This is a genomic window from Photobacterium sp. HL06 (assembly GCF_059552575.1).
The window spans coordinates 2,417,132-2,474,802 of the sequence record NZ_CM183915.1; the positions used below are offsets into that span (position 1 = coordinate 2,417,132).

Sequence of the window (57,671 nt, forward strand, 5' to 3'; positions counted from 1 at the left end):
GACACAAGCAGATTGGATTATCGATGTTGGTCCAGATGGTGGAGAAAAAGGTGGAGAAATCTCATTTGAAGGTACGCCTAATGCACTTGTGGAAAAATCAAACTCTCATACAGCGGCATTCTTGAAGCACTATGTTCAAACTTAGACTCGCAAGATTGGGTAAAGGCTCGATAAGGTAGAAAGATCAATGCATAAGCCATTAGTTCTTGTGCATAAAACATAGTGATATTAAGAAACCCCCGATGATTGAAAATGTCCATCATCGAGTCAGCCAGTTCTGCACTGACTCATCTCTGTACCAATACGATCGCCGGGGTTGTTTGCCCAAAGTTAAGATTCTTCAAAGCTGTCTCTCCATGTTGCTAATGCCTCAATATGGCTTGGTTCAATACCACAGCATCCACCAATGATGCTGGCACCTAGTTGATGCCATAGCTTGGCAAACTCAAGGTACTCTTGTGGTGAAAAATTTCGAAGTTCCTGGATGGTGTCATTAGCTTGGTGACCAGACTTAATCGGCGTGAAATTGTTCGCGAATACACCGATAGTCAGTACCTTGCTAGTGCACTCAAGAACTTGGTTCACATCCTTAATTGCTTGCTCAACCACCTCTGGAGTCGAACAATTAAAGAAGATACCCGCCACACTGGTTTTCAATAGTGCATCAATGGCATTGGTAACCAGCTCCCCTGAGCGAAGACGTGATTGCTGGTCAACCTCATCCATCAAGGTAAAAGAGATATAAGAAGGTTTATTTGTGTTCGCAAAAACCTTTGAGATCACCTTGGCTTCCGCGAGACTAGCCACTGTCTCGGCAAGCCAGATATCAACGTGCTTGTCTTGGGCATTTAACAAAGTCGAGCTGATCTCATAAGCTCTTTCTACTTCAAACAAGTCAGGGCGATATGAGCCAAAGGCTGGAGGGATAGAGCCTGCCACCAATATCTTTTGTTGAGACTCCGTGACAACATCACGAGCAATCTTAGCCGCTCTTTCTGCAAGCTCTGCCCCTTGCTCAGCATATAGTTCATCTCCTAGATGGAAAGGCACACAGGCATAGCTATTGACTGTGATAATCTGTGCGCCAGCCTCTACAAAGCCCTGGTGAGCTTGCTTCACATGTTGCGGAGATTCTATCAGCGCTTGGGCGCTCCAAAGTGGTTGAGAAAAAGGAGCACCGATACGTTTTAGTTCGCGCCCCATACCACCATCCAAAATTGCAAGAATTGCCATTTAGATTTCCATACCGCTAAACATCTATGAATTTATTCAATCATAATATGCAATAAGTTCAAGTGATAATTTCTCATCATCAATATTACTAAATTTCATCTAAAGGATATAACTGATTATTTACGCTCATGAAATAGGGCAGCGTATAGTGACTAGAAAGAACATAGACTCTCGCTATGGTTGCATAAAGCAAACTAGTTTCTCAAAATCTCCATGCAAGAAATATCCAGTTCCTATCAAAAATGTCACCCTCGAAACGATGGCATTTTGCTTTTTGAGATACGAGAAGTTATCCGAAGGCTGGAAACTGTCTGCTTCTGCTAAATTGGAAATGTCCAGAGGTGTGTTGACGGGTGATGTAACACACCTGTGATCATCGCTAGCACGTTTGCCCCATTCCGAGTTTGCGTGACAAATCGGCGTACGATCCCATTAGCAAATTGCCTTACTTTTTGTCATTGCAAACCGCCCACTACTTGTGCGCGGTTTCTTTCATTTTTGCGTATTGCGCAACGAAGCTCGCCTTATATCACAAATGTATATTTATACTTCAGAACTAGGAGTGAGGGATGGTTCTGATGGGTCTACTAACGTGAGTAGTTATTTATTCTGTCTTCCATCAATTGAACGTTGAAGGGGCAGGGTGAGAGCATGAATGCTCATTTTTACTCACCGCCTTAAAACCAGCCAGTAACACCCTGTCCAGATAAGTGGTATTCATCACTGCAATGCTCTGTTTGCGTCGGATGCTAGCATTTTTCGAGGTTTCTTCTCGCAGCATGTTCAGTGCAATGTGCCGAAAACAGGCCATGATCTCAGCGGCAGCTCCACAATAAATCTGGCAAGCATCCTCGTTCATTGATGCATCAAGTACCCAGTACCGGGTGTTTTCAATTCCCCAGTGGCCACGCACAGCGGTGGCAAAACGCTCTTTCTCCAACTCAGCAGAGCTGATGTAGTAGCGGTATTCGAGTAACTCTTTACCTGATTTATCAATGTGATAACCAATGGTAACACCGATGCTCTTTAGCCCTTTCCAGTCAGGAAACTGGTGTACCAACTCACCAAAGGTAGTACATGGTATTCTCGGGCTTCGATTCGTCCGTGGCTTTGTTCCACTGTGACATCTTCAGAGGCGCTCTGAGCCGCAGTCTTCGCAGACAGCGCCTGACGTACAGCTTTAGCCAGTGTTACCTGGTTACCTTTCACAGCAAGCAAATAATCACCACCTATATCAATGATGGTTGAAGCGATGTTGGTCTGGCAGGCTATCGCGTCAATCAAAATCAGGCAGCCTTTGATGTCCAGCAAGTTAAGCAGTTCCGGTATTGCCGTGATCTCGTTCGACTTCGCATTGGTTTTTAGCTGGCCCATAACTACGCCGTTGGCCGTGGCGAAAGCACTAACCATATGATGAATAGTGGATTGCCTGCTTTCGCGGTTATATGTGCCGCGCAACACCTTACCATCGATAGCGATCAACTTACCGTCTGAACGCTCAGTGACGGCTTGCATCCAGTTGATAAAACACTGCTGAAACTGACCTGGATCTAGGTGCGAGATAACGCGAACAATGGTGTCGTGAACAGGGAGTCCGGATGTAAAAAGACCTTTTTGCTGAAACCACTGAAAATGTGCTTCACCGAAATCTTCAATGTCTTCCCAGCCCTCAGCTCCGGTAATCGTCGCACAAACAGTAAGAAACAGAACGTCGAATAAGGGATAACTGATTTTCGCAGACTGACGTGGGTCTTGCAGATCACCAAAATACTGAGAAAAACCCTCGATACTCACCTTAGAACTCCCGAAAAAGGGAGTATAAGATCATAATTCGATCTGCCGGTCAAACTCACAGAATTTGGTCACAAAACGTTCGTGATCTCACCCTGGTCGAAGGGGTATCTAATGCTGTCAGGGAGTGTTTGTACACCTGTATGAAGACAATTTGATTTACCGAGGTAAGCGTTTGGTGAACTGGGATCCTAAACTGCACACTGCTATCTCTGACTTTGAAGTTGAAAATAAAGATAGCAAAGGTCAAATGTGGCATTTCCGTTACCCACTTGCTGATGGAGCTAAAACAACTCAAAGCAAGGACTATATCGTCGTAGCTACAACCCCCTGTCTAATCTACGGATTTAGATTAGGCGACAACTATCCTGAGACAGGGGGTATAGCCAGACCAGGTTGGAAAACCTGGTTCAATAATTGGGTCCTCTACAAGACTCCATGACGATCGTGCATGGCGGAGCGTTAGCGATATATTCAGCCAGTATATCTCTTGAGAGTCGCTTTTTAAAACAGCGTTTCCTTTGCAATCAACGCCATGTAATTGAAAAACATTCTTCGCAATATCAATAGCAAGTAAGGCGATGATTATCACGCTATCTCCCACTCATCAATAAATGGCTGATTTGATTTTCACCATCATCATAGCCTCGTGGTACGTTATGGAGTGGGATGGTTCATTACATTAGACTCCAAAAGATCATGTAAGTTTAGTATTGCAACGATACTTGGTGAAACTGCAGTAAATAGCGATAAAGGTCGCAATTTGCAACCTCAACATAAAAAATAATTATCTCTTGATTTATTGATACAGATCATTTAAAAATAAAATAAACATGTACATGAAATGCATCTTAGGGGGTAGGAAATGCTCAATCCACAGATAATTGATACTGTAAAAGCAACAGCACCATTAATTGAAAAAATCGGCCCTGCGCTTACTGCACATTTTTATGAACGTATGTTCATTCATAATCCTGAATTAAAAAATATTTTTAACATGAGTAACCAGCGTAATGGTGATCAACGTGAAGCCTTGTTCAATGCAATTTGTGCTTATGCAAATAATATTGACAACCTCGTAGAGCTATTACCTGCGGTTGAAAAAATTGCACATAAACATACAAGTCTTATAATAACTGCTGAGCATTACCAAATTGTTGGTGATCATTTATTGGCAACAATTGATGAGTTTCTCTCTCCTGGGTATGAAGTTTTAGAGGCATGGGGAGCGGCATACAATGTACTCGCTGATATATTTATCAACCGAGAAGAAGCCATTTATCAAGAGAATGAGGCTAAAAATGGCGGCTGGCGTGGTACTCGTGAATTCGAAGTTGTAGAAAAAAATAAAGAAAGCAGTGTTATCACTAGCTTTACATTTAAACCTGCAGATGGAAGCGCAATTTCAACCTTTAAACCCGGCCAATATTTAGGCATCCACTTAAACTCTGAAGAATTTAAAAATCAAGAAATCCGACAATACAGCTTATCATCAACACCTAATGACGAATTTTACCGTATTTCAGTTAAACGAGAAGAGAAAGGTCAAGTATCTAACTATCTTCACCGCACTTTAGAGGTAGGGGATAGAGTACAACTGACACCCCCTGCAGGAGATTTCTTCTTGCAAGTTGAACCAACAACACCAGTTACTCTTATTTCTGCAGGGGTAGGGTTAACACCTATTCTCTCGATGCTGGATACATTAACAGAGCATAAAGCTTCAGTTCACTGGTTACATGCGACAGAAAATGGTGACCAACATGCGTTTAAAGCTCATGTAAATACGCTAGAAAATCAAAATGAACATATTAGTACAAGTATTTGGTATCGCCAACCACTGTCCACTGATCGCCAGGCTGAAGATTTTGATTATGATGGTTTGATTGATTTAACTAAACTACGGACTCAACTGATTGTACCGACAATGCATTTTTATTTTTGTGGCCCTATAGGCTTTATGCAACATGTCGCTGAACAGTTGACCGAGATGGGTATAACTAAAGAGCGAATTCACTACGAATGCTTTGGTCCGAATAAAGTACTTTGATGTAATTAGGTACATATATTGATTCTGTAGCAAATAAATTTTCTTAGTAAATTTAAAATGATGTTAAAACAGAATTTTAAATGGACATTACTCAAGATTGTACTTTGTGGCAGATCCCAATAAAGTCAGAATGAAAAGGATGAACAATGAAAAAGATAGTATTAGTTACAGGATCTAATTCCGGCATGGGGTTGGCGACCACCCTATTACTTGCTCAGCATGGTTACACAGTTTACGCTGGAGTACGACGAGATGAAGCCGCCAGCTTTATGAAGGATATCGCGAGAGAGAAAAAATTACCTATTATTCCAATCCACTTTGATGTAACAGACACTGATAGCATTCAGCTCGCCATTAATACTATCGTACTCGAAGCCGGCCAAATAGATGTGCTGGTTAACAATGCAGGTTACGGTTTAGTTGCCAGTGTAGAAGACGGTACTGATGATGAATTCATGAAGCAATTCGACGTAAACGTCTTCGGTGTTCTGCGTAGTTGCCGTGCGGTGATTCCTGTCATGCGTCAGCAAGATTCCGGGTCTGGGGCTGGTACGATTATCAATATTAGCTCATTTCTAGGTAAAATGGGGCTTCCACTCCTTACTCATTACAATGCAAGTAAATACGCTGTCGAAGGGATCACCGACTCTCTACGTTATGAGCTTCGACCATTTAACATCAATGTCCATACAGTTGCGCCAGGGCTATTTAAAACCGGCTTTGTAGAACACGGACTCAGCACGAACCCAAAAACTGTGAGCGAGAGCTCCCCATACGCACCACAAGCCAGCATCTTGTTGCCGATAGTGGTCGATAAAATAAGTAACGGCCCGACGCCTGATTCAGTATCACAATCCGTATTGAATGTGCTACGAGCAACTAATGCACTGGCACGCACACCGGCAGGGGATGATTCCGTCTACTTTGATGAACTGGCCCATACACTACCACAAGAAACATTTGAAGACGCCGTTAGAGAGCAGTTGGGCTTGTAGTAGGTAGTGAAGGTACGCTATGTGAAAACCTGAAAACACGCAACCGGGTTCTGTCGCAAATGAATTTTCTAGTTTATTGGGATATTTAAATCATTGTTTTTAAAGTTAAAGATGTTGATCTTCACCGATAGATCGAGTTTGCGACAGCACCATTGGTTGAGTGTTCTTATATATAGCAATATTTACTTGCACAGTTAAAGTACGTCTTGTGCTTTTAGTCATTGTGTCACCTGTTATATATCATCGCCTCAGAAGTTAACAGGTGACACAATGACAAAACGTAGTAGAAGAACATTTAGCCCCGAGTTTAAACTTGAAGCGGCCAAGGCAATGAATGTCGGTAAATCCACCATGGATAAGTGGGTTCGCCAGCTCAAAGAAGAGCGGCAAGGAATTTCACCTAAAGCTTCTCCGATGACGGCAGAGCAAATCGAGATCCGTGAGTTGAAGAAGAAACTCCCATCAAGAAGTTCGTTGTAGCCACCGGCGGTTTCAAAATACGAAAACGCGCCTGGTCAACGATCCAGGGATTCGAATCATTACGGATGTTGAACAAAGGCCAGTTTGATTTCTGGCTTTGTCATGATGAACGTAAAACCCTTGTACGGGAGAGATCCGCCTTTATGAATCGTTTATTCAATGTTGAAGTGATTTACTCGTAATTTTAAGTCAATTACTGGCTAGATCTGCCTCATCAGATTATTTGCAACAGCCCCCCTCCTTGAGCGTTGTTTCTATTTCTGTCTAGAGCGTTAACCACAGCAATGAGGCGACAGATATAGTCATCCATAGGATTACCCCCAGCAACATCGGTTTCAGACCGGATGACTTCAGTTTATCTAAAGAGATAGAGCAGCCAATCAAAAACAGACAAACCACCAGTGCCTGCTTGGCAATGGAGAAAATGCCATAGTAGACGGTTTCAAACTGAGGGAAATAGTCACTGACTAATATTGCAATACAGTAGAATAAAATGAAATACGGAATGGTCAGTTTACGCTGATCATTGCGGAATATTAAAGCACTGACAAAGGTCACCGGCACTATCCACAAGGCTCTGGATAGCTTTAATGTCGTTGCAATTGTTAATGCTTTTTCCCCATAAGCAGATGCCGCTCCGACAACAGAAGATGTGTCATGGATAGCTATTGCTGCCCAGGTACCAAAGGTCACCTGATCAAGGTCCAGTGCATGTCCGACAACAGGGAAAATAAATAGCGCGAAAGAGTTAAGTACGAATACTGTCGCTAAAGCTAAACCTATTTCTTGGTCACTCGCTTTTATCGCCGGAGATACCGCAGCAATAGCGCTGCCTCCGCAAATGGAGGTACCGGCCGAAATCAGATAGCTTATCTTGGTTTCCAGCTTCATTAACCTTGCGATAATGGTTCCCAAAACAAGGGTGCTGCCGATTGAAACCACAATCAGGCCTAACCCGTCACTGGTTACAGCCAGCGCTTCTTGAAAATGAATGCCAAAGCCTAAGCCAACAATCGAATAAGCCAGTAACTTTTTGGTGATTTTTTCTACTGATAACTCTTCTGGTACTAAACCAAGGGTGGAGAAGAGAAAGCCAATCACCAAGGCTGAAGGAGAGTTTATCCAAGGCGTAAAGCAGACTAATACTGCAATAGCCATAACCGCTTTTTTATACATAATAGATTTCATTATCTTAGTAAGAATATATAGACAAGGTATTTACTACGTAGACGAAGCAAAGAAATATACCTAACACCGACAATCGTTTTATCTGACGTGACTCAAAAGTTTGTGTCAGGCATGTTAGTTAGTATTTTTGCTTATACTTAATTTCAGCAAACGCATCGAATACAAGTTTTGCAGGCTCAGCTTTCTTACCTACCAGGTTAATGGAGATGCCTAAAAAGATCGCAAAAAGAATAATCTGTAAAACGTTACCTGAAGACATTGCTGCAAATGGGTTGGTTGGGATTATACCTAAAAGCGTATCCAAGATATTTGGGGCCTCTTTAACTGAAACTGTCGCTTCAGAGCCTAAATCAATACCGACTCCAGGTCCCAGCCATATGGCCAAAGCTAAACCGATAGGTATCGCCAGAGAGGTTGTCAGAATATATAAGCAGAATGTTTTAACCCCAATACGTCCCATCCGGGTAACGTCTTTTATAGCAGTAACACCGCATACCAATGAAACGAAGATTAACGGCACAACCAGCATTTTTACAGCGGAGATAAATGCTTTACCAATAGGAAGTAAAATCGTTGCACTTTCTCCGAAAACTACACCAGTAATACAACCCAGTACCATGCCGATCATTACTTTCTGCCATATATGCAGTCCAGACCAAAAACTCAATGTTGATGCCTTACTCTCTGTTATGTCCATGTTAACACCTTACTCTTATACAATTTGAATATGCTGGGATAAGCTCACTTAGAACGGAACTTTCCCGGCAAAATAATGTTTGTATTTAAAAGCTGAAATGACCTAATTCGATTAGAAGTACTTTGGATAATCAAAAGCGTTTCTGTACCCAAATAGTGCTTGAGCACCACCAGTGTGCAAAAATACGATATTATCGTCTTTGGAAAAATGCCCTTTACGCACTAAATCAATCAACCAGCAGCGCCTTTAGCTGAATACACAAGGTCAAGCAAAATCGATTCCAGTCGCGCGAACATTTCAATAGCTTTAATACCGTTCAGTGTCGGAATCCCATAGCCTTCACCGATGTAGTCACAATTCGCAATTACATGCCCAGGCTTTATATATACAGTTAGCTAATTTTAAAACGACCAACCACATTATGAAGTTGGGTGTTTGTATCACTTAACTGATGGGTACTGTTGACTGTTTCTAGGCCATTTTGGTGGATGTTATTAATCATCTCCTGAATTGCTGTCATATTACGGTTAATCTCTTCGGTCACCGAACTTTGCTGCTCGGCAGATGCTGCAATCTGTGCTGTTAGATCATTTATTTCAACAACTGAATCACTCATACCATCGAGTGCTCCCATAACTCGGGAGGTATTTTGTGATGTCTGCTGACAGCTGTTCTTTGTTGTTTCCATTGCGTTGACAACTGAAATGGTACCTTTGCGAAGTTTCGCCAACATTTCATTAATATCAGATGTACTCTGTTGGGTTCGGGCTGCTAATGTCCGCACTTCATCGGCGACGACAGCAAAACCCCGGCCTTGTTCACCTGCTCGGGCAGCTTCAATCGCCGCATTCAATGCAAGTAGGTTGGTCTGTTCGGCAATCTCTCCTATAACGGCCAGTACAGAGCTAATTTGCTCGGTATCTCTATTCATTGCCATAACCGACTCGGACATCTTTGTTACTTCATCCACCAAAGCCGTTACGCTGTGTACTGCTTCGAGCACAACAGTTTTAGATTCTTCCGCTTCACTATTCGTTTTTTGCGTTAACTTAGCCGCGCTGGTTGCACTTTGTGCAACAGAGTCTGCTGCAGAGCTCATTTCGGTGATCGCGGTGACCACTTGTTCTGTTTCTTTGGAATGAGCTGCGAGCAAAGCTTGGCTAGAATCACTTTGCTCACTTACTTGAGTGATTTCTTTTCTGATCTGTTGGCTCGATTGTGCGACATCCATCATCATGCTTTGCAGCTTTTCAATAAACAGGTTAATACCTGTTGCGATTTTACCAAGGTCATCTTGAGTATTGACATCTAAGCGACGGGTCAGATCACCATCATCTTGTGACAGATCTGTTACAAGATCGCGTAAAGAAATAATCGGCTTAAAGGCAAAGTTAATGAAGATAATACTAAGGGGAACAATAACTAAAGCGGCAGCCAGAAGGGCAATTGTGATGGCATTATTTAGCTGATCTGTATTTTTCTGAATATAGTTTTTATCGATATATCCGGTCAGGCGCCATTGCTGGCCGCGAATGTCAAACTCATTTGGCAAGGCAATAAGAACACCATCTTTTTTATTTGAGAACAGGAGGTTATTATGAGGATCAGCCAGCTCTAAATAGGTACCTTCGACAGCTGATGTAGCCAGTAATTCCTGGGTGCTGCTCAAATCAATAAAAAAGATATCACCTGAAGCATCGTTTCGAGGAATCGTAATAGAAATAAGTGGCTTATCTCCGTCAAAAAACACATCGCTCACAATGACTTGACCTTTAGCCGACGCAAGCTGATTGATATAAGGTTGAGTCTCACCCTCGGCAAGCTCTCCATTCGGTGTAAAAGCCAAGTTGCTTATAATTTTAATGATATTGTAGAAGCCAGTTTTCTCCTGAGTGCTTTTAATTGCAGTTATGCTAAAGTTCAGATTTTCAGCCAGTATAATTTTATTTTTGATATCCTCAACCAGCTTATCTTTTATCATATTGATCTGGCTGTTGATGTTTTTTGTATCGTTGTTATAGATGTAGTTACTAATGTAATGGTTAACACTGAAGTATGATGTCACTATAGTAATTAAAATAATAGTAACGAAAACTGTATAAATTTTTACTTTGAAAGAGAGCTTCTTCATGGTAGTAAAAAATCCTTTTAATACATTGGCGCACTCTCTAATGAAGAAAAATTTATAATGCCACCATCATGGTAAAGCATTCTTCCTAGAGGAGTAGCTTTTCAACCTTAGTCGATACTAGAGTCAAGCTTAGTTCCTGGGACTAATGATTTCGCGATTGTCACAGGAGTGAAACGAGCTAGGAAGGTAGCTAATATGAGATTGAATAGCTCAGGGTTTTCTAAGTGAACATTATGGGCACTATTACCCACAACGCTCAATGAACTATTCTCAATAGACTGCCAGAGTGTATAGGGTTGAGATTCCCACTGGTAGCTTCGATCCGTATCTCCCCATAAAACCAGCGTCGGCATCTTAAATCCAGACAAGTAGCTCTCACCATCCCAGTTACTCATAGCAATCAGACCATGCTTGTAACTGCTAAAAGGGGCTTTCTCTGCAAGTAGTAATGAATCCTCAATATCATGTTGGCTGGCGCTCTCATCGAAAAACCAACTCTTAACTGCTTTCTCAACACTTGCACGGAAGCCATCGGGTGAAGCATTTTTTAAGCTCTGTTCGATAGGTTCAAATCGGCCAGGTAAGCTACCATGAGGCCCTGTTCCATATAGAACGAGTCCATTAATGCGGTGCGGGATGGTATGCGCGACCTCCTGTGCAATCATTCCTCCCATTGAATGGCCCATTAAGAAAAAGCTATCGACCTTTTGAGTTTCTAGCTGTTGAATCACATCTTCGGCAAACCCTTTGATCGAAGTAGGGGCTTGCTCTTTATTGCGATGGCTAAATCCTTTTAAGCAAACAGGGATAATGCAAAACGTATCTGTCAGATCGGATAGCTGTTTATGCCAATATTCAGGTCCGCTTAAAAAACCGTGGATTAGCACTAATACTGTTTTTTTTGAATTCATCATCTTTGTCCTTATTCCATGATGTATGGGAGCCAAGTTGCGATTTCAGGGAAGGCAATCATGAGTATGATGAGTGAAACCAAAACCCCGATAAACGGCAGGCAACCTTTGATCACATCTAGGATAGTAAGTTTGTTTTTCTCAATTGATTGAATGACATAGAGATTAAGACCAACTGGTGGTGTGAGAACAGCCACCTCCATTGTGATGGTGTAGATAACGCCAAACCAAATCAGATCGAACCCAGAAGCTTGGATTAAAGGAAAGAGAGTAGGTAGCGTAATGAATGTCATAGATACAGGCTCAAGGAACATACCAAGCACAATGTAGAACACAATGATCAGTGCTAGAGTCTGATACGGCGATAACTCAAAAGCGGTAAACATCGCAGAAAATTCTTGAGGCACTTGATAGTAAGTCATAACAAAGCCAAACAATACGCCCGAGGAAAGCAACAGACCAAGGTAACCCATGGTTTTCATTGTTGCTTTGATACTTTCATTGAGTCCCTTTAGATCCATGCCACCTACAGCAAAAGCGAGCAATAAGGTGATGACACAAGAGAGTCCCGCGGCTTCGGTTGGAGTTGCAATACCGGCATAGATAGAAATTGTGATGATTAAACCAATAACAATAACGGGTAGCACGGCAGATAAAGCCAGCCCCCAAGGAATAGAATCACTTTCATCAGCCGAAGGGATCGCGTTGACATTCAACATACTCCAAATCTTGATAACGGCAAAGAATAGAGTTACGAGCACAACACCCGGCACAACTCCGGCGATAAAAAGCTGGCCGATAGATTGGTCGGTTACAATTCCGTAGAACAATAAGATCAAGCTAGGTGGCAGCAGAACGCTTAAAGTACCACCTGCTGCTAATACACCACTCGCTAAGCGTTTGTCATATCCGAGCTTGAGCATCGCAGGTAAAGCCACACCACCAATGGTTAGTGAGCCAACCATACTAGAACCACATACTGCGCCGAAGCCTGCACACGCTGCAACGCTACCGTATGCAGCTGAGCCTTTCACTGGCACTTTGCTATGCATGAACCAGTAAAGATGAGGGCCAATATTGGACCGCCCAATGAGTTCACCTAAGAAGACAAAGAGTGGAACAGATAACAACACGTAATCGATCCAAACACCCCACATTTTCAATTCGGCTGTGACCAAAGTCGTTGATAGTGATTGGATGGTAAGTAAAAACGGGATTGATGCGCCTGCAAGCGCAAATGGGATTGGTAATCCCATTACAATGAACAGGATCAGTAAGCTCAATAACCCAATACCAACTTCGTACCATTCGAGCATATTATTCTCCTAAATCCATTTGTACCTTCATCTCGTAAGATGTGGTGTCTTGTTGAAATATTGAATCGTACAGTTTGATTGATGCGCTCAACACGAGTGAGATGAGTGAAATCACAACAACAAACCAGAAATAAAATCTTGGCCAAAGTAGAATCTCTGATGCAGCACCAGATACGTAAGATTTTGAGAATCCTTTTATCGCAGCAAGCATGAAAAAAAGTGAGATAGCCAAAATAATCAAACAATTGAGGCTTTCAATGTGGGCCTTTACTCTTGGGCTTAACATATCTATGAAAATAGATACTTTCGGAAAGGCGTCTTTCCTGCACGCATAAGATAAGCCAACAAAAGCTAAAGGAACAAGCATCAATGCAGTTGCTTCTGTTACCATTCCATCTGGATTTCCCATAACGTATCGCATGAATACGCCATAGGAAATCCAGAATGCTTGGATGAAGATGATAGACCCACCTATGTATAGGAGTATGTTACCCATCATTTCAACCAATTTTCTGAATTTCCATGTCATGGCGAATCTCCTAGATAGAGTTAGCTGTAAACAGCGACTTCATCTTTTGTGAAAGCTCAGGACCACACTCTTTAGTTAGTTCAGGGTCCCATTTATTCTGAATCGTTGAAACTAGTGCTTTCTTCTCTGGAGTCGAGAGGGCGAGAACCGTACCACCAGCTTGTTTCGCTTCGTCAATTCTTGCATCTACCCATTGTTCATATTTAGGTTTCAGCCACTGTTCCGTCTCTTTTGCCGCATCTAACAGAGCGGTTTGATCAGACGGTGATAAAGAGTCAAAGCGGTCTTTGTTCATCATGTAAACTAAATTGCCGTAAAAAAGGCCCGCATCAACCATATGAGGCATTACATTCCATAGCTTCCAGGAACTGTAAGTCGCGACTCCCATATTGATGCCATCTACAACACCGCGCTCGGCAGACTGGAATACTTCTTTTGGTGAGATAAAAACAGGTTTACCCCCCCACTCCTCAATCATGTTACTCACTAACGGGCCAATTGAACGAACGAGCTTTCCTTGCAGCTTAGTGAATTCTTCTGCGTTTTCGATCTTCTTGTTGAACCACCACTCTTGGTCATAGGAGTAGTTCGAGTTGAATATTGGTACAAGTCCATTTCTAGCGGCTTCTGGTTTGATTAAATTGCTGTATTGAGCATCCATCTCAAGCTGATTGATTAAATCAACAGCTTCAGGGTACAAAGAGCTGACTCGGTAGCATGGCAGGCGATTGTCAGCACTGATCCAACTGATATCAGCGACGCCACCTTGCACCGCATCCACACCTTCACTCCAACCATGTAATGTTGAAGAAGGGTAGATTCGCACTTTTAGATTTCCATTAGACTTTTCTTCGGCTAACTCGGCAAATTTTTTAAAGCCGTCATATCGGATATCAGATTCGTTTATATATGTTGATAAACGAATAATTTCTTTACTGTATGTGTTCAGTGAAGTTAGGCCTAATATAATGGCGCAAGCAATACTTAAATTTCCTTTCATATTATCAATCTCCATATAATTGCTTTATAAACTTTTGTGTTCTTTGTTTTTAGCAGGTTAGTAAGTGGCTAAAGAGAAGCTGCTTCTATAACCAAATAATGCTTGAGCACCACCCGTATGAACAAAGACGATATTTTCACCATTTTTAAAATGTCCCTTTCTAATTAGATCGATAAGTCCTGCAGCACCTTTACCTGAATAAACGGGGTCTAAAAGAATACCTTCGTAACGTGAAAATAAGTTAATTGCTTCAATGGTTGATGGAGCCGGAATACCATAACCTTCACCCACGTAGTTACAATTTGCTTTTACATCTTCGCGAGCCACTTTACCTGCACAACCTAAGTATTCCGCAGTGTGGCAAGCGAGTTTATAAACATTTTGTTCTTGTGTTTCTTGATCCACTCGAACACCGACACCTAGAACAGGGATTTGACTATTGGTTAACGTAAAGCCAGTAACTAAGCCCGCTTGTGTACCTGCGCTCCCTGTGGCATGTACCACATGATCGATCTTCAGGTTCATGTCGTTACTCTGCTTGAGTAGTTCTAATGCACAGTTTACATAACCTAGAGCACCGATAGGGTTGGAGCCGCCGCCTGGAATGATGTAAGGATTCTTGCCTTCGCTTCTTAGTGTCGCTGCAAGATCTTCCATTGCAGCGTTCATATCTGTACCACCAGGGAGTTTAGATAGTTTTGCTCCAAATAATTGATCCAACATAACATTACCGTTGTAGTTGTAATCTGGGTCATCACTTGATGTACGATCTTCAAGGAGCACGTAGCACTCTAGATTTTTGGCAGTAGCAATAGCCGCAGTTTGACGAGCATGGTTCGATTGAGTCGCACCTTGCGTAATGATCACATCCGCACCTTGCTCCAACGCATCAGCCATCAAAAATTCAAGTTTTCGAGTTTTATTTCCTCCACCGGCAAGACCAGTGCAGTCGTCTCGTTTGATCCAAATGTTTGGTCCGCCTAGCTCATTACTTAGATTTTCCATCAATTCAAGAGGAGTATCTAAGTGGGCGATATTGATTCGAGGGAATCGAGACAAGTGCATATTAAGCTCCTTTTAAAAGTGTTTTTCGTAAACGCTTATTTAAAAAAGCATCTAATTTTGTTAAATGATAATGTTATTTTTTATGGGGGAGGTTACATTTTTTTATTGGTGGTTAAAAACCACTATTGGCATGGTTATTGCCATGAATATTAATTTATTGCATTTATAGATTAATTGCTGAGTTGAATGCTTTGGTGCACAACATTGGTGCAAATGTTGCACCGCACTGTTACAAATTGCACTGTTTAAGGATGTAAATACATATGGAATTGAAATGGATTGAAGACTTTCTTTGCCTTGCTCAATTTGGAAGTTTTGCAAAGGCAGCAAAAAATAGGAATGTCACTCAGCCTGCGTTCAGTCGACGTATAAAGTCACTCGAAGACTGGTTAGGGGCGGAACTCGTTAATAGAAACACTTATCCAGCGTCGTTTACTCATGCAGGGTTTTCCTTTCTTAAACAGGCGAATGAACTAAAAAAGCAAATTGAGTTTGCTCGGGCTGAGACATTGAGTCAGGTAGCGGTAGATAAGCCAAACATTAAGATTTATACACAGCACTCATTATCTGAGTATCTTGTAGGGGAGATGGTTGATTACATCCCGTCAGTATTACATGAAAATGTGATTAATGTGGAGCCAAGTAATTTCCATGATTCAGTCAATAATTTCCTGGCTCAACCAGACAGCTTGCTACTGTTGATGCAGTTTGACTCCATACCTCTATTTATCCCTAACAAAGAAGTCGAAGCTATCGACATTGGTGTGGATTATCTGGCTCCTGTTGTTGGCGTCAATGAGCATGGAGAACCTCACTACGATTACTACAGTGGACAGAATATACCTCTGCTCTCTTACTCAACCAAGTCACTGTTTAGACAAGCCATCGAAAAGAGCATAGGCAACACTAAGCTCTCTAATTGCGAGATAGTGTATGAAAACGACGTTACCCATTCGTTGAAGAACATGGTGTTAAGTGGCCATGGAGTCGCTTGGTTACCTATTAACTCGATAAAACCAGAGCTATCAAGTGGTTGTATGCAGATATTCTCTTCAGAAATTGAACCTGTAGCAGGGCATATTCGATTTTATCGCCATCAAAAATCAGAAAGCTGTCGTTCAACTTCTAACCTTTGGCGTGCAATGACGTCTTTTAAATTAGAAGCCGAATTTTAACTAGCCTTCCGCTAGCAGGCGTAAATATTGATCAGAGGCGACTTTCGCTACGGAATGTCAGCTCACAACTAAAGAAGAAATTTAATATTGGGTAGTCAGCTCGTCGCTGGAGTGATTGGTGGAATGGGACCTGAGGCGACAATTGATTTGGTGTATCGAGTGTTTCAGCAAACACCAGCATCTGATGATGGTGAACACATTCGTATCTTAGTCGACAATAGCCCTAAAGTTCCTTTAAGGATAAAAGCTATCATAGAAGGGAGAGGGGGAAGCCCGGCAAAAACAATGACAGAAATGGCGCTTGGTCTGGTTAAACAAGGCGCTGATTTTTTAGTCATTCCATGCAATACAGCTCACTACTATTATGATGATGTCTCAAGTGCTGTTGATGTACCGGTGATCAATCTTCTTGATTTGACAGCCACCCATATTCGTAAGGAGCGATGCTTACGCGTTGGTTTGTTAGGATCGACCGCACTGCAGATCACGCAGATATATGCCCCAACATTTGAAAAACATCATTTATCACCCATATATCCTGATCAGACTTATCAAGATGAGTTGATTGAATTAATAAAAAAGATAAAAGCCAAACAATTTTCCACTATAGATATTGAAACCCTTCAATCTGTTAGTCGTCATATGATAAGTAAGGACGTGGATTGTATCGCTCTGGTGTGCACGGAATTGTCTGTTGTTAAGCAATCGATTGCGCGTATCTACAATTATTATGTTAATAAACGACTATCACATTTGAAGCAGATGAAGTTTCTTCTCATGGCATGTCTGAGCGTATAGCAGATGTAGAGAGCCAATTACTTCCTTGGCTAGTTGCAGTTGATCGAAATGGCGCAATAGTTGGTTATGCGTACGCTACTAAATGGAAGGGGCGTAGCGCCTATAAGCATTCTGTAGAAGCTACAGTCTATCTTGACCGGCTTGCTACTGGTCAAGGGTGGGGAACAAAACTGTATGACTCCTTATTATCAGAACTTCGAAAGTCTTCAGTCCATGCGGTGATCGGTGGTATCTCGTTACCTAATCCAGCGAGTGTTGCACTTCATGAAAAGCAAGAATGAAGAAAGTTGCTCATTTTGAAGAGGTTGGCTGTAAGTTCGACACGTGGATTGATGTTGGCTATTGGCAGATATTGCTCAATGCCTACAAGGAATCAAGGTGACCCGTTACACTCGGCGGTTTTGGTATAGAGTTCAGTGCGCTTTGCTGGTTTTGCGTGGGGCACCTTATCGCAGGCGTTAGGCATCTAGTTTGAAGTAGTCATAAATATTGAGGTATAAGATGGAAAAATTATTTTCATACGGTACGTTACAAATGGAGCATGTTCAGGAAGAAACATTTGGTCGAAAGCTAAATGGTGAAAAAGATACACTGTTCGGTTACATTCTTTCTGATGTGAAAATCAAAGATGAAGCAGTCGTAAAAACTAGCGGTACAGATATTCATCCAATATTGAAGTTTACAGGGAAAGATGCAGATGTTGTTGAAGGAACAGTTTTTGATATAACTCCATCAGAATTAGCCCAAGCCGATGAATATGAAGTTGAAGAGTATATACGTATAGCAGGTAACTTTGAATCAGGTAATAAAGCATGGGCATATGTTTGTGCCGCTACGGAATTAACTAAGTAGTAATGTTGCCTAACAAGCTGTTCAACAGGATTAAAAACAGCGGCCTATTTTCGATTCGCTCAAGTTTAGGCCACTATTTTTAGCCTGTTAACAAGGGCGTTATGAGAATGAAGGAATAATTTAAGATATGGATATCAAAATAGATGATTTGAATGGCGGTGAAGTTGTTCAATTATTGAAAGAACACTTGGAAGATATGTATGCGACATCTCCTCCTGAAAGTGTGCACGCATTAGATGTAAACGCTCTAAAAGTACCAGAGATTACGTTCTTTAGTTGTTGGAAAGATGACCGGTTATTAGGCTGTGCAGCGATTAAGGAGTTGGACTCAACGCATGCTGAACTAAAATCAATGAGAACCTCCAATCATGCGCGAAATATGGGGGTTGGAACGCTTCTTCTTAAACATGTATTAAACGTTTCATCGGATAGGGGGTATAACAAAATTAGCTTGGAAACCGGTTCACAAGACTTCTTCAAACCAGCTCGTAATCTCTATGAGAAATTTGGCTTTCAATATTGTGATCCCTTTGCTGATTATAAACCTGATCCACATAGTCAATTTATGTCATACACACTGGGTGAGACATTCTCATAACAAAGCCATCACACGATTTATTACATTCGGCGTTCTAGGTTTGTCTTTAGTTTCGGTGTTGATGGCAGTAAAATTTAAGTAAGTCGTTGTGGTAATAAAGGTCGTGACGCCAACTTGTTGAATTAGCATCTGTAGAATTCACGCTCAATGAATGTGCCTATCACTTTGTCATGCATATCTTCTGATTTAGAGAAGCCAATGGTTTTGCGATTTAGCCGCTTTAATCGCGTTCTCAATGTGAGATTCTGCCGTTCTATACGTTGGGTAAATAATTTCCCTGTAATGTGCTTTTCAGCTGGAAGCTTTGATGAGTAAACTCTGTAGTCATCAGTACAGAAGAAATTGACATGCCAGCAGTGTCTCTGCTGACTCGGATTTGCCCCATTCCAATACAGCGACAAGTTGAGCCGATAAATTCTGTCTCTTGTTTATATCGGTACTGCCTGAACAAGCGGAAGCTAAGGAGTGGCGCGCGGAATCTCCCAAAACTGAGCAAACAAAGGTATCCCTCAGTCAATTTTTTATGTGCACGGTTATGTATTTAAGACATGGTAAAAAAAACACGCCCTTGCCGAACAGACCAAAGGCGCGAAATTTTAACAGAGTAGAACAAGAAAATTTCTCAATACAAAGTCATTAGCGCAGTTACGTGCTAACTCTTTGCCCACATGCCAACTCCATTTCGTCTGGTACTTCAAATTTTGACTCCATAAAATTAAACATCATATCCGTAACCTCAAAAGAGTATAATTGAGGATCTTTTTCAACATTCCTTTTTGTGACTCGTTGACGGCGAACATCTACAGGTGTATCTAGGTAATGGATTTCTGCATCAATGTTCAAGCTTTTAGCCTTATCAACAAAGACATCACGCTGTGCCTTCGTCGTGAATCCTAAATCTAGTAGTACGTTGCCTTCTAACGATAGAATTTGCTCGGAAGTTTCCCAAATCTGTTCATAGCAGCGATTTACCCTCTCAATCATCCAATCGTAATCAAGAGATACCATATCTTTAGCAAACAAGGTTTGCATCCACGGGTCTATTGAGAACTTCACCGCACCTATGTCCTGACAAACAGAAATCGAGTATGTTGTTTTCCCTGCCCCTGTAGGGCCACAAACTATAATTAACCGAGCCATTTTGGCAGTTCCTTTTAGATGTTTAGCATTTGATTTTGTTAAGAAGCGCCAGTAGTTGTTCAACTTCACGCTCATTCAATAATGCAAAAGCTGAGTTGCAACTGTGTTCGAAAGATACTAACGAGTCCTTATATAGCTCTTTACCAGTCTCCGTAAGTGCTACCATGCTTTGTCGAGCGTCCCTAACGTTAGCCTGTTTTAGTACTATGTTATTCTTCATCATTGGTGCCAATAGCCTAGTTACTCCTGAAGCTGAAAGACCAATAGAGTCAGCTAATGCAATTCGACTTAATGTTCCTCCGTAAGATGTATACAACTTATGCATAATCGTAAACTCGGTAAAGCTTATACCGTGTGGACTCAAGCTTGAGTCTATTTTTTTGTTTAACAATATACTTGTATACCCATGATCTAACATTAGTGAAACGTGTTTATTTGAACTCATAATCCAACCACTTGAAATATGCTTGATTAGTCAAGTATATTTCAAGTGGTTGGGTTGTCAACTAGATATTAACGTGGAAGGTATCATTTAAAAAACGGGCAGTTGCTGCGTTAAACTTCAGAATATGTGATAACTCACTACCGACAGGAGGGAAGGTTATATCTCGTTCAACCATCGCAAACTATACCTTAGATGAGGTGAAACTGCCCTCTAATGTTCGCAAAGTGATCGGTTTGTCAAGTAAATAGGGCTAGAATCTCATATGCATGGGTTTTCGCTTGTATTGAATAGTTTATAGAAGCTTTACGTGATGCTTACGCAAATTTTTGTCCAGTTCCGTTCACGAACGACACCTCATGAAGTTGTGTCGTTTTACTATTTTGGAGCTGGGAAAGGTAGATATCTGCCCGCAACCGTAACTCACAAATATCCAACTTCGTGCCAGCCTTTTCGTCTGGCACATTTATGCCCACATAACCATTCAGAATAAAAGCTCATTCATACTTTGTTAATACTAATTGACCTTATCAAGAGTTATCCGAAGTGGCGTGTTCATCGCTCAACGTCGTTATGTAGCAATGGAGTCTGTACATGCATACAGTGTGTGTTATAGTCTTGTAAAAGTAGATAACAATTATCAATGGAGTCAAGATGATCAAAGGAAGCTGTTGTTGTGAATCGGTTCAATTCGAATTAACGGAAGAGCCAAGTATGATGGGTATGTGCCATTGCAGTCGCTGCCGTAAAGTTGGGGCAAGCTCGTTGGCTTTTGTTAAATCTGATAAATTCAAGATTACTGCTGGCCGAGAAAAAATAACTACCTTTAAGGCTGAACCGCCGTATGTATACGATCGGTGTTTTTGTTCTGTCTGTGGTACTTCACTTGGTGAAGTGCTATCGAAAATGGATTCTTTTCCAATAAATGCAAACTGTATAGATACTGAATTTGAAATCGAAAATAAATTTCATGAGTTTGTTTCTGAAAAACCGAGCTGGTTTAAAATCGGCGATAATGCAAGACAATTTAATGAACACCCGCACGAATAATAGAAAAAATGCAAACCAGTATTTAAGATTTCAAGATACTTATCCTTATCCTACTAGAGTGTTTGATTTGACACTCTAACTCAATTCAGTCCCATAACGAGCTAGAGGGAAAAGCTGGCCCTCTACAGTTTAGAATTGAGGCAGTTGGCACTTCGTAATACATGTGAGCCTCTTTTTTAGCTAGAATAGCTGTTCGCATATTTTTGGTGTTTCAGGTTTCCTGATTATTTTTCTTATAGATGGAAAACTCATCTCGTTTTATGCGTGCAGCCTATAACTCTCAGATTCGAATAGTTGGATGTTATTTCTATGATCATATTTCTACGAAATCAAGGGATGGGATGGTGGTGAAACGCCTTCTTATATTCTCTGGGGCTAGTACCTATTCGTTTATGAAAATGTCGACGAAAGTTTGTGGTAGACCCTAATCCTACTTTAGCTGAAATTTGTTCGAAACTTAGTGTTGTAGTTTCCAATAACCGTTGCGCATATTTAACTCTAGCATGATTTACCCACACAGTCGGTGTTACTCCTAACTCTTTTTTGAACTTCCTATTGAAGGTACGCGAGGTCATAAACACTCGACTTGCCATTTGCTCAATAGAAATATTTTCATGCAAATTCGATTCTAACCAATTGAGGAGGTTGCTAATTTTCCCATTTTCTGAATCATTACACTTATGACTAATAAATTGTTTCTGTCCTCCTTCTCTGTGCCTCTGTACCACAGATATCTTCGCTAGTTCGTTGGAAACATAGTTGCCCAAGTCAAGTCCAACAACATATAGACATAAATCCAAACCCGCGACAGCACCTGCAGAGGTTAAAAGCTGACCGTTGTCAATGTACAGTACTTCTGGATTGACTTTTGTGAAAGGATACATTCTTTGTAAAGATGTGGCATGCATCCAATGCGTCGTTACTTCCAAATCATCGAGTAAACCTGTGGCTGCGAGCACGAAGGCTCCCGTGCATATAGAAAGAACTCTTCCACCTCTGTCAGCATGTTTACGAATCGCACGGATTATTGTCTCCTGAATGGGAAGTTCTATATCTCTTACACCAGGAACTATTATCGTATCTGCCATCGATAATTCATCTAGGCTGTATCTAGATTGAATGGAAAGGCATTCCGCGTTCTCTGTCTCCGCATTCCCACAGAAAAAAACGTTATATGCAGGAGCACCACTAGGCAGCGTCGCTCGACTGAATGTTTCATAGGGTAGAAGAGCATCGGTTAATACGACATCATCAAAAAGAAGGATGGCAACTTGATGTTTGAGTGGCGAGTTAGTTGCGATATTTGTCATTTATACTACTTGGTGGATTTAAGGGGGAGCGTATAGTTATTTCAGATGAGTCACCTTCTGTCAAATTAAAAACGCACTACTTGTATTAGACAAGGTGACTTCTGAATATCAAACCACCTCAATCAGGTATTACCTTATTACAAGGAACTCATCAATGAATCCCAATTTGACGCTGTCAAAACCTAAACCGACTAAATTCTGTATGCTATGCCACTTTGTCAAGGGAGATATTCGTACAATGACGGAAAAAACACGTAACTTTGTATTAAGACGGCATGCACCATATGTATCACCGGAGTATTACAAGTTCCCAGATACAAAATCATGCAAAGATGCATTACATTTGGTTGAAAAGCACAGTCCTAAATTTCTCGTAAACCATAGCATACGAAGCTATGCCTTTGGTTTGGCAATGAGTCACAAGATCGACAAGCCTGTAGACAAAGAAGTATTTTTTGTGGGTTCTATAATGCATGATATAGGTTTGACTAAACTGTCTCCCCAAAACAGTACTTTTGAAATCGAGGGTGCTAAAATTGCAAGAGATTTTTCTTTAGATCATGACTTCTCTACTGAGCGGACAGATTTGATTCACGAAATGGTTGCCTTACACAATTCTGTCGGTGTCGCTCATAAATGTGATCCTGAGATAGCGTTACTACACTTTGGCGCTGGAGCCGATGTAGCGGGGTTATGGGTGCATGATATCCATCGCCAAACTCTTAACGAAGTACTAGATGCTTATCACGACGAAGGGTGCAAAGAAGGCATGACCAAGCTAATTCAAGAGCAAGTTTTGCGTAAGCCCGAAAGCTATATGTCCACGATGGTGGAGCTTGGGTTTTTGAATAAAATGGCCAAAAATAGACTACGTTAAGTGCATTGCGTTGTACAAGTCGGGGGCATTTATAATAACCATACATCACGCTGGCTCGCGAATTGAATCATAGTGGTTCGAGAGAAATCTAACCTCATGGAGTAAATTAATGAATAAGGCAATATCACTTTTACAGAGAGCTTCGAATGGCAAAACGGTACTAATTTTGTTTGTCTTGACCAATTTAGTTTATGGAGTGATTCTAGGTTATTCCATACCATTGGTCTTAAGCTTTTCACCAGAGTCTGTTTTGTTTGATATGTCTCCGACGGGGTATAGTTATGCTGAGGCTATCGAACTGTTGCAATCACTGGGTCTAGAAGGTAGAAATTCATACCTCACCGTTCAGTTACCAATTGATTTGGTTTACCCCATGATGTTTGCTGTTTCGTATGCTCTTATGATTACATGGGTTTTAAAGCAATTCCTTCCCAAGCAATCGAGATTGTTCTTTGTTGCATTTATTCCAGTACTTGCTGGTTTGTTTGATTATCTTGAAAATGCGGGTGTCGCTTTAATGCTAAATGCGTTTCCTGATGTATCTGAAACATTAGTTACAAGCGCGAGTAGCTTTACAATAATTAAAAGCGGATTGACAACCTTATTTTTCGTAGTTCTACTTGTTGCGCTAACCTATTGGGGTACGTGGAGTTTAAAGAAGAGACGGCGAACAGTTAGCAATAAAGGCTAAAATACCATCTGTATATTTTCATCCAGCGATGACCACAGCAACTTTGATTCAGAGAAAAATGGAGGTAAGCAAGCGCTCATTTATATTTCCCCTCGATCTAACGCTTTTTTATCAGAGCCTTACTTCTGCCATTGTTTTAATAATCCCAGCGACTCTGTTTGAAGGAATGACAACTCAATGGCAGCCTAAATTTTTAGGAGCCATGGTGTGGCTTGTTTTTGCTGTGTCTTTATGCGCCTATGCTCTGATGTTCAAATTAATAAAAATAATTGATGCAACCCGGGTGGCAAGCTTGTTTTATTTAGGCCCACCAGTCACCATGCTTATGGCATGGTCTGTATTCGGCGACACCTTGCAACTTATGGATATGGTTGGCTTAGTCATTATCTGTATAGGCATTATACTTGCACAATTACAGTTCAACGATAAAACAATGCAACGAAAACATGATCATTTTGGAAAGAGCTAACAAGGCAAATTAGCGCGGATACAAATTCCGCTGCAATCCATTAGCACCGGTTATTTGCTGTGTAACCCATACTTCTCTAATCCGAACCTTACAAGTTAGATCAAAGCACTAACAAACACCTGTTCCACTTGCACTGCAATATCGTTCAATAATTAGCGTGCGACTTTGGCTATCTTCTTTGAATAAAGAGGAGATAGAACAATGAACAATGTAATTTTCGCGATGGTGGCGTTTGCCTTTGTAGGAGCTGTTACGCCGGGGCCCGTCAACTTGCTGGCAACCAGTACTGCGCTGAATCATGGAATGTGTGCGGCGGCTAAACATGTTGTTGGTGCTGCCGTGGCTTATGCTATGGTCGTATTCTGCTCGGGCAGTGTTATGCAAACGTTACTGAGTGTATTACCTAAGCTGGAGATAGCGATGCAACTCAGTGGCAGTCTATTCCTCTTTTACCTTGCGTATAGGATTTATTCTGCGCCCATCTCTTCATTCGAATCATCAAATAACGCTAAGTCGGGTTTTTGGACGGGCTCTTTAACTCAAATACTCAATCCTAAAGCTTGGGTAGTCGCCATGTCTGGAGTCAGCCTGTATGTCATAGGTCAAGACAATGAACGTTTGTCACTCATTGTGTTCACTTGCGTCTCGCTGATTGTTTGCTTAATTGGTGTCGGCGTGTGGGCGGTTATTGGCAGAGTACTCGCGAAATACCTTGAAAATCCGACCCAACAGCGTCAGTTTAATAGAGTGATGGCAGGATTGCTTGGTGCATCAGTGATGATGATATGGCTATAAGGTGGGCGGGGATCGAGTACTAAGATGAAGAAGGATAACAGCGCCAGCTTTAAACAAAGTACCTTGTTGCCTTGGATTGAGCTTAGAGTCGCCGATCAAAGCTTAGCCTGCTATAAGACACATTCACATGATGAGTTTTCATTTGGAATCATCGATCATGGACAAGCCGATTACCGTAACCGTCAGAGCATTCATCGAATTGGGCAGGGAGACATTGTCACAATAAACCCAGCCGATGTGCATTCGTGCAATCCAGAAGCCGGAACATGGTCTTATAGCATGTTGTTTGTCGATGCCATCAAAATGGGTGAAGTGCAGCAAGACATATTGCAAAACTACACCAATGACTACACGCCATTTCTCAATGATTTAGAACGAAACCCTAAACTGAAACACAAGTTTCGCTCTCTATTTAGTGCATTGCAAACAGAAGCTAGCTCCCTGCAAGCCCAGGTCAGTTTGTACGATTTTATTGAAGCGAGCCTAGGTAAACAGCCGGTTGAAACTCCTAACAGAGCAAAGCAGCAACCTTACTTAAATCGCATTCGCGAAAAGCTGTTCGATGAACTCGATAACACTCATCAACTGGATGAATTGGCAGAAGATGCGGGAATGAGTCGCTATCAGCTATTAAGAGCATTTAAAAGCCAGTTTGGATTACCACCTCACGCTTATTTGATGGATGAGAAAATCAAACGCGCCAAAGTCATGCTTAAGTCTGGTCAGGAAATCTCAGAGGTTGCCTTGCAATTGGGGTTTTCTGATCAAGCTCACTTCCAGCGACAATTTAAAAAAAAGCTTGCTGTTACGCCGAAGTTCTACCAATCACATTTTGTCTCAAAATAGGGTTGAGCTATTTTTTCCAATTTCGGTAATTTGACTCAGGCTACGTATTTACTGACTATCTTACCTCCAGCTTCCTATCATTCTGGGCTTATTGCATAAATAAACTCTTGTCGGAGAACAATAAGGTTTGTCGATTTACAATAAAGTCTGATCGCTTTCGTAGTGGTTTGACCTGTCATTTTTTGACCTGCCATTTTTTTAACTCATTTATGCCCCTTTTCTACTTGGTGCTTTTACTCATTCATACCTTGTTAACCTGAGTCTACCCTACTCAAACTTATCCGATTGAGTTAATAAATTAGCGCTCCTGTTATTAGCTGCTTGTGCCCGAAAGGAATGAATACGTTCTTGAAATAGCTACTTGTTGAGATTCGGAGACATCAATCTGGTAATGGTTTATTCTGGGGTTGAGTTTAAAACTAATTATTGTTACCTTATTCGGATGAAACGTATCCCAACACCTTCATCATTTTTCTTTTGGTGGCGCTCTAACTAGAGCGGCACAGGATTCTCACATTCTTAAGCTGCTGGAAGGTAGCTAAGACTGTGTTCTGATTATCTCCAGTAGCGATCTAATTACTAGGAGATAAAAACATGAACACTAACCAGTTCTCGGATAAACCAGAAATCATTTTAACCGGTGACAGAGCTACAGGCCCATTGCATCTAGGCCACTATATCGGTTCTTTGAAGCAGCGTGTCGCTTTGCAAGATGCTCACGACCAGACTATTCTTGTCGCTGACATGCAAGGTTTAACAGATAACGCTCACAATCCATCTAAGGTATCTTCCAATATACTTAATGTCGTCGCAGATTATCTTGCAGTAGGCATTGACCCAAGTAAAACAACAATTTGTCTCCAGTCGCAATTACCTGCATTAGCTGAGCTAACGATGTATTACAGTAATCTTGTGACAATAGCGCGGTTGGAACGAAATCCTACGGTGAAAAGTGAGATTCAAAATAAAGGCTTCGAACGCTCAATCCCTGCTGGCTTTTTAACATATCCAATTTCTCAGGCCGCCGACATCACGGCTTTTAACGCCACTCTCGTTCCTGTTGGGGATGATCAACTGCCTATGCTTGAACAAACGAATGAGATTGTGAGGAAAATAAATACTCTAGCAGGAAAAACAGTGCTCAATGAATGCCGCCCACTACTAAGTAATGCATCACGTCTACCCAGTACAGACGGAAAGAACAAGATGTCAAAATCCATGGGCAATGCTATCAATCTGGGAGCTTCCCAGAAGGAAATCAGTGCAGCGGTAAAATCAATGTATACCGATCCAAATCACTTGAAGATCGAGGATGCTGGTTGTGTTGAAGGAAACGTTGTTTTTACATATCTAGATGCATTTCATCCAGATTCAGACTACATCACTCACTTGAAGGAGCATTACCAACGAGGAGGACTTGGTGATGGAACTACAAAGAAAATCCTTGAAGAATGCCTGCAAGAGCTACTTCGACCTATTCGAGAGAAAAGAACCGAACTATTACATGATAAAACACAGCTAATCAATATTTTGGCTGAAGGGAGCCAAATATCTAAAGAGAAAACTGAGAGAGTACTTTTTGATATTAAAGGTATATTTGGGCTAAATATCCTCTGAACAGACCTTACTTCGGGAGAGTCAACCCAAATTAATGAGTAATGCTCCCGAAGTGTTCCGAGTTGCATTAGTACGTCATTTATTAAGCCAGCTCAAGATTGCCCGATTTGTTTCTTCCGGTAACTCTTGCTGTATCCAATGACCACAGTCTAAATGGATGACTTGTACATTGGGTACGAATTCTTTCAGATTTTCTGGTTGAGGTATCATATCCCGATCACCATAAATCATAAGTGTCGGATGCTGGATCACAGGGTTTACATCTGCCAATTGGTGCCAGTTCCGGTCAAGATTTCGATACCAGTTGATACTACAGTTAAACCCCGAAGCTCTAAAGGAAGAGACATAGACGTCTAATTCAGACTCACTCATCACAGGGTTCCCAGAAGCCGTTTCCGATAACGCCAGATTTATCATCATCATGCCGGACTCGACACCTGGAGTGGGAATATCTTTTCTGTATAGGTTATGAAGAAACTGAAATGTGTTCTCTTCTAGTATGGCATCAGCAACCCCCGGTTGTTGATTAAAATGAACAAAGTAATAATCCGGGCCGAGTAGTTGTGACATGAGATCTATCCAGGGCATATCACCGCGTTCCTGATAGGGCAAGCTCAGGTTTATTACCTTGCTAACACGTGTGGGGTGTAATAAAGCTAGTCCCCAGACAACCATTGCCCCCCAATCATGACCAACAAAAATGGCATCGTCGTATCCATAGTGATCGAGCAGGGCAACAAGGTCACCGGACAAATGTTCGATATCGTAAGCCGCTACTTCTTTCGGGCATGAGGAATTACCATACCCTCGTTGATTAGGAATAATGACGTGGTAACCCTCAGCAACAAGGGCTGATATCTGGTAACGCCATGAAAAAGCAAGCTCTGGCCAGCCATGGCAAAGTATAATTGGCTTTCCAGCGTGTTGCTGACCAGCTTCGAACACTTCTAGCTCGATATTATTGACCGGAATTAACTTGGGCGTGGGAAAGTGATTAAAATCTAACATAGTCCTTCTCCTCAGTGGTGACATGGTTGGTCTTACAATTAAGATATGCAGCTGTCTACTAAGATAATTGTCTGGGTCGAACACAACATTTGGATCCACTGACAAACAATGTTAAGTAATGTATAACTTAATGGTGACACCAGTTGACACTAAATATCAGGAACCGTGAAAAATGAACGTTAGAGTACGACAAGACGCTATCATTCGTAATCTTCGACGAAATGGAACATTAACCATTGCGGGTTTGGCTGAAATTGTCGGCGCATCAAGGCGTACAGTACTAAGGGATATCAGTACGTTGAGAGAAGAAGGGTTTGTTATTCACTCGGAAGCAGGGCCTGGCGGGGGGCTTCGACTTGAGCCTCAGTCCGTCCTAACCAGCGCTCGAATTTCTGTTGTCGAGGTATTTTCTCTTATCATCAGTGTGACTGCGATGCGATCAACTGGTAGCATGCCTTTTTCATGTATTGCAGATACCGGTTTAGCAAAAGTTGAGGAGTCTTTGTCGTCAGACAAGATTAAAGACCTGCGCCGCTTGTTGGATGGTTTATATATTGGAAAGCTCGCACCAGATGTTGATACTGCGAACATAGGAGAGATAGATACCAACCTTTTGCCTGTTTTCGAAACAGCTTTTTTACAACGACAAATCATCCGTTTCAAATACTTTGATGCGAAAGGTGTTACTACGAGTCGTGAAGTAGAGCCGCAAGCCATACTGATTCTATGGCCTCTCTGGTATCTGGTAGCATGGGATCCACTACGAAATGATTTTCGTCACTTTCGTATGGATAGAATTAAATTGCCTGAGCTTGTTGAAGGTAGTAAATTTCGCCAGCGTTACGTAGCATTTGAAGACGACGTTTCTGAATATCGTAACCTGGCTCGATGACTACCGATTGGCAGTTTATGTCGTATTAATGTAAGTCCTAACATTAACTCTGGTTCGGGACTTGGATAATGTCATGCCCGTATGAGTTATCAATAGAGTACAACCAATGACCATCCCGCTCCTTTTTAAAGACATAGGTTGCTTTCCTGATAACCTCCGGGTAGTTCGGCGCTGACACAACAGTATTCGCCAGCACCAAAGCGGTATCACCAGACTCTAGAATTTCTAAACCGTTTTGGTGGACTCTCAGCCCGTTTCTGAAATAAACAGTTATAGCCTCAAACGCTTTTCTGATGGCTTGTTTGCCTACAACGTTTTTGCCTGGCTCGACAACTAAGACTGCATCCCAAGTATAGATAGACATTGAGGTATCAAAATCTTCTGCAACTATCGCTTTTTCAGCTTTTTCTATTTGCTTGATTATAGGGTGAGGCTAAAGTTCACACAAACTTTTCTTTGAACATCTAATATTGGTGTCAAAATATGTCACCAACACTTTTTATAATCCTCGTCATCCTAAGTTAAAAGGGTAGGCGCCTGCCAGGGTTGTAGCAGGGTGAGAGCACACTAACTTTGTCGCTCGAGTTATGAGCAAAAAGCTCATCATTAGAGCAACTCAAAGCGAGTGAAATTGAACTCTTTGCTGTCAAAAGCGCTGGAATTCAATCTGAGCTACCTGGCGAAAAAAAATTGGGCAAAGTATGCTCCCGCCCTGAGGGTTGTGGTGAGGTGTCCAATTTTAAACCGTTTATTCGTTTCACCTTAGAAAGCACAAAAACACCGAAGCGAGTGAGTTTGGAGACAATAAATGTCAGCAGTCATATTTTTTAAGAATCAGGGAGAAATGCATGCCTGGTTGGAGTTAAATCATGCTCAGGAAACTGAGATTTGGGTGGGATTTTTTAAAAAAGGTTCTCGGAAGTTAAGCTTTACATGGTCTGAATCAGTTGATGTCGCGCTTTGTTTCGGTTGGATCGATGGCATTCGAAAATCAATAGATGAAGAGAGTTATAAAATTCGTTTCTCACCTAGGAAAATAGATAGTGTTTGGAGTGCTGTGAACGTAAACAAAGTGCAGAATCTTCTAAAAATGGGGAAAATGAGACCGGAAGGCATTTTGTTATTTAACAATCGAAATGATGTGAAAGGCTATTCCTCTGAACAAAGAAATGTCCCGCTAGATAAAAAGTATGAAGAATCACTTAAGGCGAATGCACCCGCCTGGCAATACTTTACTAATTTAGCGCCTTCGTACCAAAGAGATTCGATATGGTGGGTTATGACAGCGAAGAAAGAAGAAACTCGTCATAAAAGATTGTGTCTACTAATTGAATCATCCGCAGCAGGTCAAAAAATACCTATGTTACGTAAACATAAGTAAAAATGGTTCTTGCTCACTATACGCTAACAAAGTGATGAACATTACTAATGTTTACGTTGGATTAGAAAGCGGGGGTAGGTCAGATGTATAAATCCGGCAAATATTTTTGTTGATCTAAATCAAATGTTAGAGCAGGGTGGGTCGGGTGTCTAGCTTGGCTTAAGCTGGTCAAATACGGAAAAGAAGGAAGTTTGAAGTTGTCAAAATCTGATAGTAATAACAATGTTTCTGTAGCTGCGGTTCTTGACCTCGTTGATGAACTTAACACGCTTAATTTGGAACACAAGGAAGCGAGGTTACAACAGCTATTACAGAAGTTCCCTACCCTTGATTTGATCGATCGGTTACCAATCGCTGATTATTTCTACCTTTGGGAAGTGATTCGCGATAACCATTCTATTCCGGAGATCGGGCTCACGCTCGGTCAAAAGATTAAACCAAGTTCTAAAGGTGTATTAGCTAGCTGGGTTAGTCAAACAAGCTCTCTAGCTGAAGCGGCAGATACCTTCATTGAGAACACATCTCTAATGAATACCGCAGAACAATGGCAAATGGATAACGATGGCTCCACTTGTACTCTAAAGCTAACTGTTCATCAATGTGATGAGTACCCTATGCTGGCCATCGAAAGAAGTATGAGTGCAATTGTTGCTTGGGCCAACTTACTAAGCGGGAACAAGGCCAACATATCAAGGGCAAGTTTTACTTTTGATGCTCCGAAATATAAAAGCAAATTCGCACCGATATTTGGAAAAAATATAACTTTTTCATCCAACGTCAATTCACTAGAGTTTCCTTCGGCGTTCTTAGAAGAACCAATCCAAACGAGCAGTCAGCTCCTTAAAAGCATCGCAGAGCAAAAAGCCAAAGAGGTATTGGTCACTATTCAGAGCGATTCAATTACCAAGGAAAAGACAAAGGCCTTAGTCGTTGATTGCTTGATTAAGGGTCAAACCCCCTCTATCGATGTGGTTGCCCAGCAATTGCACATGAGCAGGCAAACACTCTATCGAAGGCTCAGAGAAGAAGGTTCGAGCTTCAAAGAAATTGTTGACCAAGCCCGTAGAGAAAGAGTTAAAAGCTTGATTAATTCTGGTCAGTTTAGTATTACCGAAATATGTTTTGGCCTTGGATTTAAAGAACCATCAAGCTTCTACAAAGCATTTAAAAGGTGGTTTGGAGTGACACCAGCACAGTACATTAATGGTTTACTAACTTGAGATCGGTTTAAGCCATCGCTATCAACTCTGTCTTTTCATTGTTTGTGATGTTAAGTGTACACAGCCAAATCCGGTTAGCACCGGATTGGCCTAGCATGCGGGGCGCATCCGGAGAACCACTCCCAGGCCCAACTCAAGCTCAATATCCCAGGCTGTCGGTTCAGAATGACGCGGCTCGTCTGGTTGAATTATCTCCACAAACATGGGCTGTGGCTCTGAAGGCTGAACTTGTTCACTCAGTTGTTTGCGACGTTGATAGAAAGGGGTAGGGTTAATCTGGTGAAAACGGCAGAAGGAAGCGACACTCATGTCTGAGGTGTTGAACTGCTCGATGATTTGGGTCCACTGCTCGCGATTGCGGTATGTTCTGGCCATAACTTTTTGCTCCGTTGAGAAAGCATATTCTCAACTTAGCCGTTGCAGAAAAATGGCTAGAGGTCTCAGAATGACCGCTTACCTCTCTTGGTCGAAAGATCTGCTCTCGGAACCAGCTTTTAGTTCCCTTCTTTTTGAACCCGAGCTCAGGTTAACTAGATAATTTTGTGACTCGGATTCGAATCTAAGGTTATTTTTATATCTGACAAACAATTCTTTGCTGCTAACTCCTTGACCGTACAACTAGGCTGAGTAATCGACAGTACTTGCTCATCAAGCCTTATAACAATCTCTATCAGTTGGTCAATAATGTATAAATAGTTGAGTGCATAGAAGTGCTCTCTTAAAACTTCAATGAGTTCAGCTGAGACTATAGAAAGCTCCCCTTTGTAACCTTATATTGGTATTCAATTATCATCATCCCCCCAACGATGGCAATTGCAAAGCATCCGCTGGAACTACTGGGTTTAATCCCGACAATCATCCTGCTTATCAAACCAGTAAACGACATTGTGAGCGACCACAATACTGCCTGAGACGAGAACGCTACCCACACTATATAGCCCTGCACCTAATATGCTTGCACAACGTTCATTTTCACAGGCTGCAAATTCGGCTACTTCCTTTGACTCTAACTCCATATGCCTTATTGCTATCCCGCAAACTTCATCATAAACAGGGATTAGATGGGCTTTATCTTCATGTTAAGTCCCTCATTTGTCGGCATTTATAGACAAAATTAAGTCGCTGGAAGTATGTAGAGGGTTAATCTATCAAACAAATAGAACGGCAATTATGTCTATCGGTGACAATCTATTGTCCTTTGGTTTCAGTTTATTTCGCTGGCTTGTGTTCAAAGCTTATTATTTAGTATCGTCATAGCGTTATGTAGTGTTAGCAGTTGAACGGAAAACATAGGTACTAAATGAAAAATGTATTAATCACCTTTTGGTGTCAAAAAATATTCGTCATGTTTATAACGCTCGTACTGATGGTGGGCTGTGGCGGTTCTGATGATGAAACACCATCTGTATCACCCCTGTCGTCCTTTAATCTGATGTCAATAGACAATTCGGGAACTGATAATAAAGAAGTAGTGATTAGCTGGGGCCCGGCATCAAGCCAAAGTGGTATTGAGTATAGTGTCTGTGAAAAAGATATCACTATGGCAAATGGCTGCAAAAATTTGGTGACGGTGACAGATTCCTTAAGTGCGACTGTAGCTGTGTCAAATCTCGTTGAGGCTGTAACTACTGATTATTTTGTGATTGCCTCTAATAGTTCAGGAGCGGTCGTGAAGTCCAATGAAATGAGAATTGACTCGACCACGTTAGTTGAGTTAGTCGGTTATTTCAAAGCAAGTAACACCGGGGTGGATGATGCATTTGGTTTCAGTATTGCGCTTAGTGGGGATGGTTCAACCCTAGCAGTCGGTTCAAGTGAGGAAGACAATGGAGTTAGAGGTATTATTGCTGATGGCTCAGAGACTACTGACACTGGTACAGCATCGAACAGTGGTGCTGTCTATATTTATCGAAACCTCGACAGTGGCTGGGCGAAAACAGCTTACATAAAGGCGTCTAATGCCGATGAGGGAGACAGGTTTGGATACAGTCTAGCTCTGAACGATGATGGTTCGTTGCTAGCTGTGAGTGCGCCAACAGAAGACAACAGTGCTACTGGCATCTTGGTTGATGGTTCAGAATCTTCCGATTCCGGCACCGCTTTTGAATCAGGTGCCGTATACTTGTTTAATCGAACAGAAGAGGTTTGGTCGCAGTCTGCTTATGTTAAAGCTTCAAATACAGGTCAGTTTGATGAGTTTGGTCGTAGTATTGCCCTTAGTCGTGATGGTTTGACACTGGCGGTATCGGCGATCGCTGAAGATAATGCTGCTAGTGGTATTATTACTGACGGGTCTGAAGTCATTGATACAGGAACAGAGTCTGCTTCTGGTGCGGTTTATATATTTAACAATGCAGGAAGTGGCTGGTCTCAGACTGCATATCTTAAGGCGTCAAACACAGGTAGTAATGATCTGTTTGGTTATAGTATTGCGTTGAGTGATGATGGAGAAACCCTGGCTGTGGGAGCGCCGAGTGAAGATAATGGGTTATCTGGCACGGTTACCGATGGTTCTGAGTTAATAGATACTGGTTCTAAATCAGGCTCTGGAGCGACTTATCTGTTTAGTAAAGCATCCGGGAATTGGACTCAAACTGTCTATATCAAAGCATCAAATAGCGATAGTGGCGACTATTTTGGAAGAGTTGTTGCTTTGAGTGGTAACGGATTGAAGTTAGCAGTAGGCTCCGTAGATGAAGATAATGGAGCAACAGGTATTCATACAGATGGTTCAGAGCTCACTGATACTGGGATAAAGCCGGATTCAGGTGCTGTTTACCTTTTTGATAATAGTTCGGGAAGTTGGGACCAGTCTAGTTACATCAAAGCATCAAACTCGAGCAGTAGCGACTACTTTGGTGGTGGGATATCGTTTAATTCTGATGGGACCGCTTTAGCAATAGGCGCATACGGTGAAGATAATAATGCTACGGGTGTAATAACGGATGGATCCGAAGTTATGGATAGCAATTCACTTACAAACTCTGGTGCTGTTTACCTATTTCGCTACAGTGGAGGAAACTGGGCCCAAACAGCATATGTTAAAGCGTCAAACCCTGGAGTAGGTGACTTCTTTGGTAGTAGTAACCTTGGACTAAGCCGCTCGTTAGCATTCAGTGCAGACGGTAACACATTGGTCGTAGGCTCCCAAAATGAAGATAATGGAGCAGTTGGTGTTGTCAAAGATGGTTCTGAGGGTAGCGACACGGGGGCTATGAGTAATTCTGGGGCTGTTTACCTGTATTAGTAGGGCGCTTTTTTGGTGTTTTAATGCAGTGATCTGACTCATGTTGCTGCTTGTAAAATTACTTTTCCTGTCTAAAAGAGACTTCAAATTTTATGGTGTAGGCACCAAAGTCTCTGTTTGAGAACATCGGTATTTAGTCCTATGGAAATTCAGAACTATACGCCAGATAGAGCAACCGAAGTCACGGATTTATACCATCAGTCTGTGCATTCGATAGACTCTTCTGTTTACACTCAGGAACAGAAAGAGGTTTGGGCTCCAACACCACCAAATTATGCATTCTGGGAGCAGCGACTAATTGATAAGAAACCATATTTGGCCATTATTGATAACCAAGCCGCTGGTTTTATCGAACTAGACATTGACGGGCACATAGACTGTACGTATACACACCCTAGCTATCAGAGGCAAGGTGTTGCTTCAGCTCTCTATGAACACGTGCTCAGCATAGCAAGGTCTAGAAGGCTTTCTCGGCTTTACGTTGAAGCTTCATTGGTTGCACTACCGTTCTTTGAAAAAAGAGGATTCGCAATTGTCAAAAGAAATGAGATATACAGACAAGGCTTAACGCTCATTAACTTTGATATGGAAATGCTTCTAGGTAACTAAAACTAGCCTCTTTGACCCCTTAGGAGTATGGATTTTTTTGGTTTATTCAGGCATCTATCATCTCTCACTACCCTGTGATCCTTCATTGTTTTTTGATACTTGCCTATGCCACGGTACTTGGTTAACTCGACTTAAATGGTTTGGTCGATATTTTAATGGGTGGTTACCTGGTTACTAAAGGTTATATCAGAGATACTGACATTAATGGGAGAAAAAACTGAGACTAGATTACGGAAAAAACTTTATAGTTTTACGTATTGTTGGATTTTGTATTGCTACTTCGCTTGTTTATAGAATATCTTCAATCGTTATAACATATCAACCGGGTATGATGAGTCCGGTTTCGATTGGGGACCTTGTTGTATTAGCGTTAAGCACGCTCATTGCTTTCTATTGCTTAACGGCGTATTGGCGCGTGGAGTTCAGCGTAGACCAAGTCGTTTCAGAATACGGTTTCCCGTTATGGCGAAACACAAAATGTTATCCAAGTATCAAAAGTATTGAGTTTAAAGTTGATTTTATTGAAGTTAAGAATGGACCTGATAAAGCATATATCCGAGTTGATTTGTCAGTTCATGGACGTGAACGTCCATTCCCAGTTTGTTCATTATATCAGGTCCGTGAGAGTATGTTTTTTATGGAAGATTACTTTAAAAATAGACATAACACCGAAATATTCAAGTTTAAATCTGATGTGAGTAGACTTAAATGTTTGTATCCTCGGATATCAATCACATTAGATGAAAAAGTCGCCTCTTTTTACGAGTCGCTAACTTCGGAAATGTTTCCATGGAATTAAGGTAGAGCAACTTGTCAGTATTAAAGATTGCAGTTTTCAGTCAAGAAATACCCGTAATGTTGTAACATTGGCTCGTTACTTCTTCCAGTGCCGTTGGGGGGGGATCTGCCCCAGCAAGATTGGACACTAAGCTAAGCGACTTTTCCATACTTATAGTTATCCATAATTTACTAATTTAGAAAAAATACTAGCACGTTTTTGTCCAGAAGTGTTACACCATAACCTTGGAGCCTATGTGATCACCAAGCGATTCTGTCGTACTGTTCTGTTGTACTGTTTCCAGAAATCGATTTACGTACCCTAAATCTGGATCAATAGAGCCTTAAAATAAAAATACCCAAGTCACATTAAGCAACTTGGGTAAAAGACATAACCTTACGGAGCCTATCGAATTCGTTTTAGCTGACGTCGATAGCAATCTTACCGCGTGTACGGCCTGATTGGCTTTTCTGGTGTGCTTCGGCAATCTTTTCTAAAGGGAAACGATGCTCAATCAATGGACGAAGTTGGTCAGATTCGACCAGCTTATTGAGTTCAGTCAGTATACGTCTACTTGGTTCAATGAAGACGAATGCGGCTTGTACGTTGTGCTCTTTTGCCGTTTCTTCACTTGGTGGCTCGACAACTGAAACCATTATGCCTTCTGGCTTAAGCAGAGACCAAGACGACTGTTGTACATCTCCACCCATGGTATCAAGCACTACATCTACTGGTGAAATTTGCTCACTTAATGGTGCTTTTGCATAATCAATCGCTTCATCTGCACCAAACTGAGTCAGAAGATCCAGATTAGCTGAAGATGCGGTTGCAACGACGGTCGCGCCTTTTGCTTTTGCTATTTGAATGGCTAGGTGACCCACACCGCCAGCGCCTGCATGGATAAGCACGCGTTGACCTGCTTGAATATTGGCGACATCGACAAGACATTGCCACGCAGTAATACCCGCGAGTGGTAGGGTTGCAGCCTGTGCAAAGTCGAGTTTGGTTGATTTCAGCACGGCTTCGTCTGCTTTGACGGCGATGAAATCAGCATAACTGCCATTACGCGCAATATCTGGTCGGCTAAATACTTCGTCACCTACTGAGAATTGACCAACATTTTCGCCGACTTGGGTCACGATACCCGCTACGTCCCAGCCCAATGTGACAGGCAGATCGTATGGAATGAAATCTTTTAAATAACCCTCACGGATCTTCCAATCAACAGGGTTTATTGCGGCGGCCTTTACTTGAATGAGAATATCGTCAGCATTGATTGTCGGTTTATCGATCTGCTCTAACGTTAATGTCTCAGTGCCGCCATATTGGTGAATTCTTACTGCGCGCATAAATTGTCCTTGTATTTTTTAACGTATCTGTGGCGATGCCGCCTAATTTGTTGGCTTTAACCTTAGGACTAAAGCGCTTGTCCGTTAACCGACAGTTTCACATCAATATTGCCGCGAACCGCATTTGAATATGGGCAGACCTGGTGAGCTGTTTTCACAAGCGTCACGGCTTGTTCTTGTTCTAAATCTAGTTCAATTGATAAAGAAACGGTTAAAGCAAAACCGCCGCTTTCATTTGGTCCTATGCCGACGATTGCGGTTGTTGGAGCCGATGCGATTTTAATTTTCATCTCTTTGGCTACGTGAAGTAGAGCATTTGAGAAACACGCAGAATAGCCTGCAGCAAACAGCTGCTCAGGGTTAGTTGCAGCACCTGTTCCACCCATTTCTTTAGGGTAACTCAACGCAACTGAGAGTAAATTATCATCAGTAGAAACTTGGCCATTACGACCTGCAGTAGCGGTTGCAGAAGTTGTGTAGAGTGTCGTCATTGTTTTGCTTCCCATTATTAATTGCTCGCTATCTGATTGCGCACAATCTAACTTTAAGGTGAGTCTAATTGATAAAATCTCAATGTGCAAGTATATTGTGCGCAATATAATTGGTTAATGAGGTGATCATGAGTGACCAAGATGAATATCTAAAGCTAGACAATCAGGTGTGTTTTGCGCTTTATAGTGCGTCAAATGCAATGAGTAGAGCTTACCAACCTTTGCTTAAAGCACTTGATCTCACCTATTTACAATACATTGTGATGATGGTGCTTTGGGAGCAACAAGAGATCAATGTAAAAACGCTGGGTGAGAAAACACATTTGGACTCAGGGACATTAACGCCATTACTCAAGCGTTTGGAAGCGAAAGATTACGTGCGCCGTACCCGAAGCGTTGAAGATGAGCGAGTTCGACTTATCACGTTAACAACAGCGGGGATTGAACTAAAAGAGCAGGCGCACAGAGTGCCAGTCGAAATGTTTTGTCTTTCCAAGATGAATGAAGAAGAGCTGAGATTATTAAAAGCGCTGTGTGAGCAATTGCTTGGTAACTTAACTAAGTGAGTCATGGAGTGGTGAAAGTTGAATTACATGATGAGACTTTCTTTACTTTTGATTTAGTCTTAGTCGATGGCGAGTCAGGTGATCACAAAATATACCATTAGGGCAGAGGTATCCCTTTTGTATAATAACTCTGATCTTACTATAGCTCTGTATTCAGTTGGAGTAATGCCGACCTTTTTCTTAAACAGGTCGGCAAAACCAGGGGGGGGATATTCAAATCTGAGCGAGTATGCAATAGCCGCAACAGAAATATTTACAGGGTCTCTAGGAGGCAGGAACTAGCACTTGCTGAAGGACTTTTAACGCCTGTTTTTCCTCCTCAGAGAGTGCGACTGGCGTACAACGGGGATCGGTTTTCTGAATGGCCGTTATCATGGTATCGGTTAGACGAATCGGATCACACCCATGATCTTTTTCACATATCATATCAAACTGCGGCTTAGCTTTAACGTGGCAGGCAAAACAGTTACCGCCAAACCGGTTAACCACGTCAACAAAACCTCTTCCTCTGATTGTCGAACCCTGCTTTGATACATCCAACTCAATAAACTCCCAGTCTTTTGTTGCCGGACTAAAGCCCTTTTCCCTTTTGATCATCACCTCGGTTGGTACCAGCTGAACGACTGAACCTTCAGGATATACACCGCCAGTCTCTGAAAGCGCCACCTGCTTGGTTGCTTCAATATGACCATTAAGGTTATCTACAAAAAAATGTTTCACCGGTGTCATCTCCTGAATACACCTGAAGGTGTCACCGTTTATCTCTTTCGTGTCTGCAACCGCACTGGCTGTGATAATAATGCTCAATGTAGATAAAAGTTGAATCAATCTCATCGTTTATTTCCTTAAAAAAACTCTTGGTTAGTTTTGTCATACATGCAGTGACTTTATCACTCTTTTAATTGTGCGCTATTTGACTTTGCACAATTCTTATGTCTTTGAGCAACGTTATCGTGAGTTTTAATTTTCAGACTTAAAAAGGAAATATTGGTATGTTGAGTTTAATCATAGGCTTATTTCTGTTTCTCGGGATTCATTCAATATTTATCATTGCTGAAAATTTCAGAAACAGTATGGCAGCAAAGAGCGAGAACGGATGGAAAGCCATTTATTCACTCATATCCGTTGTTGGTATCGTATTTATCGTCAAGGGGTATACTGCACTTAGGTTCGAGCCTGTACTTCTATACGTAACACCTTACTGGTTAAAACATCTGACTTACTCGCTGATGCTGCCAGCTATGGTACTTTTTGTAGCTCCTTATCTACCAGGCAAAATAAAGCAAGTAACCAAGCATCCCAGTTGATTGCTGTGAAACTATGGGCATTCAGTCATCTGCTGGTAAACGGCATGCTAGCCGATGTAATACTTTTAGGGGCGTTTATAATCTGGGCTGGTGCTGACAGAATCTCGATGAATAAAAGGAAGCCGCGTGTGTCGTTCCAGGGTTTAAAGCGAACGGAATAAATGACGTTATTGCTATCATTCTGGGTGTGGTTTTAACAGGTGTATTTATACTTTATCTGCACCAATTATTGATTGGCATGCCATTGGCAATTTGAGCTATAGACCTTTGAAGGTCAGCTTCCATATCAATGACGAGTAAAAATTGCCCAATTTGGCGGCCATCTTTGATTTCTATTTGCGCTAGCTTATCGGTTAGGCGAGGCTTTGTTGAAACTCTGTGTTAATGATCAATTATTCCATTAACACAGAATTCAGTTATCACGGCCAATCTATTTATACAGGTTGGCCGTTTTACAAATCCCTTACAAACACTATGACGCCAAATGCCATCATTTCAAGAAGTTAAGTTCACAAGAAGTTAAGTGGTACGTCAAAATCGATTTTGCCCTTTTACAAGTTAACGTATTTGCTAAGTGACAGTTCGTGATACTGAGTTTTAGATATATTTACTAATGTCAGGCGGTCAGCCATTCATGATAAGAAATAATCAGAAGAGAGCGTTCAGTATCGATTCAGCTCTAGTCTAACGTATCATCTATCATCTATCATCTATCATCTATCATCTATCATCTATCATCTTAAGTTACAGTTCCGTATGTGGCTAGTAATTTATCTCTGACTAGCTATCCTAGCTTTTTTAGATAGATAGGCTGTAACAGTGATGACTACGAACTTTATAGTTAAAGCAATTGAGAAGAACATTTTTGTTGAACTATTGAATAAGAGCGAGGAGCAACTCGAAGAAGTTAATGCTAGATGGCTGATTGCAGACTCAAAGCCAGGCTACCCTTGTCGGGTATCTTTGAAAGAGGCTGAAGTTGGAGAGAGAGTTTAGCTCGTCCCTTTCAAATATCATGATGTTCAATCACCTTATCAAGCCTCAGGCCCTATTTTTATTCGCGAAAATGCTGAAACAGCCGAGTTGGAAATTAACGAGATACCTGAAATATTGGCAGAAAGGCTGTTGTCAGTGAGGGCATATAATATCAAGAACTTGATGATTCACGCAGAAACCGTGCAAGGTGCAGAATTGGAAAATGTTATCCGTAATCAGTTTTTAAATAGTGAAGTCACATATCTGCAAATTCATAATGCAAACCCTGGTTGCTTCAATTGTAACGTGCACCGAGCCTAGCAAGCGTTCGAGGCTTCAAAATACTTTTTCTTATTCGAATGAACCAAGTTAGGTTTGATACTCTAGCTTGGTTTTGTTCATTTCCTTCCAACTACAATCGTGATGACCAAAATAAGAAAGGAGGTCATCATGGTAGTGTCCAACAAAACGCAAAGAAGTGGCGTCAAAAAGCCTTTTCGGCTTGAGGAAATTTGGCGTATCAGAACCAGACTAGAGATTGAAAATAGTTTGATGCAACTAGCGCTACTCAATTTAGCTATTGATAGCAAACTTAGGGCGAGTGATTTGCTCTCCCTTAGAGTTTGCGATGTATCTTCGCAAGATAGGATATTTAGTCGTGTTAAACATATTCAGCGGAAAACAGACATTGAAGTTCAATTTGAAATAACGACAAGAACTCAACAAAGTCTAATGAAATGGATTTTTATTGCATCGTTAAACGCTAGTGATTTTCTTTTTCTAAGCCAGAGAAGAAAGCAACAGCCGATTAGCTATTCGTACTATAGATACCTAGTCAGAAAATGGGCCTCAAATCTCGGGCTAGATCCTAACCTTTATGGAACTCACTCGATGAGGCGAACTAAAGCGACATTAGTCTATGCAAAAACGAAGAATATTCGAGCGGTACAGCTTTTACTTGGACATACCAAGATAGATAACACAATCCGCTACCTTGGTGTTGAATTAGAAGATGCACTGTTACTTTCAGAAGGTACTGATTGTTAGTCTAAAGGACCCCTAATGCTTAGGGTTTCCATTGGTCACCATTCATTATTCTGACAAGTTGTTGCCCCATTTCTGTTTAGATTTTTAGCCCGTTCATGTCCTGTTCACGTCGATTTTCGATATTTGAAGGGGTTCCATCTTGTTGCGACAGAACTAGAAATGATTTTGTGTGAATCTTTGATATGAAGTAAAATAGTAGTAATATCTGATTTATTAGCGAATAAGCCACCTCAATATGAAAAAGCATGAAGAACTAGTACAAGATATAATCAGTAAAGTTTGTCAGAATGTCTTTGATTTCAAGCTTCCTTCCGAAAGGGAGCTTGTTGAAAAATATGAAGTTTCTCGGTTTTCAGTTCGAAAGGCTCTCGCTAAGCTTGAAGCTATTGGAATAGTGGAATCTAAAGTTGGTTCAGGATATTTTATTAATACATCTATTATTGGTTCGCCATTAATATACAATTCAATAACTGAAAATAAGTTTGGTGAAATCACGTATAGAAAAATAAAGCTCAATAAGAGGCTGCCTACTATTCATGAAATGCAAGTTTTCTCAATTGAAGAGGATGAGTATATCTGGAATATTAAACGGCTAAGATTAATACATGATAAAATCACTCAAATAGAAGAAACTAAACTTCCTGTTCGTCTCTTCCCTAAGATTTCAGATGAAATTATTGAAAGCTCTCTTCAAAAGTATGTTCTTTCTTTGGGGTTAGAAATAGATAGTTATCTAACTACTTATAAAGCAATTAATTTGTCAAAAGACGATGCCGATTTGTTTGGTTGCAAACGATCTAATTCTGCGATGAATATTACCAATCGAGGTTTTTTAAAATCAGGTGAAGTATTTGTTGTTAGTGATATTATTGATATCAATTATCAATGCACATATCACACTAAATTTAATAGTGAAAGCCTTCAATATAGAGACCAAAACGGCCGCTAATCGCGACCGCTCTATTCTTATTTAAGGCGTGTGGATACTGCCATCAGGTAGGCGGCTTTGAGTCCATTCGTGTGGTCGGTACTCCACAGGGAAATCTTTCGCCGCACTTAGGTTCATTTCAACACCAATACCGCTTAATTCTGACGCATAGAGATAGCCATTTTTAGGTTCAGCAGCATTTGGGAAGACTCGTTGTGTATTTTCTTTGTACTCAACATGTTCTTGAATGGCTGCATTATGCAGATGCACATTCATATGAGTATTGACTGCTGCACCAATTGGTGTCATATCCGGTGGGCAGTGCCAAGCAATACGTACACCGAAAGTTTGACATAGGTGGCCGAGTTTCAATGCTGGAGTGATGCCACCTATCTGAGATACGTGGCAACGAATAAAGTCCACTCTGCGATTAATTATCATCGATTTCCATTCTTCAGGGTTGTTAAATAGCTCCCCTAAAGCCAGGGATACTGAAGATTGGTTTCTGATGTTATCCAGCCACTCGGTTTGGTTGGGTGGCAGAATATCTTCGATGAAATATGGCCTGTACTTCTCAACTTCCTTTGCAAACTGAATCGCTTGGTTAGGGAATAATCTTTCATGAACATCATGGAGAATATGAAAAGAATTACCGTACTTTTTACGGAGACTCTTGAACATTTCTAGAGTGTTATCGACGTACTGATCTTGGTCGTAATAAGAACCTTCCGTAGGTGCGTCTGCGGTGTGTATGTTTTCAGGCACACCACCATAAAACCCTAACTGGCAGCGAATATGTTTATAACCTTGCTCTAAGTATTTATCGACTTGCTCATATAAGCCTTCCATAGTGTCACTAGTCGCATGAGTATAAACTTGTATAGCGTCTCTAGATTTCCCACCGAATAATTGGTGTAAAGGCATATCTGCTAACTTAGCTTTAATATCCCATAGAGCCATATCAACACCTGAAATAGCATTATTAATAACAGGTCCATTCCGCCAGTATGAATTAACCATCATCATTTGCCAAAGGTCTTCAATATTATTTGCATCTTTGCCAGTTAATAATGGTTTTAGATATTCATCGACCATTGTTTTTACTGCTAATGGTCTCTGCTGGAAAGTTGCGCAACCAAAGCCGGTCACCCCCAGCTCAGTTTCAACTACTACTGTGATAAGATTGTGCCTATCTGGCTTAGTAATGATGCATTCAATGTTTGATATGATGTTATTTTTCACTTTAATGTTATCTCTAGCTAACAGGTTTTCTATTATATATAACAGTGAAAATAAGGATTTCAAGTGATAAATTATGACTAAAATTAACTGGTTCGTTACCTTTTAGTTTTCTGCAAAAAAACGAACCAATTAGCGAAATAGCCAAAAAATAATAAAATCAGCCTTCTTTATGTGATTTCCATCATGGTTTTCTTGATTGGATAAAATTGTTTATTGAGTAAGATACGAACAACAAATAGCAAAAATCACGTAGGACAAAGAGGGCAAAGCGATGGATATAGCAGAAAATAATATGAACATGTGCGAACAAACTTCGAGTAAAGTTAGTCGTTTAAGTAAAGAACAGCAACGATTGGTCGAAGCTTTGGGTGGTGAAAATAATATTGCCAGCATCACGCATTGTATGACGCGCCTACGCTTCAAGCTCGTGGACGAATCTATTGCTAATAAAGAAACTTTGGAAAACATCAAAGGCGTGAAAGGGGTCGTTCTTGCACAAGGACAGACCCAAGTTGTGATCGGTGTTGAAGTTGAAAAGTGGTACAACAAACTTGTCGGCAATACCACTACAAGCGATGACGTCGTTTCAGAGCAAGAAAAGGGCAAATTTTTCCAAAATGCGATGCGAATCGTTGCAGGTATCTTTGGTCCTGTTGTACCTGCAATTGCCGGTGCTGGTATGCTTATGGGGCTATTATCTGGCCTTATCGCAACCAACGTTATTTCTGAAACATCAGATACTGTGTTCTTCTTTAGATCAATCTCAGTAGGAGTATTTTTCTTTCTTCCAATGCTAGTCTCTTTTTCTGCTGCAAAAGTATTTAAAGTTAATGAATACATTGCGTTAGCTGTAGCTTCAGCAATGCTATCTCCAAAGTTGATAGATAAAGCAGCACAGCTCAAAGAGATGGGCAGCGACCCTGAACTGAGTGTTTTTGGCGTGGTACCAATTGAATTGCTCAATTATGGCGGTGCAATTGTTCCTGCGATATTGGCTGTGTGGACGCTATCGAAAATCACTCCGATGGTCGACAACTTAGTTCCAGCATCAGCGAAACCTGTATTTACGCCGCTACTGGCATTTACCGTCACCTCTACGGTAGTGCTATCGGTTATTGCACCAGCGGGTATGTGGTTAAGTAACGGTGCTGGTTGGGCAGTAAGTGCATTGTTAGAAATTTCTCCGACACTTACGGGCTTTGTATTTGGTTTAACGCGCCCAATTACTATCGTATTTGGTATTCACCATAGCATGACGCCTATCAGTCTGAATAACTTTGCTCTTTACGGTAAAGATCTACTGATGCCAATTATGTGTTTAGGTAACTTGGCTATTGCTGGTGCAACAATGGCAATTTGGTACAAGCAGCGCAAACTTGTTTCTAAAGAGCAATCAACAGTGACCATGGGCTCAGGTATTACAGCAATCTTAGGTATTACTGAACCTGCTCTATTTGGTGTATTGACCAAGTATACGAAAGCAATGTTCACAGCAAGCTTAGCTGCGGGTATTGTTGGTGCAATCTCTGTGACTATCGATACTCACTTAACAAGTTATATCCTTTCATCGGTATTTAGCTTACCGGCTTACTTGGCAAGCGGTACTCAGAACTTTATTCAAGCTGTTATTGGCATATGCGGTGTATTTGCCCTTTCGTTTGTACTGACTTCAATGTTTGTGAAGCTAGACAGTAAGTAATATAAGTCATTAAAATTTAGGTCTATCAGTCTTGCATTGATAGGCCTTTCTATCCGTACTTCAAATCACAACCTGATCACGGTTAGTGATTACATCAAGACAGGTTATACAACAGTCATGAAGACCATTGCCATTATCGGCGAATGCATGATCGAGCTAAGCGGTAAGCCGTTTGGAGAAATGCAGCAAACTTTTGGCGGGGATACACTTAACGCCGCAATTTATCTAAGCCGTAGCTGTGAACCCAATGCCAACATTCACCCGATAAAAGTCTGTTTCGTTACAGCGATGGGTACAGACCCTCTGAGTAAAGGGATGGTGTCTCGTTGGAAGCAAGAAGGCATAAATACCGACCTTGTACTCGAAGATGACACTCGCACTCCAGGGCTTTACCTAATTCAATTAGATGAGCACGGCGAACGAACTTTTTTGTATTGGCGAGACCAATCTCCGGCGCGATACCTACTACAACACCCTGAGTTTGAGCGAGTTGAACAGTCGCTGTTGCAAGCTGATATGGTGTTCGTAAGTGGTATTAGCTTAGCGATACTACTAGCAGAAGATCGCACTAAGTTACTCATGTTACTGGAGACGCTTCGTAGCAACGGCGTTGAAATCGCTTTTGACAGTAACTTTCGCGCTGCTCTTTGGCCAAGTGATGATCTCCAAGTTGTTCAGGCGAGTTATCAAACAATGTATCGAACAACAGATTTGGCATTAGTAACATTCGACGATGAACAGCTTATTTGGGGAGACGAAACGCCCCACGCTTGCATTCAGCGCTTGCATTCGCTTGGTATTAGCAAAGTGATAGTTAAGTTAGGTGCAAAGGGGTGTTTAGTAGGTGATGCCGAGAAGAGGATTGAAGATATAGTTCCTACGCGTCCCGTGAAACAAGTCGTGGATACTACTTCAGCGGGTGATTCATTCAATGGGGGTTTCTTATCCTGTTATCTATCAGGTGGAGACTTAGAACAATCATGCCAGCGAGGGAATGCTCTTGCTGGTGAAGTAATCCAACATCGTGGCGCTATTATCCCTAAAGCCATGACTGATGTTGTGACAGCCAGTTAGTATAGGAATAATCATGTCTAATCTGAAAGAACAATTAAAAGCACTGAAAGTTATTCCCGTTATCGCCATTGATAATGCGGAAGATATTATCCCTCTTGGTAAGGTGCTAGTCGATAATGGCTTACCAGCCGCAGAAATAACATACCGTTCAGATGTCGCTACGGAAGCTATTCGACTATTAAGAGAGTCTCAACCGGAAATGTTAATCGGTGCTGGCACAGTCTTAAACTGTGAGCAAGTCATCGCAGCCAAAGAAGCTGGTGCGACTTTTATCGTGTCGCCGGGATTTAACCCAAATACGGTTCGAGCATGCCAAGAAATTGGCATTGACATCGTACCCGGAGTGAACAACCCAAGTACCGTTGAAGCTGCATTAGAAATGGGATTAACAACACTTAAATTCTTCCCGGCTGAAGCATCTGGTGGCGTAAATATGGTGAAGTCTCTTTTGGCGCCTTATGGTGATATTGAGCTAATGCCTACGGGTGGTATTACTCCAAAAAACATCAAAGACTACTTAGCGATTCCAAAGGTGTTCGCCTGTGGTGGTACTTGGATGGTCGATAAAAACCTTATCGAAGCCGGTGACTGGAAAGAGTTGGCTCGTTTGATTCGCGAAGCCGTTGAACAGGTGAATTTTTAACTTAACATAATACAAACGTTCAAGGTTTCAACATACTTTTCCTAATCCATATCACCCGAGCTAGAGTTTTCACTCTAGCTCATTTATGTCCAAATCCGTCTTACGATTCTGAGCCGTATGCAGTGAAAGTTGCACGTACGGCTCTTAGGAGGGCGGCATCTGGTAACAGATGTCGCCTATCCGACCTAAGTGTGATAGCAATTATGGGGCATAAGATGAAAGTCAGCTCAAATGAATAAGGCAATCTGAGCAATGCTGATTCGTACTGCGCTAAGGTCTAGTATCATTATCTGATTTCTGATTATAGTGATAACCTCCTAGCCGACTCTTTATTTCTTCTTACTTAGCAAAAGACAGTTGGCACATCGCTCCATCGGGAGTGAGGGTTCTTGAGCTGGCCTGATTCCATTCTCTCACCCGTGGTTCCGGTGCCTTTAGCACCTAGGAACAGGGTATTCTTGCCAAAGTGTGCGTTAATGGTGTCGAGCGCTGACATCTTCCGGGTATCTTCAACTGGGGCAAATAAGTCGCCCTGATCATACCTGGCATCGGTCAACTCAAGGGCGGTGACGCCTATCTTATATAACGGTATCCACGGCCCCGCCTGAGGTATCAGTCTGTGTATGGCTTCAGAGAGCACCTTTAAAAAAATTGCTGTGTCGCTACTCGGGTAGTTCAGCTTCACGCATGCACCGCCAGAATGTTTTTGATTATCGTAAGGTGATGTTCGGCAGAAGAACTGAATAGTCTTGATTTTACTCTGCTGGCTGCGTGCCTTGGCGCAGACCTCATGGACATGGTATGCCAATGCCTGTCGCAACTCCTCGATACTGTGTAGTCGTTCCTTGATGCTGCGGGTACTACTTATCATGTCTTTGATGTGTAGTTCATTCGGCTCTCGCCAGTTAAGTATTTGCTGGCCATGTAGCTCGGCAATCAACGAGGTTATTGGCTTACCGAATTCCTTTTTCATTTTCTTCACATCGGCATGTTTGAGATCGATGGCTTTATTTATACCCATGTGCTTTAACCGAGCGTCAATTCTTCGGCCGACGCCCCACAAATCCCCAACTGGCATCCTTGATAGAATCCGGTCAATGTTAGGGAGTGACTCAAGCACGCATATGCCCTTGTAGCCCGGCAGCTTCTTTGCAGCCCAGGCTGCAACCTTGGCTAGTGTGCAGTTATGGCTTGCAGCAGCGCCAATGGGGGTGCGGGTGAGCTTGTAGACATTGCGCCTAATATTTTGAAGATAATACAAGGCATCGGTGTTGTACGGCATCCTGCAAAACACTTCGTCCACACTGTAACTGCAACTCTCAGGAAAATGGTCTTTGATTATTGATTGGAATTGTTCTGAATGGTATCCAAACAGGTTAAAGTTGGCTTCAAGCACTTGCACGCCAAGAGTATCTATTTTGTCTTTATACTCAAATACAGGCTTGAATTTTTTCAGGCCACACTTATCCGTTGCTAACCGGTTCGCTGCGATAATAATTCCTTGGTTACCACTCGTGACCACTACCGGCTTTTCACGGTATTCAGGGTGCAGAATGCCGCTGGCTGAGGCATAGAAGCGGGTGCCATCCAGTATGGCTATCAATCCTGCCATTGCGGGATCACCTGTCGCTGGAACGAGATTGAAGCAGTAACAACCCCTTCGATAGCCAATGGCCCAGTGACCGGTGTTTGGATACCTAGCCCGTCATCGAGTGTGCCATTCGACAAGTTCAACAGGCGGCAATGAAATGCATTGTCTGCATAGACTACTGCTAGATCACCTTGCTGATAATCAACATCACGGCGCACAATAAGTAACGAGTCATCTCTTATACCTAAACTTGCCATCCGTGAACCTTTAGCCTTTGATAAAAAAGCAGCAGCCTGCATCGGAATCAGCGAGGTGTGAAGTTTCTTCTGCAGATCTCTCTCAGGTAGCGGTGGAGCAGGGCGGTGATGGCGGATAATTGCAGTGGCGGTACCTATCACTGTTAATTCTGATTGGATGTGATGAATTCTGGATAAAGGCATTATCGACTGATCACCATATTGCTCTGCTAAAACTAAATCCGTTGCTTCCGGTTTTATTGATGCATCAACAACTACCCAGTCATCTTTACGAACAAGGAGCGATGTATCGGAATCAGCTTTTCTGTAGATGAAAGTAGATGCTGGGCGAAGGATAATATCACCTAAATTCAGTGGCTTTTCTCGATATGGAGTTGTTGGGTTCTCAAACCCGGTGAATCCAGACATTGATGCTACTAATGCTGTTTATATATACAGTATATACTAGCGGCAGTGTTGTTCCCTGACAACCACAGTTTACTCGTTTGGTCGATACTTCATCAGAATCGCCAGTCTTTTGATCCATCAAATAGAGGGTGTGACATCATATTCATATCCACAATATGATGGATCATATCGGCAATTTGATTTTGTATGCTCCCCCCTTCTCATAGGTTTACTTTATCAATTTCCCCCTGGATTCGGCGCTACTGACATAACACCTTGTATGCTGACATGAGCCGACGCTTTATCGAGGAGCTTTACCAGTTCTCCCCCCATGTTGAACAGTATTCAATCGATGAGGCTTTTGTGCGTTTAGACGGGCTCCAGCATCGAGGGCTAACCGGTTATGGCAAGACGCTTCGCGATACGATTCAGCGTAATATAGGCTTACCGCTTCGGGTTGGTATCGGAGCAACGGGTATAGGTAATGCGCTGCAATTGGCCGATAAGGATTCGGCAGACATGCGTCGGTTGTGGAATGTCGGTCTGGCTCGTACCGTCTTGGAGTTACAGGGTATTGCCTGTATCTCACCCGGTGATATCGATGAAAAAAGAAAGCAAATATTATCTAGCCGAAGCTTCGGGAGCGGGATCTGCAAACTCGATGAGCTAAAAGCGGCGTTGGCTTTTCATTGCCAGCGAGCGGGAGAAAAATTACGAAAGCAAGGCAGCCAGGCGAGTGTGGTTGGCGTATTTTTGCGGACCAACCGTTATAAGGAATTACCGCAACATAACAAGAGCTGCGTCCGAACCTTAGTGTGCCCGAGCCAGGATTCCTATAAGTTTCTGGCATCGGCACTAGAGCAACTTGATGAGGTGTATCGGCCGGGTTTTGAATACCAGAAAATCGGGGTGATTTTGGATGAATTAACCGATGCCCAGAATGATAATTTTCAGCTCGATATGTTTGATACCAGTGCACTGGAAGAAATGAAACGGCGTGACTTGATGGCCATTACGGATAAGGTGAACGCCCGGTTTAAAAACGGGATTAAACCGGCATCGGTGATAGGCTCAACCAACTGGCATATGCGCCAGGCCTTCCGTTCAAACCGTTGGACCACGCGATTGGATGAGCTGCAAGTCGCCAAGTGTTGATCATTGGCATATACCCAAGCTACCTCAAGATGCTCGTTTCAGCGAGAATTACTTGGCTCCTAGGCTAGGCACCGATTTGAAAATCTAGTGGCTCTAAATTAATAATCGGTAACAACGCATAGCAGCCAAGTAAACTCGCCCTTTGGGAGTGAGCCAGCGAACCCATTTCTGTGTCAAATAACGTTGAAAGGGATTGCCATTCCTACCGTTATTTTCCTTGAACTGAGTACGCTGGTCTCACTCTGAATCCTGCATCTTGAGGTAGCTTGGGTATATCTGTATTAAAGAACAGCTCAAGCAAACAAGTCACCGGTTAAATAAAGGTGAGACGTCCTGTCTTCTTGTACGAGTAAGTTTTGCTGTCTGTCGAGGATCTGCTCATTGATCAGCAAATTTATTGAGCCAGTAATTAGAACAGGTTAGCGTCAGCTAGTCTTATTATTGTGCTAGCTACCCCTATGAGAAAAACGCTTTTTTTACTTGTCATTGTCAACATGCTTTTCGTGCAGGGTTGTACATCGCCTGTCACTTCTGATGACTACCTCACTCACAAAGTTCGGAACCCGGTATATCTCGAAGCTTATGCTCAAACCAAGTGGTTCCGGCCAGAGAAGCACAAACTGTCAGAGCTCCGTATCCAGTATGACGACATGCAGGTGACCCGTGGGATTAAGTTAACGGTTGAAGGCGCCTCGAATACGGTGTTGTATTTTGGCAACCTCCCATTTTATCCAACCACTGATGAAGCCATGATTGCCGGACAGTTTGCACTCTTGGGCGTTAACTTTATTTCGTTGAAGAGCCGAGGGATAGACAGTGATGGCAATTGGCCATCTGTGATGCGGCTGCAGCGTGATGCCATCAATGTTTATGACCAAGTTCGAGCGAGCAATCCCAATGGATTCATTATTCTTCATGGTTCGGCGATTAGTACTTTTTTTGTTGCCGAGCTAGCTAGAACGAGAAATGTTGATGCTATTGTTTTGGAAGGAGCACTGACACGTATAGAAGAAACGGTACAAGCCACCACTCCTTGGTTGCTACGCTGGCGTAACGACGTGAAGATTGAGCCGCAGCTCGCTGCTCTGGACAATTATCCAGCCTTGAAAGCTTACCATGGACCCTTACTGTTTTTGGTTGGAGAAGATGATGACAGAGCACCACCAACATTAACTTATTCGTTGTATCAAGCTTCACCATCGATGGAAAAGTCAATCACTGTGATTGAAGATGCCTCACAGGGCAATGTGATCAGTCAGGATAAAGCACTAGAAGCCTATATGATGTTTATTCATGGCTATGGTATGGAGTAATACACACTTATAATAAAAACAAGCTCATTTCGTCCGGCTTATAACCATATTGAATTTTATAGATATAAAGGGTATTTTTCTTTCCCCCGATAGCTTTCCGATAATGTAGCAAGATAATGACTGCAGAGTGGAAAGATAAGCAGATGGTCAAATGGATAGGGTTAGTGTTGGTGTTTGTGGGATTGTCGGTCATGACATCAGGCTTGGTGAGCGCCCTGATGGATTTGGCGGCCTTTCTTCTCCTGCTGTTTGCCGTGGCAAGAAAGGCGATGAAGAAAAGTACTGAGCCTACAGAAGAAAACTTCTCAGTGAACGCATTGGAAACTGGGAAGGAAAGCAAAGATAGAATCGATATAACGCCATGAAAAAAGCGAGTGTTTGGCACTATCGCACCAAAGGGAACCGATACAACATGAAACCAGAAACGGGCGGATCACTACCGCCCGTTAACTTGGCACTCAAGTGCTGCTATCCTTCAGCCATCATGCCTTATATCTACACGCGCAGACGTCTCCTGCGCCGCGTGTACTTTCTGAACAGCAGGATCGGCTGCCAACTTACGGATGATCCGATCGATATTCTTGTATTCATCGGTCGGTTTTTCCAGATCATAGCCCCAGCTTGCCATCGGATACAGGAAGGCATCTGCAACCGATTTGCTGTCGCCTACCATCCAATCCCGGCCTTCCAGATGCTGATCGATCAGAGTTAACGCCTTATCAATCAACAAATGACTTGCTGCCTGCACAGCTGCGTAGCCTTTCTCTTCTGTAGTAAAACGCATCGGCATGAAATGAGGCCAGAAATATGGGTGCAGTGTGCCCGAGATGTAGACTAACCAACGGTGAAGATCGTTGCGCTCAGCAGTTCCGACAGCAGGGCCGATATTGGCGTCTGGGTTTTGGTCGACAAGATGGAGCAGGATGGCCATTCCCTCGGCTAAAGCTAGGTCTCCATCAATCAGAGTTGGAACAACACCGGAGGGGTTGAGCTTCATATAGTCGGGAGACTTCATGGTGACATGATCGAGATGCTCAACCTCGTAGGGCTTACCGATCCACTCTAATGCAATATGCATTGCTGTGGCACAGGTGCCGGGGGCAGAATAGAGTTTCATATGATGATTCTCTCTTTTTAAGAAGTGTGGTTCAATTGATGGTGCTGTATTTTGGTGATGTCAGTCGGTTTCTAATTGTAAGTGACTTTAAGCACGCACTTGGAGTTTGTGTTCTTTCAGTCGCCAACCAGCAGGTGTCTTTACTAGTGTCTCGAAATAGCGGCCTACGACGAAATGCTTGATCTCACCGTTATGGCTCTGGATTGCTTGGCTAATACAGCTCAATTGTGCTTCATCTCCATCACCATCAATTACGAAATTGCTCTGAATATGGGTAAGCCCTGGTGGGAACGCGTCTGCACTGTCTTTTATCCAGTTGATGATGTTGTCGATACCTTCTAATTCGATTTGAAACTCATCGACGATAAATCGCCCATCTTCAACAAACAGGTCGCGCATCGCTTCTGGCCCCTTGATGTCAACGGCGAGCGCAAAACGCCCCATAAGATCTTGAATTTCCATTTTGTCTGCAGTTGTAAGTGACATGTTTACGTCCTCGTTTCTTGAGTGATTAAAAAAGCTGGTTTGTCGCCCTTCGTGGCTCGGAGGGCTATTCGGAATAAGTCTTAGGCTAGTTCACGTTTCTGTGGCGCAAAAACATGCTCAGAACTCATAGGGGTGGTTGCATAGGCGATCACCGCTGGAATGCTGGCATCGATCCGAGCATGGTCCCGCCCCATCGCACTGTGGAGTACGAACGGGGGCAGATATCGCATACCAACCATGTTGGCCGTTTGTTGAAAGGGCGTCAGTAACTCTCCCATGCTGAAATTATTATATGAAGCGGCGGAATAGCTTTCTGCAGGACCGCCTGTGGAGATCACGAGCCCTAGCTCCTTTCCCCTGAGTTGACTGCCTCCGGGACCAAAGGCAAATCCCATGAGCAGTACCTGATCAAGCCAGGCTTTGAGCACGGGCGGGGAGGAGTACCAATAAAAGGGAAACTGCATGATGATGCGATCCGCCTCAAGGAGAAGTGCCTGTTCACCAGCAGGGTCGAAACGCATCTCTGGCCCTCCAACGGCCATCAAGTCGCGGGTGACAACGTCAGCAGTATCGGACAGGGCCTCAAACCAGCGGCGACTGATCGATGAGGAAGAGAGGTCCGGATGAGCAGTCAATACAAGTGTTTTCATAATGGGTCTCTGGCGTTGTTCCCTTGTCGCGTGGATGTTCGATCCCGGCGGGCTGGGTTATTGCGTTTAAGTGTTGCTACAGTGTATGTATTACTGTAATTTCTAACAATTACCTCTAAATCAACCTCTATGGTGTAGTAAATACAACAATGCGATTGCCTCTTTCTACTCTTGAAGTGTTCAATGCCATTGCGCGAGAGGGCAGCATGCGCGCTGCTGCTGAGGCGCTGGGGATTAAGCGCTCAACCGTGAGCCATCAGTTGAAGACGCTCGAAGATCAGTTGGGAACAGTGTTGTTCGTCCGAACCACACGCTCGATCAATCTGACCGAGGCTGGCCGTGCCTTGATACGTGCGTCTGGTCCGGCATTTGAACAACTGGCTGATGGTCTAGAAAGTGCGCGTACAGCTGGTCATGCGGCACGTGGCGTATTGAAACTCGCGATTCCGGAGTTCGCCTATCACCTGTTACTACGCCAACATCTAGTGTCCTTTCAAGAGCACTATCCAGAAATCGAGGTAGAACTGTCACTTACCGATGCCCTGTCGGACATACTTCAAGAAGGTTTACATGCCGGGTTTCGTTTGGGGGGATTGATTGCTGAGGATATGATTGCTATCAGTTTGACCGACTCCCTGACCACTGCTGTGGTGGCAAGTCCGCGCTATTTGGAGAAGAACGGTAGGCCAACGCATCCCACAGATCTTCTGACACATAACTGTTTACGGTATCGCTATCAAAGCTCCGGCCAATTGGCGCCCTGGACCTTCACCGGTCCGGATGGGGTTTATCCGGTTCAAGCACGTGGCAGTGTCATTGCCAATTCAGTGCCGGTGACACTTGAAATGGCGACTCAGGGATTGGGAATTGCTTATGCGTTCCATGAATACTGCGTTGAAGCTTTGGAGACTGGGCAGCTCGAGGAGATCCTGAGTGAACACCGGGTTTCCATGTCCAGTATCAACATCTATTTCCCACGAGAATACCGCGATTTTATGCCGCTTCGCCTATTCATCGAGCATCTGAAACAAGGTGAGGGGACATATCTGAATAGCCGATTCCGATGTGATTAATACGAAGCCAGCGCTGTTTAGTACCCCATATGATTGGGCAGATGCTAAAAATATCACCAACTCGATTTCGTGGTAAAACCTCTTTGCGGCTCTGAATAGGGTGGTAGGTTTAGTGCTTTTCTTCTATGCGATATGTAATGGAAATAGAGATCACAAAGCGCTTGGTGAGGTTACGCTTGGTAACGTTTTTCAGTCCAATCCCTTGTTGCTGACAGTCAGAAATTGCTCCCTTGACTGCCAGGTTACATCGCCTCTTGTTGGGTAATGTGGCGGATTGCGTATGTGCAAGTACGAATAATGCTGTTAACCATTTCTCGGAATGAAGCATTGATTGTCTGCCATTTCAGCCTCCTACATAAACTGAATATAAACCAGTGAACCTACCCCAATACTTAGCCAGAGCAGGACACCAAGCAGCAAGGGCTGCAACCCAGAAGCACGTAGCTTCTGAACAGTGATCCCCGAACCAATCAGAAACAGGCAGACGACCAGTATACGTTTAGACAGATTGAATACCTGATCGTAAACAGGCTGCAGGTCAGGAACAAAATGCGCGAATAAAATGGCAACGCAGTAGAAAACTATGAAATAGGGAATACCTATCTTTTTGCTATCGCCTTTAAACATCAGCGCGCTGACAAAGGCAATCGGGATGATCCACAGCGCACGTGCCAGCTTCAATGTGGTCGCGGTTCTCAGTGCTTCGTCTCCATAGGCGCCGGCCGCACCAACGACAGAAGACGTATCATGAATAGCAATTGCCGCCCAGGTGCCAAACGCATGCTGACTCATTTCTAATAGGTGGCCAAGGGCAGGAAAAACAAACAGTGCGACTGAGTTCAGAACAAATACCGTTGCCAGTGCCAGAGAGGTCTGATCGTCTCTGGCATTGATGGCTGGAGCGACGGCTGCAATAGCACTGCCACCGCAAATGGCGGTTCCGGATGCAATCAGGTGGCCGGTCTTCTGTTCAATGCGAAGCAGCTTGGTTAAGGCGTAGCCCATGAGCAGGGTGAAGAAGATAGAGGCAATGATAAGCCCTAATCCTTGCTTGCTAGCTTCGATAGCCTGATCGAGATGGATACCGAAACCCAGCCCGATAATTGAGTATGACAGCAGCTTTTTGGTGAGCGCTGCCAG

General features: G+C 42.5%; 57 protein-coding genes and 7 pseudogenes (2 of these 64 running past the window's edge). 35 read left to right on the plus strand and 29 right to left on the minus strand.

The genetic code is table 11. The features are described from left to right. Positions 1–145 carry the 3' portion of a hypothetical protein gene (locus AC51G0_RS28890; protein WP_496302977.1) on the plus strand. 119 nt of this gene lie to the left of the window's left edge, so the window shows 145 of its 264 coding nt (coding positions 120–264); its start codon lies off the left edge, out of view; the stop codon is at positions 143–145. Between the two features lie 185 nt (positions 146–330). Here AC51G0_RS28890 and AC51G0_RS28895 read toward each other — a convergent pair whose 3' ends face one another. After that, the gene (locus AC51G0_RS28895; RefSeq protein WP_496302978.1) at positions 331–1,233 is read right to left on the minus strand and encodes a homocysteine S-methyltransferase family protein; all 903 of its coding nucleotides are present in this window, start codon (positions 1,231–1,233) and stop codon (positions 331–333) included. A gap of 619 nt (positions 1,234–1,852) precedes the next feature. Continuing rightward, positions 1,853–3,027: pseudogene (locus AC51G0_RS28900) on the minus strand (ISAs1 family transposase). A 118-nt stretch (positions 3,028–3,145) separates the two neighbouring features. Here AC51G0_RS28900 and AC51G0_RS28905 point away from each other — a divergent pair. The 5 genes and pseudogenes from AC51G0_RS28905 to AC51G0_RS28925 all read left to right on the plus strand — a co-directional run. After that, positions 3,146–3,352, plus strand: a pseudogene (locus tag AC51G0_RS28905) (class I tRNA ligase family protein); the annotation flags it as partial. 537 nt (positions 3,353–3,889) lie between these two features. After that, positions 3,890–5,074: an NO-inducible flavohemoprotein gene (hmpA, locus tag AC51G0_RS28910; RefSeq protein WP_496302979.1), complete on the plus strand. Its 1,185-nt coding sequence runs from the start codon at positions 3,890–3,892 to the stop codon at positions 5,072–5,074. A gap of 146 nt (positions 5,075–5,220) precedes the next feature. Then, positions 5,221–6,069, plus strand: coding sequence for an SDR family oxidoreductase (locus AC51G0_RS28915; RefSeq protein ID WP_496302980.1), 849 nt, complete (start codon positions 5,221–5,223; stop codon positions 6,067–6,069). A 270-nt stretch (positions 6,070–6,339) separates the two neighbouring features. After that, positions 6,340–6,528, plus strand: a pseudogene (locus tag AC51G0_RS28920) (transposase); the annotation flags it as partial. Next, positions 6,519–6,731 (plus strand): annotated as a pseudogene (locus tag AC51G0_RS28925) (DDE-type integrase/transposase/recombinase); the annotation flags it as partial. The pseudogenes AC51G0_RS28920 and AC51G0_RS28925, both read left to right, overlap by 10 nt. Positions 6,732–6,813: 82 nt before the next feature. Here AC51G0_RS28925 and AC51G0_RS28930 read toward each other — a convergent pair. From AC51G0_RS28930 to cuyA, 9 genes and pseudogenes are all read right to left on the minus strand, one after another. Next, entirely contained in the window at positions 6,814–7,728 is a 915-nt protein-coding gene (locus tag AC51G0_RS28930; RefSeq protein WP_496304243.1) for a YeiH family protein, read from the minus strand. 127 nt (positions 7,729–7,855) lie between these two features. Further along, positions 7,856–8,434, minus strand: coding sequence for a dicarboxylate/amino acid:cation symporter (locus AC51G0_RS28935; RefSeq protein ID WP_496302981.1), 579 nt, complete (start codon positions 8,432–8,434; stop codon positions 7,856–7,858). A gap of 111 nt (positions 8,435–8,545) precedes the next feature. Further along, positions 8,546–8,805, minus strand: a pseudogene (locus AC51G0_RS28940) (D-cysteine desulfhydrase); the annotation flags it as partial. Positions 8,806–8,825: 20 nt separating this feature from the next. After that, entirely contained in the window at positions 8,826–10,565 is a 1,740-nt protein-coding gene (locus tag AC51G0_RS28945) for a methyl-accepting chemotaxis protein (RefSeq protein WP_496302982.1), read from the minus strand. Positions 10,566–10,672: 107 nt separating this feature from the next. Next, complete coding sequence (locus AC51G0_RS28950) at positions 10,673–11,479, minus strand: alpha/beta fold hydrolase (protein ID WP_496302983.1); 807 nt, start codon at positions 11,477–11,479, stop codon at positions 10,673–10,675. An 8-nt stretch (positions 11,480–11,487) separates the two neighbouring features. Then, positions 11,488–12,792: a TRAP transporter large permease gene (locus AC51G0_RS28955; protein WP_496302984.1), complete on the minus strand. Its 1,305-nt coding sequence runs from the start codon at positions 12,790–12,792 to the stop codon at positions 11,488–11,490. A gap of 1 nt (position 12,793) precedes the next feature. Further along, positions 12,794–13,321 (minus strand): TRAP transporter small permease, encoded by a 528-nt coding sequence (locus AC51G0_RS28960; protein WP_496302985.1) that lies wholly within the window; start codon positions 13,319–13,321, stop codon positions 12,794–12,796. A 10-nt stretch (positions 13,322–13,331) separates the two neighbouring features. Continuing rightward, complete coding sequence (locus AC51G0_RS28965) at positions 13,332–14,321, minus strand: TRAP transporter substrate-binding protein (protein ID WP_496302986.1); 990 nt, start codon at positions 14,319–14,321, stop codon at positions 13,332–13,334. A gap of 57 nt (positions 14,322–14,378) precedes the next feature. After that, entirely contained in the window at positions 14,379–15,386 is a 1,008-nt protein-coding gene (gene cuyA, locus AC51G0_RS28970; protein ID WP_496302987.1) for a D-cysteate sulfo-lyase, read from the minus strand. 263 nt (positions 15,387–15,649) lie between these two features. Between cuyA and AC51G0_RS28975 the strand changes: the two genes are divergently transcribed. The 5 genes from AC51G0_RS28975 (at position 15,650) to AC51G0_RS28995 (ending at position 18,809) form a co-directional block, all read left to right on the plus strand. Beyond that, on the plus strand, positions 15,650–16,561 hold the full coding sequence (locus tag AC51G0_RS28975) for a LysR family transcriptional regulator (RefSeq protein ID WP_496302988.1): 912 nt from the start codon (positions 15,650–15,652) through the stop codon (positions 16,559–16,561). Between the two features lie 87 nt (positions 16,562–16,648). Then, complete coding sequence (cuyB, locus tag AC51G0_RS28980; RefSeq protein ID WP_496302989.1) at positions 16,649–17,359, plus strand: cysteate racemase; 711 nt, start codon at positions 16,649–16,651, stop codon at positions 17,357–17,359. Continuing rightward, positions 17,344–17,640 carry a GNAT family N-acetyltransferase gene (locus tag AC51G0_RS28985; protein ID WP_496302990.1) on the plus strand — a complete coding sequence of 99 codons (297 nt, stop codon included), beginning with the start codon at positions 17,344–17,346 and terminating at the stop codon, positions 17,638–17,640. The genes cuyB and AC51G0_RS28985 overlap by 16 nt, the downstream gene beginning before the upstream one ends. Before the next feature lie 220 nt (positions 17,641–17,860). Beyond that, on the plus strand, positions 17,861–18,211 hold the full coding sequence (locus tag AC51G0_RS28990) for a gamma-glutamylcyclotransferase family protein (RefSeq protein WP_496302991.1): 351 nt from the start codon (positions 17,861–17,863) through the stop codon (positions 18,209–18,211). 127 nt (positions 18,212–18,338) lie between these two features. Continuing rightward, complete coding sequence (locus tag AC51G0_RS28995) at positions 18,339–18,809, plus strand: GNAT family N-acetyltransferase (protein WP_496302992.1); 471 nt, start codon at positions 18,339–18,341, stop codon at positions 18,807–18,809. 122 nt (positions 18,810–18,931) lie between these two features. Here the strand turns inward: AC51G0_RS28995 and AC51G0_RS29000 are convergent. The 3 genes and pseudogenes from AC51G0_RS29000 to AC51G0_RS29010 form a co-directional block, all read right to left on the minus strand. Continuing rightward, positions 18,932–19,156 (minus strand): annotated as a pseudogene (locus AC51G0_RS29000) (IS1 family transposase); the annotation flags it as partial. 298 nt (positions 19,157–19,454) lie between these two features. Continuing rightward, positions 19,455–20,024 (minus strand): P-loop nucleotide/nucleoside kinase family protein, encoded by a 570-nt coding sequence (locus tag AC51G0_RS29005; RefSeq protein WP_496302993.1) that lies wholly within the window; start codon positions 20,022–20,024, stop codon positions 19,455–19,457. Continuing rightward, positions 19,972–20,394 (minus strand): MarR family winged helix-turn-helix transcriptional regulator, encoded by a 423-nt coding sequence (locus AC51G0_RS29010; RefSeq protein WP_496302994.1) that lies wholly within the window; start codon positions 20,392–20,394, stop codon positions 19,972–19,974. The genes AC51G0_RS29005 and AC51G0_RS29010 overlap by 53 nt, the downstream gene beginning before the upstream one ends. A gap of 651 nt (positions 20,395–21,045) precedes the next feature. Between AC51G0_RS29010 and AC51G0_RS29015 the strand changes: the two genes are divergently transcribed. Then, positions 21,046–21,441 carry a GFA family protein gene (locus tag AC51G0_RS29015; protein WP_496302995.1) on the plus strand — a complete coding sequence of 132 codons (396 nt, stop codon included), beginning with the start codon at positions 21,046–21,048 and terminating at the stop codon, positions 21,439–21,441. Between the two features lie 329 nt (positions 21,442–21,770). On the opposite strand, the gene AC51G0_RS29020 is transcribed toward AC51G0_RS29015, so the two are convergent. Beyond that, positions 21,771–22,751, minus strand: a complete 981-nt coding sequence (locus AC51G0_RS29020) for a GlxA family transcriptional regulator (protein ID WP_496302996.1) — start codon at positions 22,749–22,751, stop codon at positions 21,771–21,773. A gap of 154 nt (positions 22,752–22,905) precedes the next feature. Between AC51G0_RS29020 and AC51G0_RS29025 the strand changes: the two genes are divergently transcribed. From AC51G0_RS29025 to trpS, 6 genes are all read left to right on the plus strand, one after another. Then, entirely contained in the window at positions 22,906–23,628 is a 723-nt protein-coding gene (locus AC51G0_RS29025) for an HD domain-containing protein (RefSeq protein ID WP_496302997.1), read from the plus strand. Between the two features lie 109 nt (positions 23,629–23,737). Then, positions 23,738–24,319: a hypothetical protein gene (locus tag AC51G0_RS29030; RefSeq protein WP_496302998.1), complete on the plus strand. Its 582-nt coding sequence runs from the start codon at positions 23,738–23,740 to the stop codon at positions 24,317–24,319. A 28-nt stretch (positions 24,320–24,347) separates the two neighbouring features. Next, on the plus strand, positions 24,348–24,788 hold the full coding sequence (locus tag AC51G0_RS29035; RefSeq protein WP_496302999.1) for a DMT family transporter: 441 nt from the start codon (positions 24,348–24,350) through the stop codon (positions 24,786–24,788). 201 nt (positions 24,789–24,989) lie between these two features. Next, entirely contained in the window at positions 24,990–25,583 is a 594-nt protein-coding gene (locus tag AC51G0_RS29040; RefSeq protein WP_496303000.1) for a LysE family translocator, read from the plus strand. A gap of 24 nt (positions 25,584–25,607) precedes the next feature. After that, positions 25,608–26,429, plus strand: coding sequence for an AraC family transcriptional regulator (locus AC51G0_RS29045; protein WP_496303001.1), 822 nt, complete (start codon positions 25,608–25,610; stop codon positions 26,427–26,429). Positions 26,430–27,023: 594 nt separating this feature from the next. Beyond that, a complete protein-coding gene (trpS, locus tag AC51G0_RS29050; RefSeq protein WP_496303002.1) occupies positions 27,024–28,046 on the plus strand; it encodes a tryptophan--tRNA ligase in 1,023 nt (340 codons plus the stop codon). A gap of 75 nt (positions 28,047–28,121) precedes the next feature. Here the strand turns inward: trpS and AC51G0_RS29055 are convergent, their stop codons facing one another. Then, positions 28,122–29,054 carry an alpha/beta fold hydrolase gene (locus tag AC51G0_RS29055; protein ID WP_496303003.1) on the minus strand — a complete coding sequence of 311 codons (933 nt, stop codon included), beginning with the start codon at positions 29,052–29,054 and terminating at the stop codon, positions 28,122–28,124. Positions 29,055–29,226: 172 nt separating this feature from the next. Between AC51G0_RS29055 and AC51G0_RS29060 the strand changes: the two genes are divergently transcribed. Next, the gene (locus tag AC51G0_RS29060) at positions 29,227–29,946 is read left to right on the plus strand and encodes a helix-turn-helix transcriptional regulator (protein ID WP_496303004.1); all 720 of its coding nucleotides are present in this window, start codon (positions 29,227–29,229) and stop codon (positions 29,944–29,946) included. A 43-nt stretch (positions 29,947–29,989) separates the two neighbouring features. Here the strand turns inward: AC51G0_RS29060 and AC51G0_RS29065 are convergent, their stop codons facing one another. Beyond that, complete coding sequence (locus AC51G0_RS29065) at positions 29,990–30,310, minus strand: YybH family protein (protein WP_496303005.1); 321 nt, start codon at positions 30,308–30,310, stop codon at positions 29,990–29,992. A gap of 444 nt (positions 30,311–30,754) precedes the next feature. On the opposite strand from AC51G0_RS29065, the gene AC51G0_RS29070 reads away from it, so the two are divergent. Continuing rightward, positions 30,755–31,327 (plus strand): YdeI/OmpD-associated family protein, encoded by a 573-nt coding sequence (locus tag AC51G0_RS29070; RefSeq protein ID WP_496303006.1) that lies wholly within the window; start codon positions 30,755–30,757, stop codon positions 31,325–31,327. Between the two features lie 197 nt (positions 31,328–31,524). Further along, positions 31,525–32,547 carry an AraC family transcriptional regulator gene (locus tag AC51G0_RS29075; RefSeq protein WP_496303007.1) on the plus strand — a complete coding sequence of 341 codons (1,023 nt, stop codon included), beginning with the start codon at positions 31,525–31,527 and terminating at the stop codon, positions 32,545–32,547. A 90-nt stretch (positions 32,548–32,637) separates the two neighbouring features. Here the strand turns inward: AC51G0_RS29075 and tnpA are convergent, their stop codons facing one another. Further along, positions 32,638–32,922, minus strand: a complete 285-nt coding sequence (tnpA, locus tag AC51G0_RS29080; protein ID WP_496303008.1) for an IS66 family insertion sequence element accessory protein TnpA — start codon at positions 32,920–32,922, stop codon at positions 32,638–32,640. 467 nt (positions 32,923–33,389) lie between these two features. Continuing rightward, positions 33,390–33,563, minus strand: coding sequence for a hypothetical protein (locus tag AC51G0_RS29085; protein WP_496303009.1), 174 nt, complete (start codon positions 33,561–33,563; stop codon positions 33,390–33,392). Between the two features lie 284 nt (positions 33,564–33,847). Between AC51G0_RS29085 and AC51G0_RS29090 the strand changes: the two genes are divergently transcribed. Together AC51G0_RS29090 and AC51G0_RS29095 are read left to right on the plus strand one after the other, a co-directional pair. Then, entirely contained in the window at positions 33,848–35,794 is a 1,947-nt protein-coding gene (locus AC51G0_RS29090) for a hypothetical protein (RefSeq protein WP_496303010.1), read from the plus strand. A gap of 141 nt (positions 35,795–35,935) precedes the next feature. Further along, positions 35,936–36,403, plus strand: coding sequence for a GNAT family N-acetyltransferase (locus tag AC51G0_RS29095; protein WP_496303011.1), 468 nt, complete (start codon positions 35,936–35,938; stop codon positions 36,401–36,403). 1,197 nt (positions 36,404–37,600) lie between these two features. Here AC51G0_RS29095 and AC51G0_RS29100 read toward each other — a convergent pair. Together AC51G0_RS29100 and ohr are read right to left on the minus strand one after the other, a co-directional pair. Further along, positions 37,601–38,530, minus strand: coding sequence for an NADP-dependent oxidoreductase (locus AC51G0_RS29100; protein ID WP_496303012.1), 930 nt, complete (start codon positions 38,528–38,530; stop codon positions 37,601–37,603). A 68-nt stretch (positions 38,531–38,598) separates the two neighbouring features. Next, positions 38,599–39,021, minus strand: coding sequence for an organic hydroperoxide reductase Ohr (ohr, locus tag AC51G0_RS29105; RefSeq protein WP_496303013.1), 423 nt, complete (start codon positions 39,019–39,021; stop codon positions 38,599–38,601). Between the two features lie 128 nt (positions 39,022–39,149). Between ohr and ohrR the strand changes: the two genes are divergently transcribed. Then, positions 39,150–39,587, plus strand: a complete 438-nt coding sequence (ohrR, locus tag AC51G0_RS29110) for a transcriptional regulator OhrR (protein ID WP_496303014.1) — start codon at positions 39,150–39,152, stop codon at positions 39,585–39,587. Positions 39,588–39,851: 264 nt separating this feature from the next. Here the strand turns inward: ohrR and AC51G0_RS29115 are convergent, their stop codons facing one another. Beyond that, a complete protein-coding gene (locus AC51G0_RS29115; protein ID WP_496303015.1) occupies positions 39,852–40,421 on the minus strand; it encodes a hypothetical protein in 570 nt (189 codons plus the stop codon). 158 nt (positions 40,422–40,579) lie between these two features. On the opposite strand from AC51G0_RS29115, the pseudogene AC51G0_RS29120 reads away from it, so the two are divergent. The 4 genes and pseudogenes from AC51G0_RS29120 (at position 40,580) to AC51G0_RS29135 (ending at position 43,865) form a co-directional block, all read left to right on the plus strand. Continuing rightward, positions 40,580–41,055: pseudogene (locus AC51G0_RS29120) on the plus strand (NnrU family protein). Between the two features lie 895 nt (positions 41,056–41,950). Further along, a complete protein-coding gene (locus AC51G0_RS29125) occupies positions 41,951–42,190 on the plus strand; it encodes a DUF1203 domain-containing protein (RefSeq protein ID WP_496304244.1) in 240 nt (79 codons plus the stop codon). Positions 42,191–42,319: 129 nt separating this feature from the next. Continuing rightward, positions 42,320–42,916, plus strand: coding sequence for a tyrosine-type recombinase/integrase (locus AC51G0_RS29130; protein WP_496303016.1), 597 nt, complete (start codon positions 42,320–42,322; stop codon positions 42,914–42,916). Between the two features lie 235 nt (positions 42,917–43,151). After that, complete coding sequence (locus AC51G0_RS29135) at positions 43,152–43,865, plus strand: GntR family transcriptional regulator (protein ID WP_496303017.1); 714 nt, start codon at positions 43,152–43,154, stop codon at positions 43,863–43,865. A gap of 21 nt (positions 43,866–43,886) precedes the next feature. On the opposite strand, the gene AC51G0_RS29140 is transcribed toward AC51G0_RS29135, so the two are convergent. Then, positions 43,887–45,086 (minus strand): enolase C-terminal domain-like protein, encoded by a 1,200-nt coding sequence (locus tag AC51G0_RS29140; RefSeq protein WP_496303018.1) that lies wholly within the window; start codon positions 45,084–45,086, stop codon positions 43,887–43,889. Positions 45,087–45,378: 292 nt separating this feature from the next. On the opposite strand from AC51G0_RS29140, the gene AC51G0_RS29145 reads away from it, so the two are divergent. The 3 genes from AC51G0_RS29145 (at position 45,379) to AC51G0_RS29155 (ending at position 48,502) form a co-directional block, all read left to right on the plus strand. After that, positions 45,379–46,785, plus strand: a complete 1,407-nt coding sequence (locus AC51G0_RS29145; RefSeq protein WP_496304245.1) for a PTS transporter subunit EIIC — start codon at positions 45,379–45,381, stop codon at positions 46,783–46,785. 117 nt (positions 46,786–46,902) lie between these two features. Then, complete coding sequence (locus tag AC51G0_RS29150) at positions 46,903–47,859, plus strand: sugar kinase (RefSeq protein WP_496303019.1); 957 nt, start codon at positions 46,903–46,905, stop codon at positions 47,857–47,859. Positions 47,860–47,872: 13 nt separating this feature from the next. Further along, positions 47,873–48,502 carry a bifunctional 4-hydroxy-2-oxoglutarate aldolase/2-dehydro-3-deoxy-phosphogluconate aldolase gene (locus AC51G0_RS29155; protein ID WP_496303020.1) on the plus strand — a complete coding sequence of 210 codons (630 nt, stop codon included), beginning with the start codon at positions 47,873–47,875 and terminating at the stop codon, positions 48,500–48,502. A 343-nt stretch (positions 48,503–48,845) separates the two neighbouring features. Here AC51G0_RS29155 and AC51G0_RS29160 read toward each other — a convergent pair whose 3' ends face one another. Beyond that, entirely contained in the window at positions 48,846–50,114 is a 1,269-nt protein-coding gene (locus AC51G0_RS29160; RefSeq protein WP_496303021.1) for a Y-family DNA polymerase, read from the minus strand. Continuing rightward, positions 50,102–50,758, minus strand: a complete 657-nt coding sequence (locus tag AC51G0_RS29165; protein WP_496303022.1) for a S24 family peptidase — start codon at positions 50,756–50,758, stop codon at positions 50,102–50,104. Before AC51G0_RS29165 ends, AC51G0_RS29160 begins: the two co-directional genes overlap by 13 nt. A 267-nt stretch (positions 50,759–51,025) precedes the next feature. Between AC51G0_RS29165 and AC51G0_RS29170 the strand changes: the two genes are divergently transcribed. The 3 genes from AC51G0_RS29170 to AC51G0_RS29180 all read left to right on the plus strand — a co-directional run bounded on the left by AC51G0_RS29170 (position 51,026) and on the right by AC51G0_RS29180 (position 53,570). Then, positions 51,026–51,892 carry a DinB/UmuC family translesion DNA polymerase gene (locus AC51G0_RS29170; protein ID WP_496303023.1) on the plus strand — a complete coding sequence of 289 codons (867 nt, stop codon included), beginning with the start codon at positions 51,026–51,028 and terminating at the stop codon, positions 51,890–51,892. A gap of 458 nt (positions 51,893–52,350) precedes the next feature. After that, on the plus strand, positions 52,351–53,205 hold the full coding sequence (locus AC51G0_RS29175; protein ID WP_496303024.1) for an alpha/beta hydrolase family protein: 855 nt from the start codon (positions 52,351–52,353) through the stop codon (positions 53,203–53,205). Positions 53,206–53,321: 116 nt separating this feature from the next. After that, the gene (locus AC51G0_RS29180) at positions 53,322–53,570 is read left to right on the plus strand and encodes a hypothetical protein (protein WP_496303025.1); all 249 of its coding nucleotides are present in this window, start codon (positions 53,322–53,324) and stop codon (positions 53,568–53,570) included. Between the two features lie 110 nt (positions 53,571–53,680). Here the strand turns inward: AC51G0_RS29180 and AC51G0_RS29185 are convergent, their stop codons facing one another. The 3 genes from AC51G0_RS29185 to AC51G0_RS29195 form a co-directional block, all read right to left on the minus strand. Next, complete coding sequence (locus tag AC51G0_RS29185; RefSeq protein ID WP_496303026.1) at positions 53,681–54,322, minus strand: glutathione S-transferase family protein; 642 nt, start codon at positions 54,320–54,322, stop codon at positions 53,681–53,683. Between the two features lie 87 nt (positions 54,323–54,409). Continuing rightward, positions 54,410–54,808 carry a nuclear transport factor 2 family protein gene (locus AC51G0_RS29190; protein WP_496303027.1) on the minus strand — a complete coding sequence of 133 codons (399 nt, stop codon included), beginning with the start codon at positions 54,806–54,808 and terminating at the stop codon, positions 54,410–54,412. An 80-nt stretch (positions 54,809–54,888) separates the two neighbouring features. After that, on the minus strand, positions 54,889–55,458 hold the full coding sequence (locus AC51G0_RS29195; protein ID WP_496303028.1) for an NAD(P)H-dependent oxidoreductase: 570 nt from the start codon (positions 55,456–55,458) through the stop codon (positions 54,889–54,891). Between the two features lie 149 nt (positions 55,459–55,607). On the opposite strand from AC51G0_RS29195, the gene AC51G0_RS29200 reads away from it, so the two are divergent. Next, positions 55,608–56,531, plus strand: a complete 924-nt coding sequence (locus AC51G0_RS29200) for a LysR family transcriptional regulator (protein ID WP_496303029.1) — start codon at positions 55,608–55,610, stop codon at positions 56,529–56,531. Between the two features lie 351 nt (positions 56,532–56,882). On the opposite strand, the gene AC51G0_RS29205 is transcribed toward AC51G0_RS29200, so the two are convergent. Beyond that, a protein-coding gene (locus AC51G0_RS29205) for a YeiH family protein (protein ID WP_496304246.1) crosses the window boundary here: on the minus strand, positions 56,883–57,671 show its 3' portion. It continues 156 nt past the right edge of the window; only the last 789 of its 945 coding nucleotides appear in the window; the start codon falls outside the window, past its right edge; the stop codon is at positions 56,883–56,885.

Coding starts and splice junctions, on each gene's coding strand:
- AC51G0_RS28960 (WP_496302985.1), bottom strand. CDS start 13,321: ATGACATGGAAATTCAGAAAATTGGTTGAAATGATGGGTAACATACTC.
- AC51G0_RS29010 (WP_496302994.1), bottom strand. CDS start 20,394: ATGAGTTCAAATAAACACGTTTCACTAATGTTAGATCATGGGTATACA.
- AC51G0_RS28985 (WP_496302990.1), top strand. CDS start 17,344: ATGTCTGAGCGTATAGCAGATGTAGAGAGCCAATTACTTCCTTGGCTA.
- AC51G0_RS29030 (WP_496302998.1), top strand. CDS start 23,738: ATGAATAAGGCAATATCACTTTTACAGAGAGCTTCGAATGGCAAAACG.
- AC51G0_RS29190 (WP_496303027.1), bottom strand. CDS start 54,808: ATGTCACTTACAACTGCAGACAAAATGGAAATTCAAGATCTTATGGGG.
- AC51G0_RS28975 (WP_496302988.1), top strand. CDS start 15,650: ATGGAATTGAAATGGATTGAAGACTTTCTTTGCCTTGCTCAATTTGGA.
- AC51G0_RS29170 (WP_496303023.1), top strand. CDS start 51,026: ATGAGCCGACGCTTTATCGAGGAGCTTTACCAGTTCTCCCCCCATGTT.
- AC51G0_RS29065 (WP_496303005.1), bottom strand. CDS start 30,310: ATGTCTATCTATACTTGGGATGCAGTCTTAGTTGTCGAGCCAGGCAAA.
- AC51G0_RS29060 (WP_496303004.1), top strand. CDS start 29,227: ATGAACGTTAGAGTACGACAAGACGCTATCATTCGTAATCTTCGACGA.
- AC51G0_RS28990 (WP_496302991.1), top strand. CDS start 17,861: ATGGAAAAATTATTTTCATACGGTACGTTACAAATGGAGCATGTTCAG.
- AC51G0_RS29165 (WP_496303022.1), bottom strand. CDS start 50,758: ATGTCTGGATTCACCGGGTTTGAGAACCCAACAACTCCATATCGAGAA.
- ohr (WP_496303013.1), bottom strand. CDS start 39,021: ATGACGACACTCTACACAACTTCTGCAACCGCTACTGCAGGTCGTAAT.
- AC51G0_RS29195 (WP_496303028.1), bottom strand. CDS start 55,458: ATGAAAACACTTGTATTGACTGCTCATCCGGACCTCTCTTCCTCATCG.
- AC51G0_RS29015 (WP_496302995.1), top strand. CDS start 21,046: ATGATCAAAGGAAGCTGTTGTTGTGAATCGGTTCAATTCGAATTAACG.
- AC51G0_RS29150 (WP_496303019.1), top strand. CDS start 46,903: ATGAAGACCATTGCCATTATCGGCGAATGCATGATCGAGCTAAGCGGT.
- cuyA (WP_496302987.1), bottom strand. CDS start 15,386: ATGCACTTGTCTCGATTCCCTCGAATCAATATCGCCCACTTAGATACT.
- AC51G0_RS29045 (WP_496303001.1), top strand. CDS start 25,608: ATGAAGAAGGATAACAGCGCCAGCTTTAAACAAAGTACCTTGTTGCCT.
- AC51G0_RS28995 (WP_496302992.1), top strand. CDS start 18,339: ATGGATATCAAAATAGATGATTTGAATGGCGGTGAAGTTGTTCAATTA.
- AC51G0_RS29040 (WP_496303000.1), top strand. CDS start 24,990: ATGAACAATGTAATTTTCGCGATGGTGGCGTTTGCCTTTGTAGGAGCT.
- AC51G0_RS29020 (WP_496302996.1), bottom strand. CDS start 22,751: ATGACAAATATCGCAACTAACTCGCCACTCAAACATCAAGTTGCCATC.
- AC51G0_RS29055 (WP_496303003.1), bottom strand. CDS start 29,054: ATGTTAGATTTTAATCACTTTCCCACGCCCAAGTTAATTCCGGTCAAT.
- AC51G0_RS29185 (WP_496303026.1), bottom strand. CDS start 54,322: ATGAAACTCTATTCTGCCCCCGGCACCTGTGCCACAGCAATGCATATT.
- tnpA (WP_496303008.1), bottom strand. CDS start 32,922: ATGGCCAGAACATACCGCAATCGCGAGCAGTGGACCCAAATCATCGAG.
- AC51G0_RS29025 (WP_496302997.1), top strand. CDS start 22,906: ATGAATCCCAATTTGACGCTGTCAAAACCTAAACCGACTAAATTCTGT.
- AC51G0_RS28895 (WP_496302978.1), bottom strand. CDS start 1,233: ATGGCAATTCTTGCAATTTTGGATGGTGGTATGGGGCGCGAACTAAAA.
- AC51G0_RS29095 (WP_496303011.1), top strand. CDS start 35,936: ATGGAAATTCAGAACTATACGCCAGATAGAGCAACCGAAGTCACGGAT.
- trpS (WP_496303002.1), top strand. CDS start 27,024: ATGAACACTAACCAGTTCTCGGATAAACCAGAAATCATTTTAACCGGT.
- AC51G0_RS29085 (WP_496303009.1), bottom strand. CDS start 33,563: ATGGAGTTAGAGTCAAAGGAAGTAGCCGAATTTGCAGCCTGTGAAAAT.
- hmpA (WP_496302979.1), top strand. CDS start 3,890: ATGCTCAATCCACAGATAATTGATACTGTAAAAGCAACAGCACCATTA.
- AC51G0_RS28935 (WP_496302981.1), bottom strand. CDS start 8,434: ATGGACATAACAGAGAGTAAGGCATCAACATTGAGTTTTTGGTCTGGA.
- AC51G0_RS29090 (WP_496303010.1), top strand. CDS start 33,848: ATGAAAAATGTATTAATCACCTTTTGGTGTCAAAAAATATTCGTCATG.
- AC51G0_RS28950 (WP_496302983.1), bottom strand. CDS start 11,479: ATGATGAATTCAAAAAAAACAGTATTAGTGCTAATCCACGGTTTTTTA.
- AC51G0_RS29145 (WP_496304245.1), top strand. CDS start 45,379: ATGAACATGTGCGAACAAACTTCGAGTAAAGTTAGTCGTTTAAGTAAA.
- AC51G0_RS29175 (WP_496303024.1), top strand. CDS start 52,351: ATGAGAAAAACGCTTTTTTTACTTGTCATTGTCAACATGCTTTTCGTG.
- AC51G0_RS29100 (WP_496303012.1), bottom strand. CDS start 38,530: ATGCGCGCAGTAAGAATTCACCAATATGGCGGCACTGAGACATTAACG.
- AC51G0_RS29180 (WP_496303025.1), top strand. CDS start 53,322: ATGACTGCAGAGTGGAAAGATAAGCAGATGGTCAAATGGATAGGGTTA.
- AC51G0_RS29200 (WP_496303029.1), top strand. CDS start 55,608: ATGCGATTGCCTCTTTCTACTCTTGAAGTGTTCAATGCCATTGCGCGA.
- AC51G0_RS28915 (WP_496302980.1), top strand. CDS start 5,221: ATGAAAAAGATAGTATTAGTTACAGGATCTAATTCCGGCATGGGGTTG.
- AC51G0_RS29005 (WP_496302993.1), bottom strand. CDS start 20,024: ATGAGCGTGAAGTTGAACAACTACTGGCGCTTCTTAACAAAATCAAAT.
- ohrR (WP_496303014.1), top strand. CDS start 39,150: ATGAGTGACCAAGATGAATATCTAAAGCTAGACAATCAGGTGTGTTTT.
- AC51G0_RS29115 (WP_496303015.1), bottom strand. CDS start 40,421: ATGAGATTGATTCAACTTTTATCTACATTGAGCATTATTATCACAGCC.
- AC51G0_RS29160 (WP_496303021.1), bottom strand. CDS start 50,114: ATGGCAGGATTGATAGCCATACTGGATGGCACCCGCTTCTATGCCTCA.
- AC51G0_RS29035 (WP_496302999.1), top strand. CDS start 24,348: ATGACCACAGCAACTTTGATTCAGAGAAAAATGGAGGTAAGCAAGCGC.
- AC51G0_RS28955 (WP_496302984.1), bottom strand. CDS start 12,792: ATGCTCGAATGGTACGAAGTTGGTATTGGGTTATTGAGCTTACTGATC.
- AC51G0_RS29135 (WP_496303017.1), top strand. CDS start 43,152: ATGAAAAAGCATGAAGAACTAGTACAAGATATAATCAGTAAAGTTTGT.
- AC51G0_RS28965 (WP_496302986.1), bottom strand. CDS start 14,321: ATGAAAGGAAATTTAAGTATTGCTTGCGCCATTATATTAGGCCTAACT.
- AC51G0_RS29130 (WP_496303016.1), top strand. CDS start 42,320: ATGGTAGTGTCCAACAAAACGCAAAGAAGTGGCGTCAAAAAGCCTTTT.
- AC51G0_RS29070 (WP_496303006.1), top strand. CDS start 30,755: ATGTCAGCAGTCATATTTTTTAAGAATCAGGGAGAAATGCATGCCTGG.
- AC51G0_RS29155 (WP_496303020.1), top strand. CDS start 47,873: ATGTCTAATCTGAAAGAACAATTAAAAGCACTGAAAGTTATTCCCGTT.
- AC51G0_RS28945 (WP_496302982.1), bottom strand. CDS start 10,565: ATGAAGAAGCTCTCTTTCAAAGTAAAAATTTATACAGTTTTCGTTACT.